At 70.2% G+C, this 55,029-nt stretch carries 54 protein-coding genes (2 of these 54 running past the window's edge); 20 read left to right on the top strand and 34 right to left on the bottom strand.

The features are described 5' to 3' along the window. From NUG21_RS16830 to NUG21_RS16810, 5 genes are all read right to left on the bottom strand, one after another. Positions 1-531, bottom strand: the 5' portion of a protein-coding gene (locus NUG21_RS16830) for a class I SAM-dependent methyltransferase (RefSeq protein WP_263391459.1). The gene continues 297 nt to the left of window position 1, outside the view; 531 of the gene's 828 nt are visible here — the first part of the coding sequence; its start codon is at positions 529-531; the stop codon falls past the left edge of the window. A gap of 26 nt (positions 532-557) precedes the next feature. Continuing rightward, positions 558-1,556, bottom strand: coding sequence for a tRNA dihydrouridine synthase DusB (dusB, locus tag NUG21_RS16825; RefSeq protein WP_019798260.1), 999 nt, complete (start codon positions 1,554-1,556; stop codon positions 558-560). Positions 1,557-1,632: 76 nt separating this feature from the next. Further along, a complete protein-coding gene (locus NUG21_RS16820) occupies positions 1,633-2,235 on the bottom strand; it encodes a DUF4893 domain-containing protein (protein WP_263391458.1) in 603 nt (200 codons plus the stop codon). A 97-nt stretch (positions 2,236-2,332) separates the two neighbouring features. Beyond that, the gene (locus tag NUG21_RS16815; protein WP_263391457.1) at positions 2,333-3,286 is read right to left on the bottom strand and encodes a ribokinase; all 954 of its coding nucleotides are present in this window, start codon (positions 3,284-3,286) and stop codon (positions 2,333-2,335) included. A 67-nt stretch (positions 3,287-3,353) separates the two neighbouring features. Continuing rightward, positions 3,354-4,652: a NupC/NupG family nucleoside CNT transporter gene (locus tag NUG21_RS16810; protein WP_048490482.1), complete on the bottom strand. Its 1,299-nt coding sequence runs from the start codon at positions 4,650-4,652 to the stop codon at positions 3,354-3,356. Between the two features lie 216 nt (positions 4,653-4,868). Here NUG21_RS16810 and NUG21_RS16805 point away from each other — a divergent pair, with 216 nt between their 5' ends. From NUG21_RS16805 to NUG21_RS16785, 5 genes are all read left to right on the top strand, one after another. Further along, positions 4,869-5,840: an aldo/keto reductase gene (locus tag NUG21_RS16805; protein WP_263391456.1), complete on the top strand. Its 972-nt coding sequence runs from the start codon at positions 4,869-4,871 to the stop codon at positions 5,838-5,840. A gap of 173 nt (positions 5,841-6,013) precedes the next feature. Continuing rightward, on the top strand, positions 6,014-6,214 hold the full coding sequence (locus NUG21_RS16800; RefSeq protein WP_017907561.1) for a hemin uptake protein HemP: 201 nt from the start codon (positions 6,014-6,016) through the stop codon (positions 6,212-6,214). Between the two features lie 177 nt (positions 6,215-6,391). Beyond that, positions 6,392-8,623: a TonB-dependent hemoglobin/transferrin/lactoferrin family receptor gene (locus NUG21_RS16795; RefSeq protein WP_263391455.1), complete on the top strand. Its 2,232-nt coding sequence runs from the start codon at positions 6,392-6,394 to the stop codon at positions 8,621-8,623. Positions 8,624-8,629: 6 nt separating this feature from the next. Beyond that, entirely contained in the window at positions 8,630-9,220 is a 591-nt protein-coding gene (locus NUG21_RS16790) for a Hemin transport protein (protein ID WP_242081741.1), read from the top strand. A gap of 47 nt (positions 9,221-9,267) precedes the next feature. Beyond that, positions 9,268-10,206 carry a DUF6607 family protein gene (locus tag NUG21_RS16785; protein WP_263391454.1) on the top strand — a complete coding sequence of 313 codons (939 nt, stop codon included), beginning with the start codon at positions 9,268-9,270 and terminating at the stop codon, positions 10,204-10,206. A 125-nt stretch (positions 10,207-10,331) separates the two neighbouring features. Here the strand turns inward: NUG21_RS16785 and NUG21_RS16780 are convergent, their stop codons facing one another. From NUG21_RS16780 to NUG21_RS16755, 6 genes are all read right to left on the bottom strand, one after another. After that, the gene (locus NUG21_RS16780) at positions 10,332-11,201 is read right to left on the bottom strand and encodes an ABC transporter permease (protein WP_263391453.1); all 870 of its coding nucleotides are present in this window, start codon (positions 11,199-11,201) and stop codon (positions 10,332-10,334) included. After that, positions 11,198-12,076 carry an ABC transporter ATP-binding protein gene (locus NUG21_RS16775; RefSeq protein ID WP_263391452.1) on the bottom strand — a complete coding sequence of 293 codons (879 nt, stop codon included), beginning with the start codon at positions 12,074-12,076 and terminating at the stop codon, positions 11,198-11,200. The genes NUG21_RS16780 and NUG21_RS16775 overlap by 4 nt, the downstream gene beginning before the upstream one ends. Before the next feature lies 1 nt (position 12,077). Further along, positions 12,078-13,136 carry an ABC transporter substrate-binding protein gene (locus NUG21_RS16770; protein WP_263391451.1) on the bottom strand — a complete coding sequence of 353 codons (1,059 nt, stop codon included), beginning with the start codon at positions 13,134-13,136 and terminating at the stop codon, positions 12,078-12,080. 70 nt (positions 13,137-13,206) lie between these two features. After that, the gene (locus NUG21_RS16765) at positions 13,207-14,100 is read right to left on the bottom strand and encodes a TauD/TfdA dioxygenase family protein (protein ID WP_019798065.1); all 894 of its coding nucleotides are present in this window, start codon (positions 14,098-14,100) and stop codon (positions 13,207-13,209) included. A gap of 278 nt (positions 14,101-14,378) precedes the next feature. Next, positions 14,379-16,862: an ABC transporter permease gene (locus NUG21_RS16760; protein WP_263391450.1), complete on the bottom strand. Its 2,484-nt coding sequence runs from the start codon at positions 16,860-16,862 to the stop codon at positions 14,379-14,381. Continuing rightward, positions 16,859-17,461, bottom strand: a complete 603-nt coding sequence (locus NUG21_RS16755; protein WP_010342203.1) for an ABC transporter ATP-binding protein — start codon at positions 17,459-17,461, stop codon at positions 16,859-16,861. The genes NUG21_RS16760 and NUG21_RS16755 overlap by 4 nt, the downstream gene beginning before the upstream one ends. 124 nt (positions 17,462-17,585) lie before the next feature. Between NUG21_RS16755 and NUG21_RS16750 the strand changes: the two genes are divergently transcribed. The 3 genes from NUG21_RS16750 to NUG21_RS16740 all read left to right on the top strand — a co-directional run bounded on the left by NUG21_RS16750 (position 17,586) and on the right by NUG21_RS16740 (position 20,440). Beyond that, positions 17,586-18,245 carry an arylesterase gene (locus NUG21_RS16750; RefSeq protein WP_263391449.1) on the top strand — a complete coding sequence of 220 codons (660 nt, stop codon included), beginning with the start codon at positions 17,586-17,588 and terminating at the stop codon, positions 18,243-18,245. Positions 18,246-18,337: 92 nt separating this feature from the next. After that, positions 18,338-19,051, top strand: coding sequence for a response regulator transcription factor (locus NUG21_RS16745; RefSeq protein WP_003481607.1), 714 nt, complete (start codon positions 18,338-18,340; stop codon positions 19,049-19,051). A 108-nt stretch (positions 19,052-19,159) separates the two neighbouring features. Further along, positions 19,160-20,440 (top strand): sensor histidine kinase, encoded by a 1,281-nt coding sequence (locus tag NUG21_RS16740; RefSeq protein ID WP_263391448.1) that lies wholly within the window; start codon positions 19,160-19,162, stop codon positions 20,438-20,440. A 126-nt stretch (positions 20,441-20,566) separates the two neighbouring features. Here NUG21_RS16740 and NUG21_RS16735 read toward each other — a convergent pair whose 3' ends face one another. The 5 genes from NUG21_RS16735 to NUG21_RS16715 form a co-directional block, all read right to left on the bottom strand. After that, on the bottom strand, positions 20,567-21,736 hold the full coding sequence (locus tag NUG21_RS16735) for an efflux RND transporter periplasmic adaptor subunit (RefSeq protein WP_263391447.1): 1,170 nt from the start codon (positions 21,734-21,736) through the stop codon (positions 20,567-20,569). Further along, positions 21,726-24,938: an efflux RND transporter permease subunit gene (locus NUG21_RS16730; protein ID WP_263391446.1), complete on the bottom strand. Its 3,213-nt coding sequence runs from the start codon at positions 24,936-24,938 to the stop codon at positions 21,726-21,728. The genes NUG21_RS16735 and NUG21_RS16730 overlap by 11 nt, the downstream gene beginning before the upstream one ends. A 189-nt stretch (positions 24,939-25,127) precedes the next feature. Next, positions 25,128-26,537 (bottom strand): sensor histidine kinase, encoded by a 1,410-nt coding sequence (locus NUG21_RS16725; protein ID WP_263391445.1) that lies wholly within the window; start codon positions 26,535-26,537, stop codon positions 25,128-25,130. Continuing rightward, positions 26,515-27,201, bottom strand: a complete 687-nt coding sequence (locus NUG21_RS16720) for a response regulator transcription factor (protein ID WP_160948056.1) — start codon at positions 27,199-27,201, stop codon at positions 26,515-26,517. Before NUG21_RS16720 ends, NUG21_RS16725 begins: the two co-directional genes overlap by 23 nt. A 108-nt stretch (positions 27,202-27,309) precedes the next feature. Beyond that, positions 27,310-28,026 (bottom strand): SGNH/GDSL hydrolase family protein, encoded by a 717-nt coding sequence (locus tag NUG21_RS16715; RefSeq protein WP_242160724.1) that lies wholly within the window; start codon positions 28,024-28,026, stop codon positions 27,310-27,312. A 190-nt stretch (positions 28,027-28,216) separates the two neighbouring features. On the opposite strand from NUG21_RS16715, the gene NUG21_RS16710 reads away from it, so the two are divergent. The 8 genes from NUG21_RS16710 (at position 28,217) to NUG21_RS16675 (ending at position 34,636) form a co-directional block, all read left to right on the top strand. Next, positions 28,217-28,597 carry a diacylglycerol kinase gene (locus NUG21_RS16710; protein WP_019796877.1) on the top strand — a complete coding sequence of 127 codons (381 nt, stop codon included), beginning with the start codon at positions 28,217-28,219 and terminating at the stop codon, positions 28,595-28,597. 39 nt (positions 28,598-28,636) lie between these two features. Continuing rightward, complete coding sequence (locus NUG21_RS16705; protein ID WP_019796876.1) at positions 28,637-29,386, top strand: TerC family protein; 750 nt, start codon at positions 28,637-28,639, stop codon at positions 29,384-29,386. A 74-nt stretch (positions 29,387-29,460) separates the two neighbouring features. Then, complete coding sequence (locus NUG21_RS16700; RefSeq protein WP_160948054.1) at positions 29,461-30,093, top strand: LemA family protein; 633 nt, start codon at positions 29,461-29,463, stop codon at positions 30,091-30,093. 84 nt (positions 30,094-30,177) lie between these two features. Then, the gene (locus tag NUG21_RS16695) at positions 30,178-31,098 is read left to right on the top strand and encodes a TPM domain-containing protein (protein WP_263393104.1); all 921 of its coding nucleotides are present in this window, start codon (positions 30,178-30,180) and stop codon (positions 31,096-31,098) included. After that, entirely contained in the window at positions 31,098-31,589 is a 492-nt protein-coding gene (locus tag NUG21_RS16690) for a TPM domain-containing protein (RefSeq protein WP_263391444.1), read from the top strand. Before NUG21_RS16695 ends, NUG21_RS16690 begins: the two co-directional genes overlap by 1 nt. 739 nt (positions 31,590-32,328) lie before the next feature. Next, positions 32,329-33,237, top strand: coding sequence for a prolipoprotein diacylglyceryl transferase (gene lgt / locus NUG21_RS16685; RefSeq protein WP_019797630.1), 909 nt, complete (start codon positions 32,329-32,331; stop codon positions 33,235-33,237). Further along, on the top strand, positions 33,234-34,028 hold the full coding sequence (locus tag NUG21_RS16680; RefSeq protein ID WP_263391443.1) for a thymidylate synthase: 795 nt from the start codon (positions 33,234-33,236) through the stop codon (positions 34,026-34,028). Before lgt ends, NUG21_RS16680 begins: the two co-directional genes overlap by 4 nt. 65 nt (positions 34,029-34,093) lie before the next feature. After that, on the top strand, positions 34,094-34,636 hold the full coding sequence (locus NUG21_RS16675) for a dihydrofolate reductase (protein WP_263391442.1): 543 nt from the start codon (positions 34,094-34,096) through the stop codon (positions 34,634-34,636). A gap of 106 nt (positions 34,637-34,742) precedes the next feature. On the opposite strand, the gene NUG21_RS16670 is transcribed toward NUG21_RS16675, so the two are convergent. The 9 genes from NUG21_RS16670 to NUG21_RS16630 form a co-directional block, all read right to left on the bottom strand. Next, positions 34,743-35,660 (bottom strand): symmetrical bis(5'-nucleosyl)-tetraphosphatase, encoded by a 918-nt coding sequence (locus tag NUG21_RS16670; RefSeq protein WP_263391441.1) that lies wholly within the window; start codon positions 35,658-35,660, stop codon positions 34,743-34,745. Continuing rightward, positions 35,660-36,043, bottom strand: a complete 384-nt coding sequence (gene apaG, locus NUG21_RS16665; protein ID WP_010340000.1) for a Co2+/Mg2+ efflux facilitator ApaG/CorD — start codon at positions 36,041-36,043, stop codon at positions 35,660-35,662. The genes NUG21_RS16670 and apaG overlap by 1 nt, the downstream gene beginning before the upstream one ends. A gap of 306 nt (positions 36,044-36,349) precedes the next feature. After that, on the bottom strand, positions 36,350-37,144 hold the full coding sequence (rsmA, locus tag NUG21_RS16660; protein WP_263391440.1) for a 16S rRNA (adenine(1518)-N(6)/adenine(1519)-N(6))-dimethyltransferase RsmA: 795 nt from the start codon (positions 37,142-37,144) through the stop codon (positions 36,350-36,352). Between the two features lie 123 nt (positions 37,145-37,267). Then, entirely contained in the window at positions 37,268-38,245 is a 978-nt protein-coding gene (pdxA, locus tag NUG21_RS16655) for a 4-hydroxythreonine-4-phosphate dehydrogenase PdxA (RefSeq protein ID WP_263391439.1), read from the bottom strand. A gap of 3 nt (positions 38,246-38,248) precedes the next feature. Next, positions 38,249-39,610, bottom strand: coding sequence for a peptidylprolyl isomerase (locus NUG21_RS16650; protein WP_242081725.1), 1,362 nt, complete (start codon positions 39,608-39,610; stop codon positions 38,249-38,251). Further along, the gene (gene lptD, locus NUG21_RS16645) at positions 39,607-41,958 is read right to left on the bottom strand and encodes an LPS-assembly protein LptD (protein WP_263391438.1); all 2,352 of its coding nucleotides are present in this window, start codon (positions 41,956-41,958) and stop codon (positions 39,607-39,609) included. Before lptD ends, NUG21_RS16650 begins: the two co-directional genes overlap by 4 nt. Before the next feature lie 193 nt (positions 41,959-42,151). Further along, on the bottom strand, positions 42,152-43,057 hold the full coding sequence (locus NUG21_RS16640; RefSeq protein ID WP_263391437.1) for a histone deacetylase family protein: 906 nt from the start codon (positions 43,055-43,057) through the stop codon (positions 42,152-42,154). A gap of 23 nt (positions 43,058-43,080) precedes the next feature. Beyond that, complete coding sequence (locus NUG21_RS16635; protein ID WP_160948399.1) at positions 43,081-43,635, bottom strand: cob(I)yrinic acid a,c-diamide adenosyltransferase; 555 nt, start codon at positions 43,633-43,635, stop codon at positions 43,081-43,083. A gap of 5 nt (positions 43,636-43,640) precedes the next feature. Then, complete coding sequence (locus tag NUG21_RS16630) at positions 43,641-44,225, bottom strand: hypothetical protein (protein ID WP_263391436.1); 585 nt, start codon at positions 44,223-44,225, stop codon at positions 43,641-43,643. Here NUG21_RS16630 and ubiH point away from each other — a divergent pair. The 3 genes from ubiH to comJ all read left to right on the top strand — a co-directional run bounded on the left by ubiH (position 44,158) and on the right by comJ (position 47,463). After that, a complete protein-coding gene (gene ubiH / locus NUG21_RS16625; protein WP_317852468.1) occupies positions 44,158-45,582 on the top strand; it encodes a 2-octaprenyl-6-methoxyphenyl hydroxylase in 1,425 nt (474 codons plus the stop codon). The two genes, NUG21_RS16630 and ubiH, sit on opposite strands and share 68 nt — an antisense overlap. Continuing rightward, positions 45,579-46,757: a UbiH/UbiF family hydroxylase gene (locus NUG21_RS16620; protein ID WP_263391434.1), complete on the top strand. Its 1,179-nt coding sequence runs from the start codon at positions 45,579-45,581 to the stop codon at positions 46,755-46,757. Before ubiH ends, NUG21_RS16620 begins: the two co-directional genes overlap by 4 nt. Positions 46,758-46,977: 220 nt before the next feature. Beyond that, entirely contained in the window at positions 46,978-47,463 is a 486-nt protein-coding gene (comJ, locus tag NUG21_RS16615; RefSeq protein ID WP_263391433.1) for a competence protein ComJ, read from the top strand. Positions 47,464-47,695: 232 nt separating this feature from the next. On the opposite strand, the gene NUG21_RS16610 is transcribed toward comJ, so the two are convergent. The 4 genes from NUG21_RS16610 to NUG21_RS16595 all read right to left on the bottom strand — a co-directional run bounded on the left by NUG21_RS16610 (position 47,696) and on the right by NUG21_RS16595 (position 50,500). Beyond that, the gene (locus tag NUG21_RS16610; RefSeq protein WP_010340011.1) at positions 47,696-48,016 is read right to left on the bottom strand and encodes an EF-hand domain-containing protein; all 321 of its coding nucleotides are present in this window, start codon (positions 48,014-48,016) and stop codon (positions 47,696-47,698) included. 340 nt (positions 48,017-48,356) lie between these two features. Next, positions 48,357-48,752 (bottom strand): EF-hand domain-containing protein, encoded by a 396-nt coding sequence (locus tag NUG21_RS16605; RefSeq protein WP_019798101.1) that lies wholly within the window; start codon positions 48,750-48,752, stop codon positions 48,357-48,359. A gap of 44 nt (positions 48,753-48,796) precedes the next feature. Further along, entirely contained in the window at positions 48,797-49,519 is a 723-nt protein-coding gene (locus NUG21_RS16600) for a hypothetical protein (RefSeq protein ID WP_019798102.1), read from the bottom strand. 81 nt (positions 49,520-49,600) lie between these two features. Continuing rightward, the gene (locus tag NUG21_RS16595) at positions 49,601-50,500 is read right to left on the bottom strand and encodes an SMP-30/gluconolactonase/LRE family protein (protein WP_263391432.1); all 900 of its coding nucleotides are present in this window, start codon (positions 50,498-50,500) and stop codon (positions 49,601-49,603) included. Positions 50,501-50,624: 124 nt separating this feature from the next. Between NUG21_RS16595 and NUG21_RS16590 the strand changes: the two genes are divergently transcribed. Then, the gene (locus NUG21_RS16590; RefSeq protein ID WP_263391431.1) at positions 50,625-51,740 is read left to right on the top strand and encodes a Gfo/Idh/MocA family protein; all 1,116 of its coding nucleotides are present in this window, start codon (positions 50,625-50,627) and stop codon (positions 51,738-51,740) included. Positions 51,741-51,860: 120 nt separating this feature from the next. On the opposite strand, the gene rlmM is transcribed toward NUG21_RS16590, so the two are convergent. The 5 genes in view from rlmM to NUG21_RS16565 are tightly spaced (at most 59 nt apart) and all read right to left on the bottom strand, a layout consistent with a single transcriptional unit that may run on beyond the window. Continuing rightward, positions 51,861-52,925, bottom strand: a complete 1,065-nt coding sequence (rlmM, locus tag NUG21_RS16585; RefSeq protein WP_263391430.1) for a 23S rRNA (cytidine(2498)-2'-O)-methyltransferase RlmM — start codon at positions 52,923-52,925, stop codon at positions 51,861-51,863. Positions 52,926-52,947: 22 nt separating this feature from the next. After that, positions 52,948-53,508: a nucleoside deaminase gene (locus NUG21_RS16580; protein WP_017914178.1), complete on the bottom strand. Its 561-nt coding sequence runs from the start codon at positions 53,506-53,508 to the stop codon at positions 52,948-52,950. Beyond that, a complete protein-coding gene (locus NUG21_RS16575; RefSeq protein ID WP_263391429.1) occupies positions 53,508-53,921 on the bottom strand; it encodes a hypothetical protein in 414 nt (137 codons plus the stop codon). The genes NUG21_RS16580 and NUG21_RS16575 overlap by 1 nt, the downstream gene beginning before the upstream one ends. A gap of 59 nt (positions 53,922-53,980) precedes the next feature. Beyond that, entirely contained in the window at positions 53,981-54,367 is a 387-nt protein-coding gene (locus tag NUG21_RS16570; protein ID WP_263391428.1) for an STN domain-containing protein, read from the bottom strand. A gap of 47 nt (positions 54,368-54,414) precedes the next feature. Further along, positions 54,415-55,029, bottom strand: partial view of a DMT family transporter gene (locus NUG21_RS16565; RefSeq protein ID WP_242081713.1) — the 3' portion only. Its footprint extends 345 nt past the window's final position; the window shows 615 of its 960 coding nt (coding positions 346-960); the start codon falls outside the window, past its right edge — the gene reads right to left on this strand; it ends in the stop codon at positions 54,415-54,417.

Here is a 55,029-nt window from a genome sequence, read left to right as displayed (position 1 = left end):
ATGGTCGTACTGGAAGTCGTTGAACGCCATCCAGTAGCGCCACACGTTCGGCGAATACGGATGCAGCAGGAACGAGGCGTTCATCACCTCGGTCACGTACACCGGCGAGCCCGGCGCCAGCACCCGCCGCACTTCGCTGAGCACCCGCGCCGGCGACGGCACGTGCTCGAGCACCCAGCACAGGAACGCCGCATCGAAGCTGCGCGGCTGGAACGGCAGGTCGCCGGCATCGGCCTGCTGCAGGGTGTAGCGGTCCTGGCACCAGGGCATGCGCTGCAGGTTGTCGCGTGCGGCCTGCAGTTGCGCCACGCTCAGGTCGATGCCGGTGACGTGCAGGTCGGGAAAGCGCCGCAGCAGCACTTCGGTCTGCGCGCCGACGCCGCTGCCCACTTCCAGCAGGCGCCGCGCGCCGGTGTAGTCGATCTGGTTGAACAGGGTGGCTTCCAGCAAGCGCGCCTGTTTCAGCAGGCGCGCCTGTTCGGTGTCGGAATAGCCGTGCAGATAGGTCGGGGTGTCGGGAGACGTGCCCATGGCGGTGCTCCAGGAAGAAGAAAACGTCAGGCGGCAGCGGACAAGGCCGGCGGCACGCCGGCGATCAGCGCGTCGAAGTACTCGGCGGTCAGCGCCAGTTGCGCCTGCGCGCTCTCGGCGCGGTTGACCACGGCACGGAACGCGGCGTTTTCCGGCCGGTCCTTGGCGTACCAGCCCAGATGCTTGCGCGCGATGCGCACGCCCTGCGCCTCGCCGTAGAAATCGTGCAGGGCCTGCAGGTGGCCGAGCAGGGTGTCGCGCACGAACGCCAGCGACGGCGCCGGCTGCAGTTCGCCGGTGGCCAGGTAGTGCGCGATCTCGCCGAAGATCCACGGCCGGCCCTGCGCCGCGCGCCCGACCATCACCGCATCGGCGCCGGTTGCGGCCAGCACCTGTGCGGCCTTCTGCGGCGAATCGATGTCGCCGTTGGCGATCACCGGAATGCGCAGCATGGCCTTGATCTGCGCGATGGTGGCGTACTCGGCCTGGCCGCTGTAATGCTGGTCGCGGGTGCGTCCGTGCACCGCCAGCGCGGCGATGCCGCAGTCCTCGGCGATGCGCGCGATGACCGGGCCGTTGCGATGGTCGCAGTCCCAGCCGGTACGGATCTTCAGCGTCACCGGCACCGGCGAGGCCTTCACCACCGCGCTGAGGATGCGCGCCACCAGCGCCTCGTCGCGCATCAGCGCCGAACCGGCCCAGGCGTTGCACACCTTCTTTGCCGGGCAGCCCATGTTGATGTCGATCAGTTGCGCTCCGTGGTCGGCGTTGTAGCGCGCGGCCTCGGCCAGTTGCTGCGGTTCGGTGCCGGCGATCTGCACGCTGACCGGGTCCGGTTCGCCGGCGTGGTCCATGCGCTGCAGCGACTTGCGGGTCTGCCAGAAGCGCGGATCGGAGATGGTCATCTCCGATACCGCCAGGCCGGCGCCCAGGCGCTTGCACAGCAGCCGGAACGGCTTGTCGGTGACCCCGGCCATCGGTGCCAGGATCACCTTCGGTTCGATCGTGTAGGGGCCGATGCGCATGCCGCTAGTGTAGCGGGGCGTGCGCAAGCGCGCGCTGCAGGCGCGCCGCCCTCCGCGACTCCGGACGCCGCGCGCGTCAGCGAATCAGCTGGTACAGCTCGAAGCCGTTGTCCTTGCCGTCCAGGATCAGCAGCAGTTCGTTCGGGCCCAGCGCGACCAGGCGGCCGACGCTGTTGCCATGCGTGCCGTCGGAGACATGGCCAGGCACGTAGGCCGCTTCCGGCTCGTCATTCACCGTGCTGGCGCCAAGGAAGGCCAGTTCGTGGCTACCGGCGGCCAGCGGGTACAGCGTGCCGCTGCGGCGCTGCGAGCCGCTGGTCTTGCTCAGGTGATAGCCGCAGGGGTCGCGGCGGATCTCGGCCTTGAAGTAGGGGTAGGCGTAGGCGAAGTGCGGGTCGACCTGGATCGAGCGCACCTTCCAGCGGCCTTCCAGTGTGCCGGGCTGCTGCGGCGTCCGCGCGCGTTGCAGCAGGGTGCGCGCCAGCGCCGCGCCCTTGTCCTGATCGGCATCGTCGTACTGCGCCGCGATCACCTGCTGCAGGCGTTCGGCGGACACGGTCACCGCGGCGCGGTCGGCATCGGCGGCCAGGCTGTTCCAGTCGCAGCGCGGTGCCGCGGCGGCGCACAGCGGGAGCAGCAGTGCGCACAGCGCACCGAACGGCAGCAGGGAGCGGGGCATCGGGAACTCCTTGTCGGGATGCGGCCGGCGCGGCGGCCGGCGGTGTGCGGTCAGGGAAACACCGCCAGCGTGGCGGCGCAGGCCGCCGCGCCCAGGCTCAGGCGGCGTCCGGAGTCAGTCGCGGCATCGACGCCGCCGCGCCTTCGGCCTCGGTGGAGCGCGCCGCATAGTGGTTGGCGAAGCGCACGTGGGTGGCGAACGCGGCGTTCGGCGACTGCGCCATCGACGCCACCAGGGCGCCGTTGAAGGCATCGCCGGCGCCGGTGGTGTCCACGGTATGCGCGGTCTCGGCGCCGATCCGGTAGTAGGGCTGGGTGTCGCCGAGCAGTCGCTCCTCGGGGTGCGAGATGAAGGCGCCGACCGCGCCCAGCGTCACCACCACGGTGCCGCCGGGCAGCAGTTTGCGGCACAGCGCGTGCAGGCTGCCGCCATCGGTGGCGGCGACGTCGTCGGCGTCCACGCGCACGCCGACATGGCGCGCGAGCAGGGCGGCGAACTCGGTCTCGTTGGGGGTCAGCACGTCGGCCAGCTTGAGCAGGCCGATGCTGGTCTGCGCATTGGCCGGGGCGGCGTTGAGCACGGTGGTCAGGCCGGCCTCGCGGGCCAGCGCCAGGGTGCCCTCGATGGTCTCGATCGGCGATTCCAGCTGCGCCAGCAGCACCCGCGCCGAGCCCAGCAGCGGGCGCTGCGCCTGCACGAAATCCAGGCTCAGCGCGGCGTTGGCGCCGGCGCCGATGACGATGGTGTTGCGGCCGTGGCCATCGACATAGATGCCGCCGGTGCCCGTGGGCTCGGTGCTGGCCTCGGCGACCAGGGCGATGCCGTCCTGCGCCGCCAGGCCGCGTGCCATCGCGCCGCCGGCATCGTCGCCGAGCGCGCAGACGAAACTGGTGCGCGCGCCGGCGCGTGCTGCCGCCACCGCCTGGTTGAAGCCTTTGCCGCCGGGGCCGGTGCTGTAGCGGCCGGCGATGGTCGCCCCCGGTGCGGGCAGATTCTCGCACCGCCACACATGGTCGACATTGAACGAACCGACGACGATGACCGAACTCATAGGCATGTACTGCTTCTCGACTGGAACTGAAAAAAAGGAAAACGGTGTAACGGATGCTGCGGCCGGATCAGGCGAAGTGCGACAGCACCCCGGCGATGGTCGCGGTCATGAAGGTCGCGATCGAGCCGCCCAGCACGGCGCGCAGGCCGAAGCGCGCCAGGTCGTGGCGGCGCTCCGGGGCCAGGCCGCCGATGCCGCCGATCTGGATCGCGATCGAACTGAAGTTGGCGAAGCCGCACAGCGCGTAGGTGGCGACCAGCCGGCCCTCCGCGCTCAGGCTCACGCCCGGCACCTGGCCCTGGACGATACGCGACAGCTCGGTATACGCGACGAACTCGTTGATGACCACCTTCTGGCCGATCAGCGAACCGACCGTGGTCGCATCCGGCCACGGCGTGCCGATCACCCAGGCCACCGGCGCCAGCACGTAGCCGAAGATGGTGGACAGATTGGTCGGGCGGCCGAGCGCGCTGGCCAGGCCGGTGACGTCGCCGAGCCAGGTCAGCGGCGCGTTGACCAGCGCGATCAGGGCGATGAACGCCAGCAGCATCGCGCCGATGTTCAGCGCCAGGCGCAGGCCGTCGCCGGCGCCGGCGGCGGCGGCATCGATCACGTTGCTGGTGGTCTTCTCCACTTCCATCTTGACCGTGCCGCGGGTCAGCGGCGTACCGGTCTCCGGCACCAGCAGCTTGGCCACCACCAGCGTGGCCGGCGCGGCCATGATGCTGGCCGCCAGCAGATGCTTGGCGTAGAACGCCTGCTGCGCCGGATCGCCGCCGCCGAGCATGCCCACGTAGGCCGCCAGCACGCCGCCGGCGATGTGCGCCATGCCGCCGATCATCATCGTCAGCAGTTCGGATTCGGTCATGCGCGGGATGTAGGGGCGCACCGTCAGCGGCGCCTCGGTCTGGCCGATGAACACGCTGGCGCAGACGCTGGTGGTCTCGGCGCCGGACACGCGCATCACCTTGGTGATGGCCCAGGCCATCACCCGCACCACCGCCTGCATCACCCCCAGGTGGTACAGCACGCCCATCAGCGCGGAGAAGAAGATGATGGTCGGCAGCACCTGGAAGGCGAAGATGAAGCCGTAGGTCTTGGTGTCGAGCAGGCTGCCGAAGATGAAGCTGGAGCCTTCGTTGACGAAGCTCAGCACCTTCACGAACACCTGGCCGAGCCAGTCGAACACCTCGCGCCCGCCCGGGACCAGCAGCACCAGCGAGGCGAAACCGATCTGCAGGACCAGGCCGGTCGCGACCAGCTTCCAGTCCACCGCCCGGCGGTTGTTGGAGAACAGCCAGGTGATCCCGATCAACACCGCCAAACCGAACAGGCCGAAGCCGATCCTTCCCAATCCCTCGACCATCTGCGTCCCCGGGTCCCCGACCAAAGACGGGAAGCCTAGTGCAGGGGGTGACGGCCGGCAAGGCGAGGCGTGTTCAGTCGGGGGATTGGGGATTTGGGATTGGGGATTCGCAAGAGCGGGGCGCCCTGCTCTTGGCGGGGCGATGCCGGACGGCGCCGCTACACTGTGCGGCCGTCCCCGGCCATGCCGCGGGTTCGCTCAGCAGGAGGAGTTGCCATGCATTACCGTCGCCTCGGGACCACCGGGCTGCAGCTGTCGGCGCTGTCGTTCGGCGCCTGGATCAACTTCGGCGGGCAGACCGGCCGCGACGAAGCGCGCAACCTGATCGCCGCCGCCTGGGACCACGGCATCAACTTCTTCGACAATGCCGAGGTCTATGCGCACGGCCGCGCCGAGCAGGTGATGGGCGACGTGATCGCCGACCTGCGGCTGCCGCGCGACGGCTTCTGCGTGTCCAGCAAGGTTTACTTCGGCGCCGTGGAGTCGCCGCGCCCGACCCAGCGCGGGCTCTCGCGCAAGCACGTCACCGATGCCTGCCATGCCGCACTCAAGCGCTTGCGGGTGGACTACCTGGATCTGTACTACTGCCATCGCCCCGACCCGGACACGCCGGTGGAGGAAACCGTACGCGCGATGGACGCGCTGATCCGCCAGGGCAAGGTGCTGTACTGGGGTACCTCCGAGTGGCCGGCCGAGCGCATCCGCGAGGCGGCGCAGGTGGCACGTGCGCTGGGTCTGCACGGGCCGTCGATGGAACAACCGCAGTACAACCTGCTGCATCGCCAGCGCGTGGAGCACGAGTACGCGCCGCTGTACGCCGAACTCGGCCTGGGCACCACCATCTGGTCGCCGCTGGCCTCGGGCCTGCTCACCGGCAAGTACAACGACGGCATCGATCCGGCCTCGCGGCTGGGCCAAAAGCGCAACGCCTGGCTGCAGCAGGAGGTGATCGGGCCGCCGGCGCAGCGCCGGGTCGAGCGCGCGCGCGCCTTCACCGCGCTGGCCGCGGCCGAGGGCGTGGCGCCGGCGGCGCTGGCGATCGCCTGGTGCCTGCGCAACCCGCATGTGTCCACGGTGATCCTGGGCGCCAGCCGGGTCGCGCAGTTGCTGGAGAACCTGGCCGCCCTGGACCTGGCCGAGCGCGACGACGCGGCGTGGTGGGGCAGGGTCGAGTCCGCGCTGGCGTAGGCACTGAGGGCCGGTGCCGCCGCGTCGGCCGTCGCTGGCGCGCCTTCGATTTTCCGTGCCTTTGGCTTTTGCGGTTTCGATCGTGATCGTGAATCGAAATGGGCGAGAATGGGTCTTGATTAAGTATTGAGAATCATTATCATCTCGATGCACCCCGTGGATGGAGTCCGACCATGACCGCTCAACCCGTGCTGTTGCGTCACCCCGAAACCCTGAGCCTGCGCGAGCGCACCGTGCCGCGCGCGGTGCCGGCCGAAGAAACCATCAGCAGCCAGGCGCTGCTCAAGGGTCGCCGCGAAGTGCTGATCCAGCACGGCGACCGTGTCTATCGCCTGCGCCACACCAGCAACGACAAGCTGATCCTGACCAAGTAACGCCGTCCGGCCGCCGCGCGCGGCCGGCCTCCCCGCTCGATCTGCCGCCACCTGGCCGACGCCCCTGCGCGTCGGCCGCGGCCGCCTCGCAGTCGCGATCCTTCTCTCTCCCCCTCGGCCAGGCGCGGACCCCGCGCCGTGCCGGTCGAGGGTCTTCCGCGACCACCGATGCTCTCCATGTTCCGTACCGCTCCGCTGACCGGCGCGCTGTGGCTGGCCCTGGCCTCCTGCGCGCATGCCGCTCCCGCATCCGCCCCTGTCTCGTCCTCCAACGCTGACGCCGACGCCAGTGCGGCGTCCGCCGTCCGCGATTTCGATCGCCTGCAGGTCACTGCCACCCGCACCCAACGCGCCATCGTCGATGTGCCCGGCAGCGTCGATGTGATCGACCGCGAACAGATGGATCGCGCCCTGGTCCACGACCTGAAGGACCTGCTGCGCTACACGCCGGGCGTGTCCGCCACCGGCAACAGCGGCCGCTTCAGCGGCATCTCCGGCATCCGCATCCGTGGCCTGGACGGCAACCGCGTGCTGATCCAGACCGACGGCATCCCGGTCTCGGACAACTTCAGCTTCGGCAGCTACCTCAACGCCAACCGCAACTTCGTCGACATGGACACGCTCAAGCGCGTGGAGATCGTGCGCGGCCCGGCCAGCGCGCTGTATGGCTCCGATGCGCTCGGCGGCGTGGTGGCCTACGTCACCAAGGATCCGGCCGACTACCTGGCGCCGGGCAAGGACAGCTACGTCGGCCTGAAGTTCGGCTACGAGAGCGAGTGGAAGGGCCTGTTCGCCGGCGCGCTGGTCGCCTTCGGCGGCGACCGCTGGAGCGGCATGGCCGCGCTCAGCCATCGCCAGGGCCAGGAAAGCGACACCCAGGGCGACAACCGCAGCATCGGCGCCGCCCGCACCGCGCCCAATCCGCTCAGCAGCGACGGCCGCAGCCTGCTCAGCAAGCTGGTCTACGCACCCAGCGCCAACCAGCGCTTCAAGCTGACCGTCGAAGGCAACGAGGACTATTCCCGCATCGATGCGCTGAGCAACGTCACCGCCAGCATCCTGTCGCAGCGTGGCCGCGACCACCAGACCCGCGCCCGCGTGTCGCTGGGCCACGAGGTGGACCAACTCGCCACGTGGCTCGCCGACGACCTGCAGTGGCAGTTGTACCGCCAGGACAGCCAGAGCCTGCAGCGCACCGACGAGCGCCGCAGCAACGCGACGCTGCGTCACATGGAGCACGACTTCGACCAGCGCCTGTACGGGCTGCAGGCCAACCTGCACAAGCGGGTGGACCAGGGTCGCGTCGTGCACGACATCAGCTACGGCATCGATCTGTCGCACACCGATACCCACGAGAAGCGCGACGGCCACACGCTGAACCTGCGCACCGGGGCGATCAGCAAGACCGTGGGCATGGAGACCTTTCCTGTCCGCGATTTCCCGATCACCGAGACGATCAAGGCCGGTGCCTACCTCCAGGACGAGATCGCCCTGGCCGACGGCCGCTTCAGCCTGACGCCGGCGCTACGTGCCGACTACTACCGGCTGTCGCCGCAGGTCGATGCGATCTTCGCCACCGACAATCCCGGCGTGGCGGCGAAGAAGATCAGCGACCGCAACGTCTCGCCCAAGCTCGGCGCGATCTGGCGCCTGGACAACGCCTGGTCGCTGTACGCCAACTACGCGCACGGCTTCCGCGCGCCGCCGTACAACGACGTCAATATCGGCTTCACCAATCTGCTGATCGGCTACACCGCGATCGCCAATCCCGACCTGAAGCCGGAGACCAGCCGCGGCGCCGAGCTGGGCGTGCGCTACGCCGGTACCGCGATCTACGCCGGCCTGAGCGCCTACCGCAACGCCTACCGCGACTTCATCGAGTCCTATCGCTTCGTTGGCTTCAACGCCGACGGCCTGATGCTGTATCAGTCGCGCAACGTCGACCGGGTGACCATCCGCGGCGTGGAGGCCAAGGCCGGCATCGACTTCGGTGCACTCGATGCGCGCTGGGCCGGCTGGTCGCTGCAGGCCAGCGCCGCCTATGCGCGCGGCGACAACCGCACCGACAGCACGCCGCTCAATTCGGTGGATCCGCTGCGCGGCGTGCTCGGCCTGGGCTACGACCGCAGCACCTGGGGCACGCAACTGGTCGCCACCGCGGTGGCGAAGAAGCGCCGGCCGGAACTGCCCACCTACTACACGCCGGCCGGCTACGCGACGCTGGACCTGCTCGCGCACTGGCACTTCACCGAAGGCGCGCGGCTGGACGTGGGCGTGTTCAACCTGGCCGACCGCCGCTATATCGACTGGAACATGCTGCCCGGCGCGACCCTGGCCAGCAGCGCGGTGCTCGATCGCTATACCGGCGCCGGGCGCAACGTCTCGGTCAGCCTGGCGCTGGATTGGTAGCCGCGGATGCGCACGGCCGCGCCAGCGCGTACCGGACCGGAGCGGATCGCCGCTGCGCCGTTGCCGCGCCCGGCGCAACTGGCCGCACTGGGCACCGTGTTGTGCCTGTACCGTGCCCGCACCGGCGCCGAACTGATCGGCTGGCGCCACGCCCGCGGCGTGGCCGCGCACCTGGACGTGGACAGCGACGGCGTGCTGGAGAGCCTGCGCTTCTACGACCGCCAGCAGCAGTGCTGCTGGCGCCTGTACCTGCTGCCCGACAGCGACTTCGTCGCCTGGGACATGCTGCTGTCGGCGTTGCCCGCGGCGCAGGATGCCGCCGACGGCGGCGTCGCCGAGCGGCTGTGGCGGCGCGTCGCCGGCCGCCTGCGCGGTGATGGCTGGCAGGCGCGGGCGCTGCGCCTGCACGCGGCCGATGGCGTGCTGGCGGCCAGCGTTGCCGGCGTGTCGCCGCTCGGCGCCAGCATCGCCCGGCGCATCGCGCGCCTGGAGGCGGCCGAGGGCGACGTGCTGGTCGACGACTGCTGTTGCGCCCGCGCCGGCCGCCCTGCGCCGCGTCCCGATCCCGAGCGGCCGTGGCCGCTGCTGCGGTTGTGAGCGGCCGATACGTTTCCTTGTTCCCATCACCCAAGACACCTCTCTCGATGATGAAAGCTCCGCCTCTGTTCTGCGCCCTGCTGCTTGCCGGCAGCCTTCCCGTCCATGCCGAGAACGCCGATCCGGCGCGCGACCGCGTCAGCATCCTGGCGATGCAGGGCGAGTACACGGTGGCCTTCGCCTTCGACGAGACGGTGCTGCTGCAACCCGGCTACACCCGCGCCGCGCCAATGCGCAGCGGCGGCGACGAAGTGGTGATCGTGGTCGAGGACAGCCCGCGCAAGGTGGTGCTGCAGCATCTGCTGGTGGAGCCCAAGAGCGGCCACGTGACCAAGCACTGGCGCCAGGACTGGATCTACGAGGCGCCGCAGCGCTTCGAGTTCAGCGCCGACCAGACTTGGCAGGTGCGCCCGCTCGATGCGGCGGCCACCCGCGGCGCCTGGACCCAGTGCGTGTACGAGGTCAGCGACGCCCCGCGCTACTGCGGCACCGGGCGCTGGGACTACGCCGATGGCCATCCGACCTGGACCAGCGACCTGAGCTGGCGCCCACTGCCGCGTCGCGAGTACACCAAGCGCAGCGACTACAACGCGCTGGCAGTGATCAACCGGCACACGCTGACCCCGGCCGGCTGGACCCACGAGCAGTTCAACACCAAGGTGCTGCGCAAGCCCGACGGCAGCCAGCAGGCCATCGCGCGCGAGTTCGGCTTCAACGACTACGTCAAGACCACGACCGTCGACTTCACCCCGGCGCGCACCTACTGGAACGCGACCCAGGGCTACTGGGCCAGGGTGCGTGCGCGCTGGGACGGCCTGCTCGGCAAGCCGCCGGGCGTGCGCCTGAAGACCAAGGTCGATGGCATGGCGATCATCGTGCCGCTGTTCGGCCAGGCCGAGGCGGTGCAACAGGGCAAACCGGTCAGCGATGCGCAGCTCGATGCGGTGTTCGCGCAATGGACGGCGCCGGCGCCGGCCGCGCGCTGAGGACCGCGTCGGCAATCAGCCAGGGTGGGGAAGGCGGCCGGGATGGCGCCTTCCCCTTTTTGCGGTTGTCGATGCGTAGAGGGTGGTGCCCGGCGTTCGGCTGTGGCGGCGGTGGCGCGCGCCGCTCAGCGCTGCATGCCCCAGCGGCGCACGGTGAGCCGTTCCAGCACGCGGAAGCCGGCGCCTTCCACCAGCAGGCCGAGCAGGATCACCATCGCCAGTCCGGCGAAGACACGGTCCGTGTAGAGCTCGTTGCGATTCTGGAAGATGTACCAACCCAGGCCGCCCTGGCCGGAGGTGGCACCGAATACCAGTTCGGCGGCGATCAGCGTGCGCCAGGCGAAGGCCCAGGCGATCTTCAGGCCCGACAGGATCGCCGGCAGCGCGGCCGGCACCAGGATCGCGACCACGTAGCGCAGGCCGTGCAGGCCGTAGTTGCGAGCGGCCATGCGCAGCGTCTCCGGCACGCCCTGGAAACCGGCGTAGGTGTTCAGCGCCAGCGGCCACAGCACCGCGTGCACAAGCACGAACACCAGGCTGCCGTTGCCCAGGCCGAACCACAGCAGGGCCAGCGGCAGCAGGGCGATCGCCGGCAACGGATTGAACATCGCCGTCAGCGTGCCCAGCAGGTCGCGGCCGATCCGGGTCGAGACCGCCAGCGCGGTCAGGCCGAAGGCCAATGCCACGCCGAGCGCATAGCCTTGCGCGAGCATGCGCAGCGAGGCGCCGACCCGGCCCAGCAATTCGCCGCTCCACAGGCCGTCGGCGAACGCGCGCGCGGTCTGCAGGAAGCTCGGCAGCAGCAGGTCGTCGTCGAGCCAGCGCGCCGCCGCTTCCCACAGTGCCGCCAGCGCGACCAGCACCAGCGCCTGGCGCAGCCAGTCCGGGATTTGCCGCCGCCGGGTCACGGCCGTCGGCACGGTGGCGACGTAGGGCACCACCGGGTTCTCGTACTCGGCGCGGATCGGCGGCCGCAACGGTGCGGCGGCGCTCATGGTGTGGCCTCGCGCACACCGGCGCGGCGGCGCAACGGTGCGACGTTGCTGGCGGCCGTCGCCGTCCCCTCGGTGTCGTCGCCGACGTCGGCGGCGCCCGGCGGATCGAACAGCAGCCGGTGGATGCGCTGTGCGGCTTGCTGGAACGCCGGGCTGCCGACGCTGCCGAGCCCGAAGCCGTGGCTGTTGAGTTCGGCGCGCACCTGGCCAGGATGCGCCGACAACAGCACGATGCGGCTGCCGACCAGCAAGGCCTCCTCGATCGAGTGGGTCACGAACAACAGGGTGAAGCGCGCCTCGTCCCACAGTTCCAGCACCTCCTCCTGCATGCGCTGGCGAGTCAGTGCGTCGAGCGCGGCGAACGGCTCGTCCATCAGCAGCACGCGCGGCTGCATCGCCAGTGCTCGCGCGATCGCCACGCGCTGCTTCATGCCGCCGGACAAAGTGTGCGGATAGGCGTCGGCGAACGCCCACAGCCCGACCTTGTGCAGGAAATGATCGCCGCGCTCGGCCGCTTCGCGCCGCCCCAGCTTGCGCGCCGCACGCAGGCCGAAGGCGACGTTCTGGCGTACCGTCTTCCACGGCGCGAGCTGGTCGAATTCCTGGAACACCACCACCCGGTCCGGTCCCGGTGCGCGCAGTACCTGCCCATCCAGGCGGATATGGCCCTCGCTGGGCGCGACGAAGCCGGCGATGGCCTTGAGCAGGGTCGACTTGCCGCAGCCCGACGGGCCAAGCAGCACCATGCGATCGGCGGCATACACGTCGAAGCTGACTTGGTGCGTGGCGCGGACCACGCGCGACCCGCTGGCGTAGTCCAGGCTGACCCGTTTGAGCTGCAGCAACGGCGCCGGCGTCAAGGCGAAAGGGTTCATCTCAGCTGCCTCCGGCGACTTGCGCGCTGTCGAAGAAATAGTCCTTGACCGAGGTCGGCGCCTGCTTGATCGCGCCGATCCGGGACAGGAACTGGCCAAGCTTGAGCGTGTTCTGTGGCGCGGTCTTGAACTGCACCTTGGGGTCCTTGAGGATGCGCAGCACCAGCGCGCGATCGATCTTGCCGCCATTGCGGCGCACGAACAGGTCCGCCGCCTGTTCCGGCTGGCGTTGCACGAAGACCGCCGCCTCGGCCAGCGCGGCGACGAAGGCCTGGTAGGTCCTGGGGTTGTCGCGGCGGAACTTCTCGGTGGCATACAGCACCGTGGCCGAGGTCGGGCCGCCTTCGATCGCGTACGAGTCGAGCACGATGTGCGCCTTCGGATTGCGCGCCAGTTCCTGTTCCTGGAACGGCGGGCTGGCGAAGTGCGCGGTGATCTCGGTGCCGCCACGGATGATCGCCGCGGCCGCGTCGGGGTGCGGCAAGGCCACCTGCTGCGCGTCCAGGCGGTTGTAGGCGCGCTCGCCCCAGCGCTGCGCCGAGGCATGCTGCAGCAAGCGCGACTGCACCGACACGCCGACCGCCGGCACCGCGATGCGATCGCGCGGGCCGAAATCGTCCAGGGTCTTGATCCGCGGATCGTTGCTGATCAGGTAGTACGGGAAGTTGCCCAGCGAGGCCACGCCGCGCACGTTCTGGCGGCCGCGCGTGCGATCCCACAGGGTGAACAGCGGGCCCACGCCGGCGCCGGCCACGTCGATCGACCCGGACAGCAGCGCATCGTTGGCGGCCGCGCCGCCGGACAGCTGCACGGTCTCCACCGCGATGTCGATGCCGGCGGCCTTGCCGTGCTTCTCGATCAGCTTCTGTTCCTGCGCCACGTCCAGCAGCAGGTAGACGATGCCGTACTGCTTGGCGATACGCAGCCGCCCCTCGGCGTGCGCGGGCTGGAGGTGCAGCAGCGCGACGGCGAGCAGCACGGTGGCGAACCAGCGTAGCCGCCGCGCTGCGGCAGCGGGCGACGCGGTGGCCGGGAATGCGGGCGAATCGAAAGCGGTCATGCGTCGTTCCAGTGGGGGAGGGGACTACGCGGTCGGACAGCGGCGTATCCGCCACGTGGAGGGGCGTGGCTCAGAACGGCACGTCGCCCTCGATGGTGGTGCGGTGCAGGCGCCGGCGCAGGTGGTCCGGCGTGCCGCCGGCCAGGTGGGTGACCGAGCGGTTGTCCCAGAACACCATGTCGTGCGGCTGCCATCGGTGCCGATAGACCAGCGCATCGTCGCTGCTGTGCGCAAACAGCGCCTGCAGCAGCGCATCGCTTTCGTCCTGCGGCAGGCCGACGATGCGGGTGGTGAAGTGTTCGCTGACGAACAGCGCGCGGCGTCCGGTCTCCGGATGGGTGCGCACGATCGGATGGCGCACCGGCGGCACCTCGTCGATCTGCGCCTGGGTCAGCGGCGGGCGCCACGGATTGCGCTTGCGCAAGTCCTCGTACTTGGCCAGGTAGCTATGCTCGGCCAGGCGTCCGTCGACCGCGCGCTGCAACTCAAGCGGCAGCGTGTCCCAGGCCAGGTGCTGGTTGGCGAACAAGGTATCGCCGCCTTCGGCCGGCAACTCCTGCGCCAGCAGCATCGAGCCCAGGCTCGGGGTCGGCTTGTACGACAGGTCCGAATGCCAGTAGTGGCCGGCATCGCCCAGCCCGATCGGCTGGCCATGCTCCTTGATGTTGGACACCACCAGCACTTCCGGGTGATCGCGCAACTGGAACTGGCGCAGCACATGGATCTGCAGCGGGCCGAAGCGGCGGCTGAAGGCGACCTGTTGCGCCGGGGTGATGCGCTGGTCGCGGAAGACCAGCACGTGGTAGTGCAGGTGCGCGCGATGCAACAGCGCGAACGTGGTGGCGTCCAGCGGCTGGGTCAGGTCCAGCCCCAGCACCTGCGCGCCCAGCGGCGCGGCGAATGGTTCGATGCGGACCGTCGGCGCGGCGGCGGCCGACCGTGTTGCGATGGATGCGCGTGCCATGCGGCGGCCTCGTCTGCGAAGGATGCGACGCCACGGCTCCGGCATGCGGCGTCCATCCCCACTGTAGGCCGCGTCCGACGCGCGCCGAAGCAACGATTCGGATGGTGCTTATACGCAACCGGCATATGCTTGGTGCCGGGATTCGGGATTCGGGATTCGGGATTCGGGATGCGTCGTGGTGCGCCAATCGCCGTCGGCGGTGCGCGTCGCCGATGGTCGCGAGCACGCGTGGGCGACGCCCGTCCTGCAGCGGCCCGGTGTGCCGGGCCGCCGTGTGCTCAGTTCTCGCGCAGCGCCAGCGCCGGCGGCGTGCGCAGGATGCGGCGGGTGCCGGACCAGCCGGCGAGCAGGCTCAGCGCCACGCCGCCCAGGCCGCCGAGCAGCAGCGCCGGCCACGGTGGCGACAGCGCGAGGTCGAAGGCTTGCCTGGCCACTACCGTGCCGATGATCGCCGCTGCCCCGACCGCGAGGATCGCCGCGAGCAGGCCGAGCGCGCCGAACTCCACCAGTACCGCGCCGCGCAACTGCCCACGGCGTGCGCCCAGGGTGCGCAGCACCGCGCTGTCGTAGCGACGCTCGCCGGCGGTGGCCTGCAAGGCAGCGAGCAACACCAATGCGCCGGCCAGCAGGCTGAAGCCCATCACCAGTTGCACTGCCTGGGCGACGCGGTCGATGACCTCGCGCACGCGCTGCAGGATCGCGTCGATATCCAGCAGCGACACGTTCGGATAGGCACGGCTGAGCCCGCTCAGTTGCGCGGCCGAGGTGCGCGGCAGATGGAAGGCGGAGATCAGGTTGTACGGCGCATCCTGCACCGCACCGGCGTTGAGCAGCAGGAAGAAGTTGACCCGGAACGAATCCCAGTCGGCCTTGCGCAGGCTGGTGACGGTGAAGCTGCGCTGCTGGTCGCCGAGCAGCAGGGTGATGCGGTCGCCGAGCTTGAGCCCGTAGCGTTGCGCCCAGCCTTCCTCCACCGAGGCCTCGGCGGCGGTGCTGTCGGCGGCCCAGAAGCGTCCGGACAGTAGCCGGTTGGCGGCGGGGAACGCGTGCCGCCAGGAGAAGTTGATCGGCCGGTCGCTGCCGTCGCCCTCGTCGTCCGGACCCTGTTCGCGGCGCTGCGGCGGCTGGCCGTTGATCGCCACCAGCTTGCCGGTGCTGAACGGTTCCACCGCTGCGTCGGCCACGCCCAGCGTGCGCAGGGTGCTCAGCACCTGCTCGGCCTGGTCGGGCTGGATGTTCATCAGGAAGTAGTTCGGCGTGTCCGCGGGCAGTCGGTCGCGCCATTGTCCCAGCAGGCCGGGGCCGATCACCGCCAGCAACAACAGCGCGCATAGCGACAGCGACAATCCCACGAGTTGCACCACGCTCAGCGCGCGGCGCCGGGTCAGTGCGGCCAGGCCCAGTTTCCATGGCCCGCGCAGGCGTCCCTGCAGCCGCCGCAGCACCGCCAGCAGCACGCCGCCCACCGCCGCGGCCAACGCCGCCAGCAGGGTCAGGCCACCCAGCACCCAGGCCGCCAGCACGCCGTCGCCGGTGGCGTAGACCGCCAGCACCACGGTGGCGACCAGCGCCGCGGCGTAGACCAGCAGCGAGGTCGGCGGCAGCGCGGCGAAACTGCGGTTGAGCACGCGCATCGGCGGCACGTCGCGCAGGCGCAGCAGCGGCGGCAGGCCGAAGCCGAGCAGCAGCAACAGGCCGATGCCGGCGCCGGCCAGCGCCGGCGTGGCCTGTGGCAGCGGCAGGCGGTCGGGGATCAGGCTGCCCAGCGCTTCGACCAGGCCGACCTGGGCCAGCATGCCCAGGCCCACGCCGAGCGCGCAGGCGGGGATCGCCAGCAGCAGCAACTGCAGCGCCAGCGCGCCGAGGATGTCGCGCTGGCGCGCACCCAGGCAGCGCAGCACGGCAACCTGATCGATGCGACGCAGGGCGAAGCGGTTGGCGGCCAATGCGGTGGCGACGCCGGCCAGCAGCACCGCCAGCAATGCGGCCAGCGCGAGGAAGCGCCCGGCGCGGTCGAAGGCGCCGCGCACGCCGCGCTGGGTGTCCTCGATGCCCACCAGGCGGAACGCCTTGGCGCGCGGCGCCAGCCATTCGCGCAGGGCGGCGATCTCGCCCGGCGCGCCGGCGAACATCAGCCGGTAGGAGGCACGGCTGCCGGGGCCGAGCAGGCCGGCGGCATCGACGTCGGCGCGGTTGACCAGCAGCGGCGGCGACAACTGCATCAGTTCGCCGGAGGCATCCGGCTCGGCGCGCAGCACCCGGGTCACGCGCAGCGTGCCGGCGCCGAACTCCAGCGCGTCGCCGAGCTTCAGGCCCAAGGCCTCGAGCAGGCGCGGATCGGCATAGGCCTCGCCGCGCGGCGGCGGCCCGGCGCGTTCGCTGCCGGCGCCGACGGTATCGCGCGCCACCAGCAGCTCGCCGCGCAGCGGATAACCGGCGCCCACCGCCTTGATGTTGGCCATCTGGCTGGCGTCGCCGTGGAACAGCACGCTGGGGAAACTGACCAGGCGCGCGCTGCGCAGCCCGCGCCGCTGCGCCTCCTCGGCGAAGGCGGCCGGGATGTCCTGGCGTCCGCTGACGCCGAGATCGCCGCCGATCACCTCGGCGGCGCTGCCCGTCAGTGCCAGGGTCACCCGGTCGACCAGGGTGCCGACCGCGGTCATCACCGCCACGCCCAGCACCAGCGCGGCGAACACGGTCAGCAGGTCGCCGGCGAACAGCTCGCGGCGCAGCGCGCGCGCGGCGTGGCGCAGCACGTTCATGCGGCATCCGCCGCGTCGGCGGCGCGCAGGCGGCCGCCGTCGAGGCGGTAGCGGTGCTCGCAGCGCTGCGCCAGGCGCATGTCGTGGGTGACCAGCACCAGGGTGGTGTCGCTGCCGGCGTTGAGCGCGAACAGCAGGTCGCTGATCTGTTGTCCGGTGGCCTGGTCGAGGCTGCCGGTGGGCTCGTCGGCGAACAGGATGCGCGGCCGCGCCACGAACGCGCGCGCCAGTGCCACGCGCTGCTGCTCGCCGCCGGACAGTTGCCGTGGGTAGTGCCGCGCCCGCGCGCTCAGTCCGACCGCCTCCAGCACTTCGCGTACCCGCGCCGGATCCTCGCGTCCGGCCAGTTCCAGGGGCAGGGCGATGTTCTCGGCCGCGGTCAGCGAGGGCAACAAGTGGAAACTCTGGAACACGAAGCCGACCTCGCGTGCACGCAACGCGGCGCGAGCTTCCTCGTCCAGCGCATTGAGCGACTGCCCGGCCAGCACGATTTCGCCGCGCGTGGGCAGGTCGAGGCCGGCCAGCAAGCCGAGCAGGGTGGTCTTGCCGGAGCCGGAGGCGCCGACGATGGCGACGCTGTCGCCTTCACCGATGGTCAATCCGACCTTGTCGAGAATGTGGACCGTACCCTCCGGTCCGCTGACGGATTTGCCGACATCGCGCACGTCGATGGCGATGCCGGCGCGAAGCGTGGGGGCCTGACTGTCGATGAGGGAATCTCCGATGCGTGGTGATGAGACGAGAAGCAAGCGGGCCTGGACGCGCCGCGCCTGGCTGTTGCTGGCATGGTGGGTGCTGCTGCCCGTCATCGCCTGTGCCAAAGGTGCGACGGGCCCGGTGCTGGTGCTCGGCGACAGCCTCAGCGCAGCGCACAACATCCCGCTGCAGTCCGGCTGGGTGGCCTTGCTGGACAAGCGCCTGCAGCAACAGATGCGGACGCCGCCGGCCGTGGTCAATGCCAGCATCAGCGGCGAGACCTCCTCCGGCGCGCTGACCCGCCTGCCGGCGCTGCTGCAGAAGCACAGGCCATCTGTGGTGGTCATCGAATTGGGCGGTAACGACGCCTTGCGCGGGCTGAGCCCGGCCGAATTGAGCGGCAACCTGGAGAAGATGATCGTGCTCAGCCGTGACGCGGGCGCGAAGGTGCTGTTGCTGGGCATCGACGTGCCGCCGAACTACGGGCCGGGCTACCGACAGCGCCTGCGTGCGGTCTATGCCGACCTGGCGAAGCAGTACCGGACCGGCCTGCTGCCGTTCCTGCTGGAAGGCGTGGCGCTGAACCCGGCGCTGATGCAGGGCGACGGCCTGCATCCCACCGCCGCGGCCCAGCCCAAGGTGCTGGACAACGTGTGGCCGCAGCTCAAGCCATTGATCGCGCAATAGGTTTTTTCCGGCTCAGGCAGATGAAGCGGTCTTCACGCCGCCACCACCGCCCATCCGGCATGTTTCACAAAGCTGAAGACTGAGGAAGCGTTATGCGTCAGACCAAGGAAACATCCGGGCTCGTGCTGGTGGTGGAAGACAACCGCAATATTTCCGAGATGATCGGCGAGTATCTGGAAGGCCGCGGGTTCGAAGTGGATTACGCCTGCGACGGCCTGGACGGCTACCGCCTGGCGGCGGAGAACAGCTACGACGTGGTGGTGCTGGACCTGATGCTGCCGCGGCTGGACGGCATCGAAGTGTGCCGTCGCCTGCGCAACGATGCGCGCAAGTCGACCCCGGTGCTGATGCTGACCGCGCGCGACACCCTCGACGACAAGCTCACCGGTCTGGGCTTCGGCGCCGACGACTACCTGACCAAGCCGTTCGCGATCCAGGAACTGGAAGCGCGCCTGCGCGCGCTGATCCGCCGCGAGCGCCGCCAGGTCGGCTCGGAAGTGTTGAAGGTGGCCGACCTGGTGCTGGACCCGGTGAGCATGCGTGCCACCCGCGCCGGCACCGAACTGCAGCTGTCGCCGATCGGCCTGCGCCTGCTGACCATCCTGATGCGCGAATCGCCGCGCGTGGTCACCCGCCAGGAGATCGAGCGCGAGATCTGGGGCAACGGCCTGCCGGACTCGGACACCCTGCGCAGCCATCTGTACAACCTGCGCAAGATCATCGACAAGCCGTTCGACCGCCCGCTGCTGCACACCGTGCAGAGCGCCGGTTACCGCATCGCCGACATCGCTCAGCCGATGAGCTGAGGCCGCGCCCGATCGTGGAATCCGCAGCGGCTCCGATGAACGGGGCCGCTTGCACGAAAGGCTCACGATCGGCCTTCCTATAATCGCGGCAACGATCACGGATGCCGTATGCCGCACGGGTTGCCGCGCAAACTTCGCCTCGCCCTGATCGCCCGCATCGTGTTTGCGGGCTGCGTGGTCACGCTTGCCAGTTATCTGGTGGTGGCGATCGTGCAGCACTCGCTGGTGGGGTCGATCCTGAAGCAGGAGGCGCGCTACTACTGGCGCGTGCATGCGCAACAGCCGCAGCAGCCTCCGCCCAACACCCACAGCCTGCGCGGCTATCTGGTGGGGCCCGGCCAATCCGATGCCGCGGTGCCCGTCGACCTGCGCGGGCTGGCGCCCGGCCTGCACGAGGACCGCCCCGGTGGCGAGATCGTGCTGGTCGACCAGAACCCGGCCGGTCGCCTGTACCTGGTGTTCCTGCGCGCGCCGGCGCAGCGCCTGGCGTTCTGGTTCGGCGTGGTGCCCACGTTGTTGACCCTGATCGCGGTGCTGGTGGTGGCCTGGCTGACCTGGCGGGTGTCGCGGCGCTTGCTGTCGCCGATGAACTGGCTGGCGCGGCGCGTCTCGCGTTGGGATCCGCGGCATCCGGTCGCCGCCGAACTGGCCCCGGAAAACCTGCCCGCCGACGTGCAGGGCGAGGCGCGGCAGCTGGCCGCGGCCCTGCATGCGCTGGCCCAGCGCGTCACCGACCACGTCGCCCGCGAACGCAACTTCACCCGCGATGCCAGCCACGAACTGCGCACGCCGCTGACCGTGATCCGCGTCGCCACCGACATCGCCATGACCGAGCAGGAGCTGCAACCGCGCCTGCACCGCAGCCTGCAGCGGATCCAGCGCGCTGGCCGCGACATGGAGGCGGTGATCGACGCCTTCCTGATCCTGGCGCGCGAAGCGGACGTGGTGCCGCAGAGCGAGACCTTCGACGTCGCCGACGTGGTCGAGTACGAGGCCGAGAACGCGCGCGAGCTGCTGGCGGACAAGCCGGTGACCCTGAGCGTACGCGTACTGGCCTCGGCGACGCTGCACGCGCCGCCGCGGGTGCTGCACGTGGTGGTCAGCAACCTGCTGCGCAACGCCTGCAGCTACACCGATACCGGGCGTGTCGAGGTCGAGGTCGAGGCCGACCGCATCCGCATCCGCGATACCGGCATCGGCATGTCCGAGGACGCCTTGCGGCACGCCTTCGAACCGTTCTTCCGCGCCGAGCCGGAGCGCCCGCAGGGCGCCGGGCTGGGCCTGTCGATCGTGCGCCGGTTGTGCGAGCGCTTCGGCTGGCAGGTCGCGCTGGAGAGCGCCGAAGGCGGCGGCATCCTCGCTACGGTACGGTTCGCTCCGGCAACCTGAGCGCCGGCGCCGGCGCCGGGCGGGCGCTGCGTCCTGGCGCCGGTGGCCGTGCGATCGCCGTTGCCGGCCGAGCATCCGCGCCGCGCCGGAGGTTTCCCGCCATGCCTCGGCGGCGTTTCGCGCGGGTTACGCCTTGGCGTGTGCGCCTTCCGCCTTCGACGCGCTGATGCGCACCTTGTCGCCGTCGGCCAGGCCATCCGGCGGGCTTTCGATCAGGCGGTCGCCGGCAGCCACGCCGGACCCCAGTTCCACGGTCTTGCCGAAGTCGCGCGCGATCGTCACCGGCTTGAAGGCGACCGTGTCGTGCGCGTCGACCACTGCCACGCGCAGGCCCTTGTCGTCGAACACCAGCGCGCTGGCCGGCACCCGCAGCCGCGCGACGTCGGCCGGGAGATCGAGACGGACACTGGCATAGCCGCCCGGCAGCAGCTTGCCGTCCTGGTTGTCCACGGCGACCTGGACCAGCGTGGTGCCGGAGGCGGCATTGACGGCCCCCGATGCGCTGTCGACGACGCCATTGAAGGTCTGCCCCGGGTATTCGGGCACCGTCAGCGTCACCCGGCTGCCTGTGCGCACCGATGGCGCATCGCTCTGCGGCACGTTCACGTACATGCGCAGCTTGCGGGTGTCCGACACCACGAACAGTTCCTGGCCGCCGCCGGCGTTGATCAGTGCGCCCACATCGGTGTTGCGGGCGGTGACGGTGCCGTCGAACGGCGCCACCAGGGTGGCGAAGCGTTTCAGCGCTTGCAGATGGTCGAGATTGGCCTGTGCGGACTGGGCGAGGGCGCGCTTGGCGTCGTAGTCGCCGGTCTTCTCGTCCACGGCCTGCTTGGACACCACCTCGGTCTGGCCCATGGTTTGCCAGCGTTTGGCGGTGGTCTGCGCCAGCGCGGCGTTGACGCGCGCGTTGGCGAGGTCGGCCTTGGCCTGGAGCAACTGCTGGTCCAGGTCGGGCGTCTCGATCTCGGCGAGCACATCGCCGGCCTTCACCTTGGCGCCGATGTCGGTCTTCCACCATTTCAGGTAGCCGCTGGCACGGGCGAAGATCGGCGCGCGCGCATACGCCTCCAGGCGGCCAGGGAGATTGAGGACACCGTCGCCCTGGGCGGTCTGCGGGGCCACCACGGCCACCGTCGGCACCGCCTGGTCCGCGGTCCAGGTGCGCAGCCGGCGCGCGTCGCCGGCGCGCGTGGCGACCCCGGCGACGACGATGGCCAGGACCACGATCGCGGCGATGAGCGCGGCCAGGCGGAGCCGGCGCGGCGGGACGGGGGAGGACTGATCAGGCGACATGCGGGGACGCTCCGGGGGCGTGCGCCGTTGGCGAGGACGGCTGGGAAGCACGACGGTGGATGAGGCTGAAGACGATCGGCACGAAGAACAGCGTGCTGACGGTGGCGAAGATCAGGCCGCCGATGACGGCGCGGCCCAGCGGTGCGTTCTGTTCGCCGCCTTCGCCCATGCCCAAGGCCATCGGCGCCATGCCGATGATCATCGCCAGCGCGGTCATCAGCACCGGGCGGAAGCGCACGAAGCCGCCTTCCAGCGCCGCCTTCGCCGCGTCGCCGTGCGCGGCGAGGCGCTCGCGGCAGAAGCTGACCACCAGAATCGAGTTGGCGGTGGCCACGCCCATGCACATGATCGCGCCGGTGAGCGCAGGGACCGACAGCGTGGTGTGCGTGGCGAACAGCATCCAGACGATGCCGGCGATCGCCGCGGGCAAGGCGCTCACGATCACGAACGGATCGCTCCACGACTGGAAGTTCACCACGATCAACAGGTAGATCAGCACGATCGCGCCGAGCAGGCCGAAGATCAGGCCGGAGAACGCCTTGTTCATCGTCTGCACCTGGCCGAGCAGGACCGTGCTGGAACCCTTGGGCAGGAATTTCTGGTCGGCGTCGAGGATCTTCTGGATGTCGGCCGCGACCGCGCCGAGGTCGCGGTCCTGCGGGGAGGCGAAGATGTCCACGGTCGCATTGATGTTGTACTGGCTGACCACCGCATTGGTCGCCGTCCGCGACAGCGTCGTCAGCCCGCCCAGGCGCTGCGCGCCGCCCTGGCCCGCGCTTGGGCTGATCGGCACGTTCTGCAGGTCGGGCAGGCTGTCGAGGCTGTACTGCGGCGTCTGCATCACGATCGGATAGGACACGCCGTTCTGCGGGTTCAGCCAGAACGTCGGGGCGATCTGGCTGGAGCCGGCGAGGTTCACGCCCAGGCTGCTGCTGACGTCGCGCTCGGTGATGCCGACCTGTTGCGCAAGGCTGCGGTCCACGTTCACCGCGAAGCCGGGGCTGGCCTGCGACTGCTGGATGCGCGCGTCGGCCACGCCGGGGACGCGGCGGATCTCGCGCAGCAGGCGATTGGCGTAGGCGAAGTTGGCGGCGAGGTCGGGGCCGCGGATCTGCAGGTCCACCGGCGCCGGCGCACCGAAGTTCAGGATCTGGCTGATGATGTCGGCCGGCGGGAACGAGAACACCACCGACGGGAACTGCCGCGGCAAGGTCTGGCGCAGCATCCGCACGTAGTCGGCCGTGGGCGCGTGGCCTTCGCTCAGCGCGATCTGGATGTCGCCGTCCTGCGAGCCGATGGTGCCGGTGTTGTTGTAGGTGTTGTTGATGCCCGAGGACGACAGCCCGATGTTGTCGACCACGCTGGCCAGATCGCGCGGCGGAATGCGCTTGCGCACGGCGCCGGTCACGTCGGCGAACAGGTGCGCGGTCTCCTCCACGCGGGTGCCGACAGGGGCGCGTACGTGCATCAGGATCTGGCCCGAGTCCACCGATGGGAAGAAGTTGCGGCCGAGCATCGGCAGCAGCAGGAACGACAGCGCCACGCACAGCAGGAAGCCGGGCACGAACGCCCTGCGGCGCAGCAGCGCGGTCTCGAGCAGGGCGTAGTAGCCGGCGCGCAGCCGCTCGAAGCGCTTTTCGAAACCGCGCTGGAAGCGCACCAGCGGATTGCGCGACGGCGGCTGGCCATGGCCATCGCCGTGCATGTCGGTATGCGGCGCATGCGGACGCAGCAGGTACTTGGCCATGGTCGGCACCAGCGTGCGCGACAGCAGGAAGGACGCGATCATCGCGAACATCACCGCCTCGGCCATCGGCACGAACAGGAAGCGCGCCACGCCTTCCAGGAAGAACATCGGCACGAACACGATGCAGATGCACAGCAGCGAGACGAAGGCCGGCGTCACGATCTGCGAGGCGCCGTCCATGATCGCCGTCTCCACCGACTTGCCCTGCTCCAGGTGCCAGTTGATGTTCTCGATGGTCACCGTGGCATCGTCCACCAGGATGCCCACGGCGAGCGCCAGGCCGCCCAGGGTCATGATGTTCAGCGTTTCGCCGATCGCCGACAGCGCGGCGATCGAGCCGAGGATCGCCAGCGGGATCGAGATGGCGATGATCAGCGTCGAGCGCCAGCTGCCGAGGAACAGCAGGATCATCAGGCTGGTGAGCGCCGCGGCGATCACGCCTTCGCGCGCCACGCCCTCGATCGCGCCGCTGACGAACAGCGACTGGTCGCCGATGGGCACGATCCGCAGGTCCGGCGGCAGGGCGTCCTTCATCGCCGCCACCCGGTCCTTGATGCCGGCGATGATCGCCAGCGTCGAGGCCGAGCCGTTCTTCATCACCGTCATCAGCACCGAGCGATTGCCGTTGACGTGCACGATGTTGGTCTGCGGCGGCGCGCCGTCGCGGACATGCGCCACGTCGCGGATGAACACCGTGGCGCCGTCGACGGACTTCACCGGCAGATTGCCCAGTTCGGCGATGTCCGATGGTGCGTTGTTGAGCTGCAGCGTGTATTCGTACTTGCCGATCTTCTGCGTGCCCACCGGGGTGATGAGGTTCTGCGCCGCCAGCGCGTTGGCCACGTCCTGCGCCGACAGGCCGCGCGCCTGCAGCGCCGGCGGATCGATGTCGATCTGGACCTGGCGGGTCTTGCCGCCGAACGGGTAAGGGATCGCCGCACCGGCCACCGAGGTCAACTGCGGGCGGATGATGTTGAGGCCGAGGTCGGCCAGGTTCTGTTCGGTGAGTCCTTTGCCGGACAGCGCCAACTGGATGATCGGCACCGTGGAGGCGTTGTAGTTGAGGATCAGCGGCGGCGTGGTGCCTTGCGGCAGTTGCCGCAGCATGGTCTGCGCGACGGCGGTGACCTGCGCGTTGGCGGTGCGGATGTCGACGTTGGGCTGGAAGAAGATCTTGACGATGCCGAAGCCCTGGATCGAATTGGCTTCGATGTGCTCGACATCGTTCACGGTGGTGGTGAGCACGCGTTCGAACGGCGAGGTGACGCGGCCGGCCATCTGGTCGGGCGGCAGGCCGTTGTACTGCCACACCACGGCGATCACCGGGATCTTGATGTCCGGAAAGATGTCGGTGGGCGTGCGCAGCGCGGCGAGCGGGCCCACGATCAGGATCAGCAGGGCCAGGACGACGAAGGTATACGGACGCGTCAGTGCGATCCGGACGAGGCCAATCATGGAGGAGCGGTTTCCCTGCGCGAATGTTGCGTCGCGGCGGATTTTGCCTGCGGACCTTTCCCCGGCGTCATGAAGATTTATTTAGATAGCCCGGCCCTGGGCGCAAACGCGCGCTGGTTCAACGGCTTGGGCGCCAGTGGCGGGCACGCCGGGCGGATCGGTGCCCTGCCGGCACGGGCGGCCCGTGTGTCAGGCCGGGCCGGGCGCGCCGCGTGCGTGCTGCGCCGACGTGGCGGGCGGGCAGAGCAGCGAGAACACCGCGCCGCCCGCGTCGCCGCCCACCTGCAGGTCGTAGCCATGCAGGCGGACGATGGCGCTGACGATCGCCAGCCCCAGGCCGCACCCGGGCTGGGAGCGGGTCTGGTCGGCGCGATAGAAGCGGCGGAAGATCGTCTTGCGTTCGTCGGGGGCGATGCCGGGTCCGGTATCGGCGACATCGATGCGGGCGTTGCCGTGCTGGTCGGTCCCTGCCAGCAGGCGGATCGTCCCGCCATCGGGGGTGAACTTGATCGCATTGCCGACCAGGTTGGCCAGTGCCTCGAACAGCAGGTGCGGATCGCCGTGCACGGCGGGCAGCGGCTGCAGCGCGAGGTCGAAGACCTGCCCGCGGTCCTCGGCCAAGGGCGCGTAGAACGCATGGACGTCGTGCAGCAGCGCGTCCAGGTCGATCGTCGAGAAGCAGGCGCTGCGCTGGCGGTCTTCCAGTTCCGACACGCGCAGCAGCGCGCGGAATCGGGTCAGCACGGTGTCGATCTCGCTCACGCAGGCGTCCAGTTGCGCGCCTTCCGGGCGCTCCTCGAACTGCTGCTGCAGCCGGTGCAGGCGCGTGCGCATGCGCGTCAGCGGGGTGCGCAGGTCGTGGGCGATGTTGTCGGTGACGCCCTTCACCTCGCCGAGCAGGCGCTCGACCTCGTCCAGGGTCCGGTTCACCGTGGCCGCCAGCAGGTCCACCTCGTCGCCGCGCCGCGACACCGGCAGGCGCACGCTGAGGTCGCCGCGGTGGATGGGCTGCATGGCCTGCTGGATGGCGCGGATGCGCCGCGCCGGCCCGCGCGCGAGGAGGATGCCGCCGAGCAGCCCCGGCAGCAGGGTCAGGGACAGTCCCCACAACAGCCCCCGGTAGATGATGGTGGTCAGCCCGTCGATCACGGTGCTCGCCTTGGCCACGACCAGACGCCGCCCGTCCGGCAGTTCCCGGGCGATGCCCCGGGCCTGGGTCAGGCGGTCGTTGCCGGCACCGATCAGCCTGGCGCTGACCAGGCCGACGCTGCCATCGGTGGCCACGTCCTTGGGGATCTCGGCGATATTGCCGGCGATGCGGCGTCCCTGCGGGTCGAACAGGCCGACCCACATGAAGCCCTGGATGTCGATGGCGTTGGCTTCGCCCACCGTGTCGGCCAGGCGCCGGGGGTCGGTGTTCTCCAGGTAATGGATGCGCGCGACCAGCATCTGGTCGATCACGTGCGACAGGTAGCGCGTGGACTCCCATTGCACGATGCCCAGCAGCACGATGCACCAGATCGCGAACAGCGCCCCGTAGATCAGGATCAGCCGCGTCGTGGCCGAGCGCCAGGCGTCACTCAGCGGGGGCAAGGACATACCCCGAGCCGCGCATCGTGCGGATGAGCGGTGGTTGGCCGTTGCCGTCGATCTTGCGGCGGAGGCGGCCGATATGCACGTCGATCACGTTGGTGCCCGGGTCGAAATGGAAGCCCCAGACGTGTTCGAAGATCATCTGCCGCGTCACCACCTGGCCGGCGTTGCGCATCAGGAACTCGAGCAGGCGGAACTCGGTGGGCAGCAGCGCGAGCGGCTGGCCGGCGCGCAGTGCGTTGTGGCGGACCAGGTCGAGTTCGAGGTCGGCCACGCGCAGGCGGGTCTCGGGCGTGGCCGCCGCGTTGCGATGGCGGCGTACCAGCACTTCGGCGCGTGCCACCAGTTCGTCGGGCGAGAACGGCTTGGTCAGGTAGTCGTCGCCGCCCGCGCGCAGGCCGCGCACGCGCTCGTCCACCTCCGAGAGCGCGCTGATCATCAGCACCGGCGTCTGCACCGCGCGCTTGCGCAGTTCGGAGACCACGTCGATGCCGTCCATGCCGGGCAGCAGGCGGTCGAGGGTGATGATGTCGTAGCCATCGGCCAGCGCGCGCTGCAGGCCGTCGCGCCCGTCGGCGATCCAGTCGGCGCTGAAGCCATGCGCGCCGAGTTCGGCGACGATGTCGCGGGCGGTCACTTCATCGTCTTCGATGACCAGGGCTCTGGGCATCCTGGCTTACTCCGTGCCATGGCGAGCGGAAAACCCCCGGCGGACGCCGCCGACCGTGCCGGCCGGCAGCCGCCAGTGCGCCGTCTGCGCGAGGCCGTTCACCGCCTGTCAGGGAGCCAGGTACGGCCGCAGCGTATCGCGCCACAGCGCGTAGCCGGCCGCGTTCATGTGCAGCTTGTCCGGTCCGAACAGTTCGGCACGGGGCTGCCCGTCGGCGCCCAGCATCGGCGTGTAGACGTCGACGAACTGGACCTGCTTCAGGCCGGCCGCGGCCTTGCGGATCAGCGCGTTGGCCTCGGCCATCTTCGGCATCAGCGCCGCGCGCGAGGGGCTGGGCTTGATCGACAGGTAGACGATGCGGGTCTTGGGCAGGTCGCGGTGCACCCGGGTCACGAAGGCCACGAAGTCGTCGCGCACCTGTTGCGGGCTGCGGCCGCTGTTGAGGTCGTTGTCGCCGGCGTAGAACACGATCAGGCGCGGCTTGTACGGCACCACGATGCGGTCGGCGTACCAGGTGCTGTCGCGAATCTCCGAGCCGCCGAAGCCGCGGTTGAGCGTCTGCACGCCGGGGAAGTCCGTGGCCAGCGAGGTCCAGAAGCGGATCGAGGAGCTGCCGACGAACAGCACGCCGCCGGGTTTGACCGGATGTGCGGCATCGTCCTTGGCGAACCGCGCCATGTCCTCTTCCCAGGCGGCATTGGAGACCTGGTCGGGCACGCTGGGCGGCGCAGGCGGGGTGAGCGCCCGTGCCGGCGACAGGCCCAGCAGGGACAGGCTGAACAGACTCAGGGCGAGCAGCGGTGCGCGCAGCGGCGAACGGGGCATGACGCCTCCTCGAAGCTAGGGGATCGGCGATGGTGCCGCAGGCGCCGCATGCAGGCAAATCCACGGCGATGCCGGGCGCCGCCGCGGGGCTTGTGGCAAAATTGCGGCCTATCCCGCTGCGCCCTTGCCCATGACCGATTCCTTCCGGCCGTCGTCGTCGCGTCCCCGTTGCCTGGGACGGGGCTGAGCCGTGGCCGACCAGTTCGGGCATCTGCCGCGCGGGCCGCGCCGCATGCTGATGGCGGCACGCTGGTCCTGGCAGGGGCTGCGCGCAGCCTGGCTGCACGAGTCCTCGTTCCGCCTGGAGGTGTGCCTGTGCCTGATCCTGGCGCCGTTGGCGCTGTGGCTGGGGCAGGGGCCGGTGCAGCAGGTGCTGATGATCGGCTCGCTGCTGCTGGTGCTGGCGGTGGAACTGCTCAATTCGGCGATCGAGGCGGTGATCGAGCGCTACGGCCCCGAGCATCACGAGCTGGCCGGCCGCGCCAAGGACATGGGCTCGGCCGCGGTCTTCGTGATGCTGGCCAACGTGGTGCTGTGCTGGGGCTTGATCCTGCTGCCGCGCCTGCTGTGATCGCCGCCCGTTTCTTCTTCTGTTAAAGGACCCGACGCCATGGCCCTCGAGTTTCTCGCCGACCCCAACACCTGGCTGACGCTGTTGACGCTGAGCGCGTTGGAGATCGTGCTGGGCATCGACAACCTGGTGTTCATCTCCATCGCGGTGGGCAAGCTGCCGGAGGCGCAGCGCCCGGCCGCGCGCAAGTTCGGCATCGCCGTGGCCTGCCTGACCCGCATCGCGCTGCTGGTATCGCTGGCGTTCCTGGCGCGCATGCAGGGCGAGCTGTTCAGCGTCGCCGGCATGGGGATCTCGATCCGCGACCTGGTGCTGATCATCGGCGGCCTGTTCCTGCTGGTGAAGGGCACCATGGAGATCCGCGAACTGATCACCGGCGGCGAGGACGAAGACCCCACCACCAGCAAGGCCTCGGGCGTGTTCTGGATGGTGATCGCGCAGATCGCGGTGATCGACATCGTGTTCTCGCTGGATTCGGTGATCACCGCGGTGGGCATGGCCCAGCACATCCCGGTGATGATCGCCGCGGTACTGCTGGCGGTGGCGGTGATGCTGCTGGCGGCCAATCCGCTGGGCCGCTTCATCGACGCCAACCCGACGGTGAAGATGCTGGCGCTGGCCTTCATCCTGATGATCGGCGTGGTGCTGATCCTGGATGGCCTGGACGTGCACGTGCCCAAGCCCTACATCTACGCGGCGATGGGCTTCTCGGTGCTGGTGGAGTGGCTGAACCTGCTGATGCGCCGGCGCGCCGCGGCGCACCAGGTGCCCGGCGCCGGCAAGTGGTGAGCCACGGCTGAGGTCGGCTGCGTTTTCACCGGCGGCGTGGCAAGCTGCGCGCAGTCATCTGCCGGAGTCATCGCATGCGCCTGTTGTCCCGCTCCCTGTTCCTGGCCGCGCTGGCGGTATTGCTGTCCGGCTGCGGCTACAACGCGATCCAGCAGAAGGACCAGGCGGTCAAGGCCGGCTGGTCGGAAGTGCTGAACCAGTACAAGCGCCGCGCCGACCTGGTGCCGAACCTGGTCAACACGGTCAAGGGCTATGCCGACCAGGAGCGGCAGGTGCTGACCGACGTGACCAACGCCCGCGCCCGCGTCGGCCAGGTGCAGGTCAACGCCGACGACGCCGCGTCGCTGCAGCAGTTCCAGCAGGCGCAGGGCCAGTTGTCCAGCGCGCTGTCGCGGCTGCTGGTGGTCAGCGAGAACTACCCGAACCTGAAATCCGACCAGGCCTTCCGCGACCTGCAGGCGCAACTGGAAGGCACCGAGAACCGCATCACCGTCGCGCGCGGCCGCTACATCCAGGCGGTGCAGGACTACAACACCTACATCCTGTCGTTCCCGCAGGTGATCACCGCCAAGCTGTTCGGCTACAAGGAAAAGCCCAACTTCTCGGTGGAGAACGAAGCGCAGATCTCCGAGGCGCCGGCGGTGAACTTCGGCGGCCAGCCGGCGTCCGCGCCGCAGCAACCGCAGCAGCCGGCGCCGGCGCAGTAAGCGCCGCCGCGGGCGGGCACGAGCGTGCGTTCCACATCCGTGTCGGCTGAGCGTGCGGCGGCGTCGCGCGGCCTCATCCACCGCGTGCCCGGCCATCGCCGCGCCTGCGTCTGGCTGGCGCTGCTGCTGGCGCTGCTGCCGTGCGTGGCCTGGGCGCAGGCGCAGGCGCCGATCCCGCCGCTGGATGCGCCGGTGGTGGACACCACCGGCACGCTGACGCCGAACCAGCGCCTGGAGCTGGACCGGCAGGCGGTGCAGCTGCAGCAGCGCAAGGGCAGCCAGTTGCAGGTGCTGGTGGTGCCCAGCACCGCCCCGGAAAGCATCGAGCAATACACCCAGCGCGTGTTCGACCAGTGGAAGCTCGGCCGCAAGGGCGTGGACGACGGCGTACTGCTGGTGGTGGCCAAGGACGACCGGCGCGTGCGCATCCAGCCCGGCTACGGCCTGGAGGGCGCGATTCCCGACGCCACCGCCAACCGCATCATCCAGGAGTACCTGGTGCCGCGCTTCCGCGCCGGCGACTACAGCGGCGGGATTGCCGAAGCGACCGCGATGCTGGTCAAGCTGATCGACGGCGAGGCGTTACCGGCGCCGGTGAGTGCGCATGCCTCGGCCTCGCGCGGCGGCGGCCTGGGATTCGGGTTCTTCGCCGGCCTGTTCGCGGCGCTGGTCGCGCAGGTGCTGTTCGCGCGGCTGTCGCGGCCTGTGCGCGGTGTGCTGAGCGGCGTGGTCGGCGGTGGCGTCGGCCTGGTGTTGAGCCTGTCGCTGTTCGTCGGTGCGCTGACTGGGGCGATCGGCCTGTTGCTGGGCCTGTTCGTCGGGATCGCGCCGGGCCGCTCGGCTGGCGGTGGCGGTTGGGGCGGCTGGGGCGGCGGAGGTTGGGGAGGCGGCGGCTTCGGCGGTGGCTGGGGCGGCGGTGGCGGAGGAAGTTGGGGCGGCGGCGGAGGCGGCTGGGGTGGCGGCGGGGGCAGTTCCGGAGGCGGTGGCGCCTCGGGGAGCTGGTGATGCGCCTGCTCCGGCACCTGTTCGCGCCATCTGCGCAGCGCCTGTTCCCGGCGGCCAGCCTGGAGCGCATCGGCGCGGCGATTGCAGACGGCGAGCGGCTGCACAGCGGGCAGGTGATGTTCGCGGTGGAGTCGGGCCTGGCGCCGGCGCAGGTGCTGCGCGGCGTGGCGCCGCGGCTGCGCGCCGAGCAGGCCTTCGCGCAGTTGCGCACCTGGGATACCGAGGCCAACAACGGCGTGCTGATCTACCTGCTGCTGGCCGACCACCACATCGAGATCGTCGCCGACCGCGGCCTGCGTGGGCGGGTGGACGCGGCGCAGTGGCGCCAGGTCTGCGCGCTGATCGAGCGCGACATGCGCGCCGGCCAGCCGGAGCAGGCGGTGATCGCCGGCGTCGGCGCAGTCTCGGCGCTGCTGGCCGCGCACTTCCCGGCGCAGCCGGGCCAGCAGGGCGAGAACGAGCTGCCGAACCTGCCGCAGGTGCTGGACTGAGCGCCTGGAGTCTGGGTGTGTTCTGCCGCCAGATGACACGCGGCGTTTTGGCGTCGATGTGGCGGACAAGGAGGCTGGCTTCCGGCAGGTATGCGGCGAGTGCGGATGCCGCCCACATGCGGTCGATCCAAGCCATGTGCTTGGTCTGGGTTTCCGCACCGGACTTGCCGCCGATGCATCCCTCCCGTAGGAGCGGCTTCAGCCGCGACGGGCTTCCCGGTAAATCCCGTCGCGGCTGAAGCCGCTCCTACGGGAGAGCGCGACGTGTCTGACTGTGCAGCGGTGACACGCGCGGTCGGCGGTGGACGTATGCGCCCGCCAGCAGATGAAGCGCTACCCCGCTGTGCCGTCCGCAATCGCGGCAAGCAGCGAATTCCGTGGCAGACGTCTGCGCCTGCCGGCAGATGAAGCGCCACCCCGCTGTGCCGTCCGCAAATCGCGGCAAGCAGCGGAGTCGGTGGCAGACGCGTGCGCCTGCCAGCAGATGAAGCGCTACCCCGCTGTACTGTCCGCAAATCGCGGCAAGCAGCGGAGTCGGTGGCAGACGCGTGCGCCTGCCGGCAGATGAAGCGATACCCCGCTGTACTGTCCGCAAATGGCGGCAAGCAGCGGAGTCGGTGGCAGACGCGTGCGCCTGCCAGCAGATGAAGCGCCACCCCACTGTGCCGTCCGCAAATCGCGGCAAGTAGCGGAGTCGGTGGCAGAATAGGCGCTCTTTGCCCCCGGCCGACGCCTGCGCATGACCTATCTCCACCAGATCGATCCCATCGCCTTCTCGTTCGGTCCGGTGAAGGTGCATTGGTACGGGCTGATGTATCTGGCCGGCTTCATCTCGGCCTGGTGGCTGGGCCGCCGCCGCATCCGCGCCGGTCGCCTGCCCGGGGTGAACGAGGACGGCTTTTCCGATCTGCTGTTCTACGCGATGCTCGGCGTGGTGTTGGGCGGGCGCATCGGCTACATGCTCTTCTACGCGCTGTCCGATTTCCTGGCCAATCCGCTGCTGATCTTCAAGGTGTGGGACGGCGGCATGAGCTTCCACGGCGGCCTGCTGGGCGTGCTGGCGGCCTGCCTGTGGTGGACGCGCAAGGCACGCCTGCATTTCTTCGACACCGTCGATTTCATCGCGCCGCTGGTGCCGCTGGGCCTGGGCTTCGGCCGCATCGGCAATTTCGTCGGCGGCGAGTTGTGGGGCAAGTTGACCCACGCCGGCTGGGGCGTGATCTTCCCGCACGCGCCAGCGACGGATGGGGTGGCCAACGCACCGGCCCTGGAGAGCCTGATGAGCGCCGCGCAACTGCAGCAGCAGTACGCCGCGGGCCTGCTGGACGGCTATGCCCGCCATCCGTCGCAGCTGTACGAAGCGGCGCTGGAAGGCCTGGTGATGTTCGTGGTGCTGTGGACGTTCTCGATGAAGCCGCGCGCGCGCTATGCGGTGTCCGGCCTGTTCGCGCTGCTGTACGGCGTGTTCCGCTTCGCCGTGGAATTCGTGCGCGTGCCGGATGCGCAGCTCGGCTACCTGGCGTTCCATTGGCTGACCCGCGGGCAGCAGCTGAGCATTCCGCTGATCCTGTTGGGCGTATTCCTGTTGTGGCGCTCGCGCAGCGCGCCCGTGCTGCAGCCGGTGCCGCCGCCGGAGGTGGCCAAGTGAAGCAGTACCTGGACCTGCTGCAGCACGTGCTGGAGCATGGCGCGGAGAAATCCGACCGCACCGGCACCGGCACGCGCAGCGTGTTCGGCTGGCAGATGCGTTTCGACCTCAACGACGGCTTCCCCCTGGTCACCACCAAGAAGCTGCACCTGCGCTCGATCGTGCACGAGTTGCTGTGGTTCCTGAAGGGCGAGACCAACATCGCCTATCTCAAGGACAACAAGGTCAGCATCTGGGACGAGTGGGCCGATGCGCAGGGCGAACTCGGCCCGGTGTACGGCAAGCAGTGGCGGCGCTGGACCGGCGCCGACGGCCGCGAGATCGACCAGATGCAGTGGCTGGTGGACGAGATCAAGCGCAATCCGGATTCGCGGCGGCTGGTGATCAGCGCCTGGAACGTGGCCGAATTGCCGCAGATGGCGCTGATGCCGTGCCACAGCCTGTTCCAGTTCTATGTGGTCGACGGCAAGCTCAGTTGCCAGCTGTACCAGCGCAGCGGCGACATCTTCCTCGGCGTGCCGTTCAACATCGCCAGCTATGCGCTGCTGACCCACATGGTGGCGCAGGCCACCGGTCTGGGCGTGGGCGATTTCGTGCACACACTGGGCGATGCGCACCTGTACTCCAACCATTTCGAACAGGCGCGCGAACAACTGGCGCGCACGCCGCGGCCGTTGCCGCGGCTGCGGCTGAATCCTGAGGTCACCGATCTGTTCGCTTTCACCTACGACGACATCGCCATCGAGGGCTACGACCCGCATCCGGCGATCAAGGCGCCGGTGGCCGTATGAGCAGCCGGGACTCGGGACCCGGGCCCCGGGACCCGGCAAAAGCGCAAGCGGCGACATCGGGGCAGATGCGGAGCGACGAGTCCCGGGTCCCGGGTCCCGGGCCCCGGATTTCCCTGATTGCGGCGCTGGATCGGGCCAATGCGATCGGCCGCGACAACGATCTGCCGTGGCGCCTGCCGGACGATCTCAAGCGGTTCAAGGCGCTGACGCTGGGCAAGCCGGTGCTGATGGGGCGCAAGACCGCGCAGTCGCTGGGGCGCGCGCTGCCCGGGCGCTTGAACCTGGTGATGACCCGTTCCGGGCAGGTGCCGTTCGCGGACATGCAGGCGGTGGCATCGCTGCCGGCGGCGATCGACGCCGCGCGCGAAGCCGGCGCCACGGAACTGGCGGTGATCGGCGGCGGCGACATCTTCGCCCTGGCCCTGCCGTTGGCCGAGGCGCTGTACCTGACCCATGTCGACACCGTGGTCGACGGTGCCGATGCGCATTTTCCCGCGTTCGATCCGGCGCAGTGGGAAGTGGTGGCGCGGCAGGCGCACCCGGCCGATGCGCGGCATGCGCTGGCCTTCGAATTCGTGGACTACCGGCGCCGGTCTGGCGCGATGTAGGCGCCGCCAGGCTTTCGTAGGAGCGGCTTCAGCCGCGACGGGCATTCCCGGGACGTCTGTCGCGGCTGAAGCCGCTCCTACGAGAGCGCAACGGAGCGCGTGAAACTCACTCCTGCGCGGGCGCAGAGGCAGCCGGCGCCTGGCCACGGCTTGGTGCGCCGCGCCGCCGCGGCGTGCCGCTGCGCGCCGCCGGCGGCGGTCCCTGCACCGGGCGGCCGGGGACCTGCACGACCTGCAGGTCCTCGCTGTCCAGGCGCAGGGCGGTGAGCTTGCCGCCCCAGACCGCGCCGGTGTCGATCGCGTGCACGCCCTGGGTGATGGTCAGGCCCAGCGTCGACCAGTGCCCGCAGACGATCTTCAGGTCGCGCTCGACCCGTCCCGGCACCTCGAACCAGGGGTACAGGCCCTGCGCCTGGGTGCCGGGTGTGCCCTTTTCCTCGATCGCGATGCGCCCGCGCGGGGTGCAGTAGCGGGCACGGGTGAACAGGTTGATGATCGCGCGCGAGCGGTCGTAGCCGGTGAGGCCCGGCGACCATGCCGGGCGGTCGCCGTACATGTTGCGGAACAGCTTGCGGTAGCCGTTGCCGTGCAACTGCTGCTCGACCTCGCGCGCGTGCTTCTCGGCCAGCGCGGTGGTCCACTTCGGCGCCAGGCCGGCGTGGATCATCATCCAGCCGAGCTCGCGGTCGGCGTGCAGCAGCTTCTGCATGCGCAGCCAGGTCAGCAGTTCGTCGCGGTCCTCGGCCAGCACGATGCGCTGCAGGTCCGGATTGACCTTGCGCTGCTCGTCCGGGCTGCGCTCGCCGATCGCCAGCAGCGACAGGTCGTGGTTGCCCAGCACCACCACGCTGTGTTCGCGCAGCGAGTGCACCAGGCGCAGGGTTTCCAGCGACTGCCCGCCGCGGTTGACCAGGTCGCCGCAGAACCACAGCCGGTCCACCGCCGGATCGAAGCGGATCTTCTCCAGCAGTTGCTGGGTGATGTCGTAGCAACCCTGCAGGTCGCCGATCGCCCAGACCGCCATCAGTGCAGGGTCCGCGGCACGGACAGCACGAACGGCGCGATCGCGGCGATGAAGTGGGTGCCGTCGTCGGCCTCCATGTCGTAGTGGCCGCGCATCGTGCCGTGCTCGGTCTCCAGCACCAGCCCGGAGGTGTAGCGGAAATCCTCGCCCGGGCGCAGCCGCGGCTGTTCGCCGACCACGCCATCGCCGTCCACGCGCTCGATGCGGCCGTTGCCGTCGGTGATCTCCCAGTGGCGGGCGATCAGGCGCGCGGCGACGCGGCCGCGGTTGTGGATGCGGATCGTGTAGGCGAACGTGTAGCGTCCGTCCTCCGGCGCCGATTGGTCGTCGAGGAATCGGGGCGACACTTCGACCTCGATCCGATAGGGGGCGTCATCGTTCATCCCCACAGTTTAGAGTGTGTTTTGCCGTTTGAGGCGAGATGCGTCAACGGTTGTCACTGCCAGGCGGCTGGCGCGCGGCAGCGGCCCTGGCTGCCGCCTGCGCGAGTCGCCCGTGCGGGCCTGTCGTTGCCGCGGGCAGTGTGCAGGAGGGGCGTTGGAGCGGCGATCCGTGTTGGGCGGCTCGCCATGCTGCGGCGCCGATTACGGCGCGGTCGGCGATGCCTGGGCCAGCATGCAAGAAGCGGAGCAACGCGCGCGCAGACCTTCGCACCACGCATGCATGCGCGTGCCGCGCGGGACGTCCGCTCAGGCTTGTGCGCTATTGGCCAGGCGCACGAAGTCGGCGACCTCGAGCTGCTCGGCACGCGCGTCCGGGCGCACGCCCGCGGCCTCGAACTGCGCGGCATCGCAGACCCCGTTCAAGGCGTTGCGCAAGGTCTTGCGGCGCTGTCCGAACGCGGCACGGACCACATCGGCGAAGCGCTTGGGATCGGCGATGCCCACCGTCTGCGGCGGCCGCGGCACCAGCCGTACCACGGCCGAATCCACCTTCGGCGGCGGCCGGAACGCGCCCGGCGGCACCACGAACAGCGAGGTCACCTCGCAGTAGGCCTGCAGCATCACGCTGAGCCGGCCGTAGACCTTGCTGCCGGGGTCGGCGGCCATGCGGTCGACCACTTCCTTCTGCAGCATGAAGTGCATGTCGGCGATCGCCGCGGCGTGGTCCAGCGCATGGAACAGGATCGGCGAGGAAATGTTGTACGGCAGGTTGCCGACCAGGCGGATGGTCGCGCCCTCGGCCAGGGCGGCGAAATCCACCGACAGCACGTCGCGGTTGAGGATGGTCAGTTCGCCGACGCCGGCCGCCGCCGCGGTCAGCGGCGCGATCAGGTCGCGATCGAATTCGATCACGGTCAGCTGGCCGTGCCGGCGCAGCAGCGGGAAGGTGATCGCGCCCTGGCCGGGGCCGATCTCGACCAGCCGGTCGCCCGGCTTGGGGTCGACCGCGCGCACGATGCTGTCGATGTAGTGGCGGTCGCTGAGGAAGTGCTGGCCAAGGGATTTCTTGGCCGGGGCGCCGAAGCCGGGAGAGGAAGTCATGCGTGGCATTTTATCGGCATGCACGGGGTGGCGCGCGCATGCGGCCACGTAACAGCGGCGTTGGCCGCGACCGGCATCACCGGGAACGTCGGGTTGCGGCAGATCGGCGAACGCCGTTCGGGCCTAGGACTGCGCGCGGCGTGCGGCCAGTTGCGCACACAGCGCGGTGGCGGCGAACAGGCTGGACGGGTCGGCCACGCCGCGGCCGGCCAACTCCAGCGCGGTGCCGTGATCGACCGCGACGCGCGGGTAGGGCAGGCCCAGGGTCAGGTTCACCGCCTGCTCGAATCCGCTGTACTTGAGCACCGGCAGGCCCTGGTCGTGGTACATCGCCAGCACCGCGTCCACGCTCGCCAGCTTCTGCGGCAGGAACGCGGTATCGGCCGGCAGCGGACCGAGCAGGCGCATGCCCTCCGCGCGCAAGGCGTCCAGCACCGGTTGCATCACCTGGATCTCCTCGAGGCCCAGGTGCCCATCTTCGCCGGCATGCGGGTTCAGCCCCAGCACCGCGATGGTCGGGGTGGCGATGCCGAACTCGCAGCGCAAGGCGGCCTCGGTGATGCGCAGGCTGCGTTCCAGCAGCGCCGGCGTGAGCGCATCGGCGACCGCGCGCAGCGGTAGATGGGTGGTGACCAGGGCCACACGCACGATGGCGTTGGCCAGCATCATCACCACCTCGCGGCCGGCGTGCTGGGCTAACAGTTCAGTAGTGCCGGTGTAGGCGATGCCGCCGGCGTTGATCGCGGCCTTGTGCACCGGACCGGTGACCATGCCGGCCAGTTCGCCGCTCAGGCAGGCGTCGGCGGCCTGGGTCAGCGCAGCGATCACTGCCGCGGCATTGGCCGGCTCGGTCGCGCCGAAGCGGCTGGGCACGGCATTGGCGACCGTGCGCAGGCGCAGGTCGCCAGGGGCGTGGGCGGGACTGGATTCGGGCAGCAACTGCAGCGGCAGCGCCAGCGCCGCAGCGGCGGCGCGCAAGGTGTCGGGATCGGCGAAGGCCAGGAGCTGGCAATCGTGACGCGGCTGTTGCGCCAGCCGCACGCACAGCTCCGGGCCGATCCCGCCCGGCTCGCCCGGCACCAGCGCGAGCGAGGGACGCATGGATCAGGGCTTGGCGGCGGGCGCCGGCGCCGGCGTGGCCGCCGGCGCGGTGGCGGCGTCGGTGTTGCCCACGCGCATGTCGACGTAGGCTTCGCCGCGCATCTCCTGCAGGAAGCGGTTGTATTCCTCTTCCAGCTTGCGGCGGCCGATGGTTTCGCGGACCTGGGCGCGCTGGGTGTCGCTGGTCACGTCGGTTTGGCGCTCGCCGACGCGCTGCACGATGTGCCAGCCGGCCTCGGTGCGGAACGGCTGCGAGATCTGGCCGTCCTGCAGGCTTGCCACGTGCTGGCCGAAGTCCGGGCCGAACGCGTCGGCCGGGAACCAGCCCAGGTCGCCGCCCTGGCTGCGGCTGTTGGTGTCTTCGGAGGCTTCCTTGGCCACGGCCTGGAAGTCGGCGCCGCCGGCGATGCGCGCACGCAGGGTCTCGATCTTGGCCTTGGCGGCCGCGTCGGGCTGCGCGTCGTTGACCCGGATCAGGATGTGGCGGGCGTGGTACTCGGTGACGGTCTTCTTCTCCGGATTGGCCGAGGCATCGCGCACCTCGACAAGCTTCAGCAGCTGGAAGCCGCTGGGGCCGCGCAGCGGGCCGACCACCTGGCCCGGCTTCATGTCGCGGATCAGCTGCGCGAACGCGTTGGGGATTTCGTCCAGGCTGCGCCAGCCCAGGTCGCCGCCTTCCAGCGCATTGGGGCTGTCGGAGTAACGCACCGCGGCGGCGTTGAAGTCGATCTCGCCCTTGTCGATCAGGTTCTTGACCCCGTCGATCTTGCCCTGGGCGGTCTTGATCTGCTCGGCGGTGGCGCCTTCCGGCAGGCCGACCAGGATGTGCGCCAGGTGGTACTGGGCACCGGTGGTGGCCTGCTGCGCCAGCGCCGCGTCGACTTCGGCCTCGCTGACGTTGATGCGGCTCTGCGCGAAGCTCTGGCGTAGGCGCTGCACGGTGATCTCGTCGCGCACCGAGTTGCGGAAGTCGGTGTAGGACATGCCGTCGGCGGCCAGCTTCTTGCGCAGGCCGTCCACGTCGGTGCCGTTCTGCTGGGCGATGCTGGCGATGGCGCGGTTCAGCTCGTCGTCGCCGACGCGGATGCCGGTGCTGTTGGCGCGCGCGACCTGCAGCTTGACCAGGATCAGGCGCTCGAGCACCTGCCGCTGCAGTACGTTATCCGGCGGCAGCTGCGCCTCGCGGCCGGCATACTGCGCCTTCACGTTGCGCACGGCACGATCCAGCTCGCTCTGCAGCACGACATCCTCGTCGACCACCGCGGCGATGCGGTCCAGCGGTTGGGTTTGTTGCGCGGCGGCCGGAGCGGACACGCCGGCGACCGCCATCAGGGCGGCGAGAAAAACAGAAAGGGTCTTGGTCATGGAATCTGGTTCGGATCGTAAGCGTCCGGATCGGTCGTGGTGTTGCTGGGCGGGACCAAGTACAGGTCGTCGCGGTTGTAGCCGAGAATAGCACGGCGCAGAACGCGGTCCGTGTCCTGGCCCAGGGAGGACAGGCCCTTGAGCACGAACTCGATCTGGAACGCGGTATCCAGCGCACCGGTGCGGTTGCGCACGTAGCGGCGCGCCAGCGCCCGTACTGCCAGGCAGCAGCTGTCCCACTGCACGCCGAGGATGCTCTCCAGCGGCTTCTTGTCCATCAGCGAGTAATAGTGCCGGCCGACCACGCTCCAGGTCGGATTGATCGGGTACAGGAACGAGACGTCGGCCTGCTCCAGCAGGTCGCGGCGATAGCGGTAGCCGATGTTGACGATGCCATCGCCGGGCATCAGATAGCGCGCGCGGAAGCTGGCCAGATCCTTGCGGTGGTACTTGGGATCCCACTGATAGGTGGCGCCCAGGGTCCAGCGGTCGTTGACCATGTAGTTGGCATCGGCCACCCAGGCCGACTTGCCCTGCTCGATGGTGGTGTCGCTGTCCGGCAGGCTGACCCGGGAATCACTGAAGTACAGGATCTGGCCGAGGCTGACCGAGAGCTTCTCCTTGCCGTCGTCCTGGCGCAGCAGGCGCGAGCTCAGCGCCATGGTCAGCTGGTTGGCATCGTTCTGGCGGTCGGCGCCGGTATAGCGCGAATCGCGGAACAACTGGCCCCAGCTGAAGGTGAACTCGCGGGTGTCGAAGATCGGCAGGTCGTTCTGGTCGCGGTACGGCGTGTACAGGTAGAACAGCCGCGGTTCCAGGGTCTGCAGATAGTTGGTGTTGCCCCACTTGGTATCGCGGTCGAAGTACAGGCCCGCGTCGACCGTGGCGATTGGCAGGCTGCGCGAGGGCGTGGTGTCGCCGCCGAGCGTGGCTGCCAGATCCTTGTCCAGCTGATACGCGGTGTAGCGCCAGGCGAGGGTCGGCTTGAGGAACCAGGCGGCGCCGGCCAGCGGCATCGAGATGTAGGGCTTGAGGTCCAGGCGGCTGCCGCCGGGGCGTGGGGTCACCACGCCGGTGCGCTCGTAGGTGCCGTCGGTGGTTTTCTGGTGGATGTCGTCGTGCACGAAGCGCACGGCTTCGCTGTACAGGCCGGCTTCGAAGTAGTTGCCGAACGACTGGTCCCAGTTGAAGAAAGCGCGCGGCTGGCGGTTGTACGGCAGCGCGTCCTCGGTCAGGGTGTAGTCGGTCAGTTGCCAGCGGTCGGCCATCAGGCCCGCGGTCCAGGTCTCGCCGGTGCCGTAGACGCCGATCGTGCTCTGGATGTTGGACACCGCGTTGCCGAGCAGGCGGTTGGAGAAATCCTCGGTGTAGCGCTCGTCGCTGACCCAGGCCAGCGAGGCGCGCGCCTGCCACTGCGAATTGATGTTGTGGTAGCCCTGGTAGCTGAAGCGGCCGCGATCCTTGTCGCGCAGCTTGTCGTCGGGCAGGTAGGCCGCCTGCAGCTCGCCCTTGCCGCCCTCGTAGAGATAGCGGAATTCGCTGCCCAGCATCAGGCCGCGGCGGGCCATGAAGCGCGGATACAGGGTGGCGTCGTAGTTCGGCGCCAGGTTCAGGTAGTACGGCTGGGTGTAGTCGAAGCCGTTGCGGCTGGACATGCCGAGCGCCGGGAACAGGAAACCGCTGCTGCGGCGATCGTCGATCGGGAATTTGAACCAGGGCGCATACAGCACCGGAAAGTTGTAAACCTTCAGGATCGCGTTGCGCGCGGTGCCGAAGCCCTCGTCGTTGTCGACATCGATTTCCGGCGCGTGCAGTTCCCACACCCGCTGCGAGGGGTCGCAGGTGGTGTAGGTGGAGCGGTGCATCTGCCCCAGCGCGCCTTGCAGGTCGACCGAATCCGCCTTGCCGTTGCCGCGGCGGGCCAGCAGCTGGTAGCGGATGTTGGTGATCTTGTGGGTGTCGGTGTCCTGGTTGCCTTCGGCGCGGTCGGCGATCATGCGGATCGACGAATCCTGGTAGCGCACATGCCCTTCGGCGATGTAGTTGCCGGTCTCGGTGTCCACCCGCAGGCTGTCGGTGCCCATGAACTGGTCGCCGCGCTTGAGCGCGACGTTGCCGGTGTAGTTCGGGATGGTGGTGGTGCCCGACAGCTGATCGCCTTCGATATTGGTCGGCTGCTGGTCGCGGTTCTGCGCGAGCTTGGGGTCCGGCTGCTGCGCGTCGTCGAACTTTGGCAGCACGTCCGGGGTCGGGCACAGGCCCCAGTTCGGCGGCTTTTCAGCCGCCACGGCCGGCAGGCAGAGGGCGATACTGAACGGAAGAGGGAGCAGGCGAATGGTTCGGCGCACGCGCGTCAGGTATCGGGCTAAAACGGTCGCTAGCTTGCCCCATCCCGTGCATAGGGGCAATGAAGGCGTCCCGGCGCCGGGGGACGGGGTTCATCGGCGCCCAGGGCGCGCCATCCAGTCCGGGCACGCCGGTCGGGCCTAGCCGGCGCCGCGCACTCACCGTGTGGCCCTCCTTTGCCTGGATGACCCGCGCTCAGCGCAGCGCGTCGACGTGGGCGACGCTGCCCTCGCGCAGCGCCTGCAGGTCGTAGCCGCCTTCCAGCAGGGACACCACCCGGCCGCGCGCGTGCCGCTGCGCCACCGCGCGCAGTTCGGCGGTGATCCAGCCGAAGTCCTCGGTCTCCAGCATCAGGTCGGCCAGCGGGTCGCGCATGTGCGCGTCGAAGCCGGCCGAGATCAGCAGCAGCTGCGGCTTGAAGGCGTCCAGCAGCGGCAGCATCTGGTCGGCCCAGGTGTTGCGGAAGCGGAAGCCGCCGCTGCCCGGCGGCAGCAGTGCGTTGTGCAGGTTGCCGACGCCGCGGTCGTGGACCCCGCCGGTGTGCGGGAACAGCCCGGACTGGTGGGTGCTGAGGTACTGCACCTTCGACTCGCGCTCGAAGATCGCCTGCGTGCCGTTGCCGTGATGCACGTCGAAATCGACGATGGCGATCCGCTCCAGGCCATGCGCATCGCGGGCATGGGCGGCGGCGACCGCGACGTTGTTGAACAGGCAGAAGCCCATCGCGGTGTCGGCGGTGGCGTGATGGCCGGGCGGGCGCACCGCACAGAACGCGGTGTCGCTGGCGCCGTGCATCACCGCATCCACCGCGGCGACGCCGGCGCCGGCGGCGCGCAGTGCGGCGGCGCGCGAGCCGGGCGAGATCACCGTGTCAACGTCGAGCATCTGCGGGCCGTCGAGGTCGGCCAGCACGCGGTCGATCAGGTCGCGCTCATGGACCCGGGCCAAGTCGCCGAGCTTGGCCAGCGGTGCCTCGCGCCACTCCAGCGCCGGAAAGGCCTCGCGCAGTGCCGTCGTCACCGCGTCCAGGCGCTCCGGCCGTTCCGGGTGTTCCGGTCCGGGCGCGTGGCCCAGGCAGGCAGTATGGGTGTAGATCAGCATGCGCGCCGCGGCCCGGGCGTCGCTCAGGCCTGGCGCCGGTCGTGGCGCCACAGCACTTCGCCGTGGCCGTCGGCCCGCGCCAGCACCCGCGCCAGCACGAACAGCAGGTCGGAGAGGCGGTTGAGGTAGCGCACCGCTTCCGGGCGCACCGCGTCCTGGCGCGACAGCGCCACCGTCTCGCGCTCGGCGCGGCGCACGATGGTGCGCGCCAGGTGGCAGCGCGCCGCGGCTTCGCCGCCGGCGGGCAGGATGAAGTCCTGCAGCGCCGGCAGGGTGTCGTTGTAGCGGTCCAGGTGCCGTTCCAGCGCATCGATGTCGGCGGCCTGGATCGCGGCGTGGCCGGGGATGCACAGCTCGCCGCCAAGATCGAACAACTGGTGCTGGATCGCGGTCAGCAGCTGCCGCACGTCCTCGGCCAGCGGGCAGGCCAGGATCACACCGATCGCCGAATTGGCTTCGTCCACGGTGCCGTAGGCGGCCACCCGCGCCGAGTCCTTGCCGACCCGGTTGCCGTCGCCCAGGCCGGTGCTGCCGTCGTCGCCGGTGCGGGTGTAGATCTTGGAGAGGCGGTTGCCCATCCCGGTCAGTGACCGACCGGCTGGCCGCGCTGGCCCAGCCGCGCCAGTTGCTCGACGCCGACCTGGATCGCCGCGGCCAGCGACACGTACAGGCTGGCGCTGCCCAGGTACGGCAGCAGCCAGTCGCTGTAGTTCTGCCACCAGCCGGCCATGGTCGGGGTCGGCACGCTGCGGCTGACCCAGTAGAAGCTGCCCTGCGCCAGCAGGTGGCACAGCGCCACCGCCACCAGCAGGCTGGCGGCGGCCAGGCCCAGGGCGCGCCAGTCGGCGCCGCGGTAGCGCCGCGCCAGCCAGGCGCCGCCGGCCCACAGCACGAAGTAAGCCGGGATCAGGCACCAGTAGGCCGGCGACACGCAGTAGTGCTGCCAGAAATCCAGGCCCTGGCCGCGGATGACCAGGTAGTCGACCAGCACCGCCAGCGCCATCAGCAGCGGGAATGCCCAGCGGGTCCAGCTGCGCAGATAGAAGCCGCCGACGAAGAACACCGCCCACGACGCGTCCGGGATCGCCCCGAAGTGGTTGATGCGGGTCGCGGCCAGCAGCGCGGCCAACAGCAGCAGGGCAGGGAGACGGTGGGCGGAAGGCGTCATGGCGGCGGGCACCGGTGCACGTAAGACCCCGGATTCTACTGGAAGCGCGGCGCGCGAGTGCGGCGCGCCGGGGCGGCCTGCGCTGCGCAAGCTGGGCGGCGGCGCTCACCGGGCAGACGGGTGCGGGTCGTATCATGGCCGGATGAGCAAACGACATGACGTAGTGATCGTCGGCGGCGGCCTGGTCGGCGCCAGCCTGGCCATCGCCCTGGACCGGCTGGGGATCGACGTGGGCCTGGTCGAAGCCGCGCCGCCGGGCGCGCTGCCGCCGGTGTTCGACCAGCGCAATCTCAGCTTCGCCGCCGCCACGGTCAATGCGCTGGGCGCGCTCGGGGTGATGCAGCGGCTGCGCGCGCCGACCGGGCCGATCCGCCGTATTCACGTCAGCCGCGCGGGTGATTTCGGCCGGGTCCGGCTGGAGGCGGCCGACTACGGGCGCGAGGCCTTCGGCCAGGTGGTGGTCGCGCGCGACTTCGGCGAGGCGCTGGAGGCCAGTCTGGCCGCGACCACGCGGCTCACCCGCTATCGCCCGGCGCAGTTCGTGGCGCTGGAGGCCGACACCGAGGACGGCGTGCGCCGCCTGCGGATCGTGCGCGACGGCAGCGAGCAGGTCCTGCACACGCGTCTGCTGGTCGGTGCCGACGGCAGCGCCAGCGCGGTGCGCGAGGCCCTGGGCATCGCCGCAACACGCCACGATTTCCAGCAGACCCTGTTCGTGGCGCGGGTGCGCGGCAGCCGCCAGCCCGACGGCACCGCCTACGAGCGCTTCCGCGACGACGGCCCGACCGCGCTGCTGCCGCGCGGCGACCGCCATTACGGCGCGATCCACGCCGTCGCCTCCGAGGACGCGGATGCGGTGGCGGCGCTGGACGAGGGCGCCTGGCTGCAGCGGCTTCAGGACGCGCTGGGTTGGCGCGTCGGCCGCCTGCTGGGCAGCGGCGAGCGCAGCGCCTACCCGATCGTGCAGGTACTGGCCGAGCGGCTGACCGCCGCACGCGCGGTGCTGCTGGGCAATGCCGCGCAGACCCTGCACCCGCTGGGCGCGCAGGGCTTCAACCTGGGCCTGCGCGATGCGCTGACCCTGGCCGAACTGATCGAGCGCGACGGCACCGATCCGGGCGCGCCGGCACTGCTGCAGCGGTACGCGCAGCGCCGCGAGCAGGATCGCCAGCGCACGGTGACGTTCTCCGGCGGGCTGGCGCGGCTGACCGCCAATCCGACCCCGCTGCTGCGCCCGCTGCGCAGCCTGGGCCTGCTGGCGGCAGCGCAGGCCGCGCCGCTGCAGTCGTTCCTGGTCGGCGGCGCGATGGGCTTCCGCGGCGATGTGCCGCAGCTGTGCCGGGAGACGCGCGCATGAGTCGGCGTGGCGTGCTGGATGTGGTGGTGGTGGGTGGCGGCGTGGTCGGCGCGGCCTGCGCGCTGGCCCTGGCCGGCGAAGGCCTGGCGGTGGCCCTGGTCGAGGGCCGCGAGCCGCCGCGCTGGTCGGCCGACACGCCGGACCTGCGCGTGTACGCCTTCGCCCCCGACAATGCCGCCCTGCTGCAGGGGCTGGGCGTGTGGCCGCAGGTCGTCGCCAACCGCGCCAGCGCCTACCGGCGCATGCGCGTGTGGGATGCCGGTGGCGGTGGCGAACTGGCCTTCGACGCCGACACCCTGGGCCGCGACCAGCTCGGCTGGATCGTCGAACACAGCCTGCTGGTCGAACAGCTATGGGCGGCGCTGCCGGCGGCCGGCGTGCAGGTGCATTGCCCGGCGCGGGTGGAGGCGCTGGAGCCCTCGGCCGAACGTGCGCGCCTGCGCCTGGACGACGGCAGCCGCCTGGACGCACGCCTGGCGATCGCCGCCGACGGTGCCGATTCCACCCTGCGCGGGCTGGCCGGGCTGGACGCGCGGGCGCACGACTACGGCCAGCGCGGCGTGGTCGCCTTCGTGCAGACCGAACAACCGCACCAGGACACCGCCTGGCAGCGCTTCCTGCCGGGCGGGCCGCTGGCGTTCCTGCCGTTCGCCGATGGCCGCAGTTCGATCGTCTGGACCCTGCCCGACGCCGAGGCGACGCGGGTGCTGGCGCTGGACGATGCGGCGTTCGGCGCCGAACTGACCCAGGCCTTCGGCGCGCGCCTGGGCGCGGTGCGCGCGCTGTCGCCGCGGCTGGGGTTCCCGTTGCGCCGGCAACTGGTGGAGGCCTACCAGCGCGGTCGCCTGCTGGTGCTGGGCGATGCCGCGCACGTGGTGCATCCGCTGGCCGGGCAGGGCGTCAATCTCGGCCTGCGCGACGTTGCCGCGCTGGCGGGGTTGGTGCGGCAGGCGCAGGCGCAGCGCGTGGACTGGGCGGCACCGCAGCGGCTGGCGCGCTGGGCGCGCGGCCGCCGCAGCGACAACACCGTGGCGGCCTATGGCTTCGATGCGATCAACCGCCTGTTCTCCAACGACGAGCTGCACCTGACCCTGCTGCGCGGCCCGCTGCTGGGCCTGGCCGGCAAGCTGCCGCTGTTGATGCACGGTTTCTGGAAGCGCGCTTCCGGCGTGTAGGCGCATGTTCCAGCCGGACGCGGCGGCCGTAGGATCCGACCACGCGCCGAGCGGCGCCCGTCCCCTCATCCGCCCCTTCGGGGCACCTTCTCCCGGAGGGAGAAGGAAGAGCCAGCTTCGGCTGGTTTGCTTGAGCCCCTCTCCCCTCGGGAGAGGGGTTGGGTGAGGGTAGGGCGCGAAGCGCAGCACGCAGGCCGCGTCCCTGCCATGGAGGATGACGATGCAAGACGCGGCCCAGACCCAGACCGTGGATCTGCTGATCTCCCACAGCCAGGTGCAGTTGCGCGCCCGCGACTTCGACGAGGCCGCCTGCCGCTGGAGGCCGCGCAACCTGGAGCAGGGGGCGATCCTGCACCGCGACTACGTGGTGTTCGCTCCGCTGCCCGAGGACGCGTTCGGCGCGCAGGTGCACGTGGTACTGGCCACGGCGTTCGCGCCCGACCCGCGCGCGCAGCGGCGCATGCAGGTGCCATTCCGGGTGAATCCAAACGCGCGGGTGCAGCTGGCGTCCGCCGCCGAGGCCTTCGATGTGACCTTGCCGCTGCAGCCCGGCGACTACGCGCTGTACTACGAGGTCTGCGAAGGCGACGAGGTGTATTGCCGGCTCACCCTGGTACCGGCGGCGCAGCCGGTGGCGGCGCGCTATCTGCTGGACGATCCCTGGGGCGGAGCGCAGGATGCGCCGCTGCAGGACGGGATGCTGTAGCGCGCGTCAGCGTAGAAGGCGACGCTGGACGGCGGGGAGTGCTGGATGGCGCGTGCGGCGCGGCGATCGGTGCGGCGGCGGCCGCTGCGCTGAAGTGGTCGCGCGACGCTCTGGGTGTCGTTGGTGTCTGCGGTTTTGCCGCTTCAGAAAACAATCGCGCCGCATGCGGCGGGAAGGCCGCAGGCGGCGCGTGTGGTGGGAAGGACGCGGACCGTTCGACGCGTGGGTCGCGTCACGTCGACATCCAGCCTTCCAGGTCGGCCTTGCTCAGGCGGCCGTGGTGATGCACGTCGACGGCATCGAATTCGGCGTACAGCGTGGGATCGGCCTTGGCCTCGGCGCGGCTGATGTAGCCGTCATGGTTGCGGTCGAGCTTGGCGAAATCGATGTGGTAGTCGCCGACGATCGAGTTCGGTTCGACCGAGGTGACATTGATGATCTGGCCGTTCTGGTGCAGGGTCACTTCGTCCGGCGCCGACTGCGCCATGGCCAGCGCCGGCGCGGCAAGCAGCGCAAACGCGAACGGGACGAGACGAGGAACGATGCGGTTCATGGCACGACTCCTGTTGCTGGGAAGGAGTCAAGAACATAGGCCTGGCCGAATTAATCGACACTAAAAAATTCGGGCGTTCGCATCTGCGCGCCGGTGCTGTTTAGCAAGCGTTTCCAATGCGCGCTCCAACGCGGCTCACGCTGCCACGGCGTCCGCCATGGCGGTGCCGGACGCAGCTCGGCGCGGCTACAGCGCACTTCGCATGATCTGCTTCCGCCACACGCAAGCCGGATGCAGCTTGCCTGTAGGAGCGGCTTCAGCCGCGACCGGTTTACCGGTAACGCTCCGTCGCGGCTGAAGCCGCTCCTACAGAACGCGTCCCGGCGTGATGACAGATGCCCTACAGCCAGCCGGCCAGCTGCGCGCGGCTGAGGCGGCCGCTGTGGGCGGTGTCCAAGGCATCGAACTCGTCGGCCAGCGACGGGTTGGCCTGCGCTTCGCTGCGGCTGATGTAGCCGTCGTGGTCGGTATCCAGCGCCTCGAAGTCGATGCGGTAGCTGCCGGCGACGCGGTCCGGCTGGATGCTGCGCACGGTCACCTGGGCTTCGCCGGGCGTCGCCGGCAACTGCACCTGGTGGGTGACCACGCCGTTGCTGAGCGGCTGCGCGCGCACGTTGACCGGCACGTCGCGCAGCGGTTCGGTGGTGGCGCTGGAGGCACTGTTGAGATTCTGCGCCGCGGCCGGCGCGGCGCAGGCGCACAGGCAGCAGAGCAGGACGAAGGAACGGCAGGACATGGACACGACGAAACTCCGGTACGGCGATGGATGGCGGCCCCGGCTCAGCCGGGGATGAACGGAAACGCGAGCTTCAACAGGCCCTTCAGCCCGCCCTCGGCGGTGCTGGCGACGGCCTTGGCGCCGAGGCTGTTGAGGGCGCGGCGCACGTCCTCCCAGCGTAGCTTGCTCACGTCCTTCTTCAACAGGTCGGCGACCTCTTCGGCGGTGGGCGCCAGCTTCTGCAACTCGTGCGTCACCTTCTCCGGCTCCGGCTGCAGGTAGCCCCAGCGCTCGGCGATCTTCAGCAGCGTGTCGAAGCGCACCGCCATCACGTCGCGATTGCGCTCGTACACGGGCATGGCGCCGACGTCGACGATGGCCTGTTCGAAGCGCTGCTGGTCGTCGGGGTGTTCGATGCGGATCGCCAGGAAGCCGTCCTTCTTGCTGCGTTCGCTGACGTGCTTGGCCCCGGCGCGCAGGTTGTCCTCGGTGAGCACGCTGGCGACGATGCGCTGCAGCGCCGCCTCGTTGTCCTCGGGCACCAGCGCGCGCCAGCGCGCATAGCCGTCGCGGCGCAGGCCCTTGACCTTGGCCGGGGTCACCCGCAGGCGCATCGCCACCGCGTTGTTGGAGTCGCTGCGCGAGATCGCGCCGTCGCGTTCCAGCAACACGAAGATCAGCAGTTCCAGGTCGCGCTTGGTCAGCGACTGGAAGCCCTGCAACAGGGTCAGGCGCAGGAATTCGTCGGCAAAGCCGGCCGGGTTGTTCAGTTCGATCGGCTGCATGTGCGCGGCCCTCCAGTCAGTGCAGCCAGCATGCCAGGCGGCCATTGCGCGGGCTGAGACGCCGCTGCGATACGCATCCCATCAGCGTCCGTGCTCGCGTCCGGGGCGGTCGCTGCGGAAGGTTTCGATCGCGCCGCGGTCCTGCAGGGTCACGTCGACATCGCGTCCGTCGGCGCCGCCGAAGGCCAGGTTGGTGGGCTTGCGGCCCTTGGTCGCGACCTCGTGCAGCAGCGTGCCGTCGGGGGCCAGCACGATCACCTTGCCGGCGTCGTAGCGGGCCACGTACAGGTTGCCGTCGACGTCGCAGCGCATGCCGTCCAGGCCGGCATCGGCGAAGCTGGCGAACAGCCGCTTGTTGGACACGTTGCCGTCGGCGGCGCGGTCGTAGACCCAGATCCGCCGCTGCACGCTCTCGTTGACGTACAGGCGCTTGCCGTCGGGGCTGACCTCGATGCCGTTGGTGGTGCCCATGCCGGTCTCGATCAGATGCGCGCTGCGGTCGCGGTCGATGCGCCACAGCTGGCCGCTGTCGTGCTTCCAGTCCGGGTCGCTGGCGTACAGAGTGCCGTCCGGCGCCATCGCGATGTCGTTGGGCTGGAACGCGCCCGGCAGCGCGGCATAGACCTCGATGCGCTTGCTCGGCAGGGCGATGCGCAGGATGCGGTGCTGGCCGTAGTCGGCCACGTACATGCGCCCGCGGCGGTCGAAGCGGATGCCGTTGCCGATGCTGCCCTCAGGAAGATCGACGAAAAGAGTGGCCTGCCCGCGGCCGTCGGCATCGCGCTGGACCCGGCCGATGCTGCCGTCGTGGGCGAAGTTGACCACGTACAGCGCACCGTCGGGGCCGGTCGCAGGGCCTTCGATCTTGTCGGTGAACACGCCGTCGCCGACCAGGTCGCGGGCGTGGAACAGGGCCTCCTGCGCGCCGGCGGGGGCAGCCAGCAGCAGGGCGAGGGCGGCGAGCAAGGGGCGGCAGCGCATCGGATATCCGGACGGCGGGGAGGCGGCAGTGTGCCAGAGGCCCCGGCGCATCGCGCGATGGCGCTCACAGTGCCGATGCCGCACGAGCGGTTAGGGTGAGGAATCTTTCCGGTCGGAGTTGCGCATGCTGCCGTTCTCGCCGAATCGCCGCCGCCTGCTGCTGGCCGGCCTGTCCGCCGGTGCCGCCGGCCTGTTGGGACCGCCCGCCTGGGCCGCCGCGCCGGCACATCGCCGCAAGCCGCTGGGCGTGGCCCTGGTCGGGCTGGGCGATTACGCCAGCAATCGCCTGGCCCCGGGTCTCGCCCTGACCAGGCACTGTCGCCTGGCCGGCATCGTCACCGGCTCGCCGCAGAAGATCCCGCAATGGCAGGCGCGCTACCGCATCCCGGATCGCAACGTCTACAGCTACGACGACCTGGAGCGCATCGCCGACAATCCGGACATCGACGTGGTCTACGTGGTCACGCCGCCGCACCTGCACGCACCGCTGAGCATCCGCGCCGCGGCCGCCGGCAAGCACGTGTGGTGCGAGAAGCCGATGGCGCTGCACGCCGAACAGGCGCAGGCGATGATCGAGGCCTGCGCGCGCAACAAGGTGCGGTTGAGCATCGGCTACCGCATGCAGCACGAGCCCAACACCCGGCGCCTCATCGCCCTGGCCGGCGAGCGCCCGTTCGGGGCGATGCGCAGCGTGCGCGCGGAGGCGGGCTATGCCGGCTATGGCGACACCGACCCCGCGCAGCGGCCGTGGCGGCTGCGCGCGCAGTACGGCGGCGGCGCGATGTACGACATGGGCGTGTATCCGCTCAACGCGGCGCGCTACACGATCGGCGCCGAGCCGCTGGCGGTCAGCGCGCGGCGTTCCACGGAGCGGTCGGCGCTGTTCGACGAGGTCGACGAGCACACGCACTTCACCCTGGAGTTCCCGCACGAGGTGACCGCCACCTGTGCGGCCAGCTTCGGCCGCACCATGAACCTGCTGCGTGCCGAGTGCGCGAACGGCTGGTACGAACTGGCGCCGTTCCAGGCCTACGACGGCGTGCGCGGCCGGGCCAGCGATGGCCGCCTGTTCGACGCGCGGGTGCGGCACCAGCAGGCGCTGCAGATGGACGAGGACGCGCTGGCGATCCTGCAGGGCACGCCGCTGCGGGTGCCCGGCGAGGAAGGCCTGCGCGACATCCGCATCGTGGAGGCGATCCAGCGCTCGGCGCGCGCGGACGGGGCGCGGATCGTGCTGTAGCGGTGGATGGCGGCAATGTGCTCTCCGTAGGAGCGGCTTCAGCCGCGACAGGCGTTCCGGGAACGCCTGTCGCGGCTGAAGCCGCTCCTACGAAAAAACGGGGTGGAGGCTCGCGGCCGCTCAGCGCGGCATCGCCAGCACCGTGATCTCTTCGCGGTCGTGGTAGAGCTGCTTGGCGCGCAACTGCAGCGGGCGTTCGGCGCGCTCGGCGAACAGCTCCAGGCATAGCCGGGTTTCGTCCCAGCGCTTCTTCATCGGCAGCTTCAGGTTGAAGATCGCGTGCCGGCACCAGCCCTCGCGGAACCAGGTGGCCATGCGCTCGGCGACGCGGCGCGGCTGCTCGACCATGTCGCAGACCATCCAGTCCAGCGGCTGCGGCGGTTTCCAGTGAAAGCCGTCGGCACGCAGGTGGTCGACCAGGCCGCTGTCGAGCACGTGCTGGCGTAGCGGGCCGTTGTCCACGCTGGTCACGTGCAGGTGCTGGCGGGTCAGCACCCAGGTCCAGCCGCCGGGAGCGGCGCCGAGGTCGGCGGCGCGCATGCCCGGGCGCAGCAGCGTCTCGCGCTCGTGCGGGGTCAGCAGCGCCAGCAGCGCTTCCTCCAGCTTCAGGGCCGAACGCGAGGGCGCTTCCGGCAGCAGCTTCAGGCGCGGGATGCCCAGCGGCCACGGCGCGCTGTCCTCGCTGTCGGCCACCGCCAGCAAGGCATGGGTGCCGGTCACGAAGCACACGTGCAGGCGCGGCAGCCGCGCCTGCGGCTTGTCGCTGAGCAGGCCGGCCTTGCGCAGTGCCGGGCGCAGGGCGTTGCCGAAGCTGCGTGCCAGGCCCGACAGCGGCTTGCCGGCGTCCGAGTCCGGATGTTCGACCCACAGGTCGCCGAAGCGCGGCTGGCCGGCCAGCGCCTGCAGGATCGGCGCGATGCGGTCGCTGGCCGGCAGTTCGCGCAGTTCGGCCAGCAGGTGCAGCTTCTGCCGGGCGAAGATCAACCCGCGCCAGGGCAGCGTCTGTGCCGGCACCGCGGTGTCGCTGAGCAGCAACGCATAGCCGCTGTTGCGCTCGGTGCGGGCGTAGGCGGCCAGCCCGGCCTCGCCGGCGCGGGCGTTGAGTTCGGCCGCCAGCTCGGGTTCGAAGCCGGGCCGGCAGTAGCACAGCAGGCCATGGACCAGCGGGCCGTTCTCTGAGGACATGGGCAAGCCTTCGCTGGCGGCGTCAGTAGCGGGGGCTGTCGAGTTCGCCGTAGCGGCGCAGCACCGCGCAGGCGGCGTCGCGGTGCAGGCCGCGTACCACCTCGATGCCGCGACGCTGCAGCTCGCCCACCCAGTCCGCCGGCAGCGGGCCTTCGTCGAACGGAGTCAGCGCCATCACGTCCTCGGCGCTGGCGCCGATCAGCAGGCGGTCGATGCCGGCCCAGATGGTGGCGCCGTAGCACTGGCAGCACGGCTGCGAGGAGGTGGCCAGGGTCACCGGCGACAGCACCGCATTCAGCCGCGGGGTCTGCAGGCGCTGCTGGGCCAGCATGTAGGCCATGTTCTCGGCGTGCGCCAGCGAGGTGGTCTGCGGCACCACACGGTTGACGCCGACGGCGATGATGCGGTGGTCCGGGCCGAACACAGCCGCGCCGAACGGACCGCCGCTGCCGGCGTCCACGTTCAGCCGCGACAGTTCCACCGCCAGTGCGACCTTGTCGGCGTCGCTGGCGTAGACGGCCTGCGGATCGACCGCCTCGTGGATCCAGGCGGGCAGAGTGAGGTGGACTTGCGCGTAGAGCATCAGCGGACGGGTTCGGCAGGCTGGGGGGCGCGCAGTGTATCGGCTTGGGCGGGGCGCGCGCTGCATTGCCCGGACACGCAGGAGCAGCCGGCGATCGCGCGCGAGCCGCATACGCTCATGCGGCCGCTGGCCTGGCACTGCGCCATCACCCCCTGCGGATCGGTGGGGCTGTCGCGGTTGACGCAGGCCGGCATCGCGCCGCAGCAGTTGCCGACGTTCTTGACCGTGCAGTCGGCATCGGTGCGGCAACTGGTGTCGACCTTGATCGGCAGGCCCGGTGCGGACGCCGTCGGCGCTTGCGCGGGGGCCGGCACCGCAGGCTTGGCGGTTTCGCTGCGTGCGCAGGCGCTGGACAGCAGCATGGCGGCGAGCAGGCACAGCGAACACAGCAACGACGCGAAATGGCGGGGCATGGCGACCTTCCGTGCGGTGGAGTGCGGCCATGGTAGCAATCCGCCGTGCCGCCGCCGGCTCAGCGGCGCACGACCGTCAGCGTGTCCGCGCGCTCCTGGGCGATCCGCAGCGCCGTGCCGTCGAGCGCTTGGTGCAGCGCCTGGCGGATGCTGACCTGCCCCTGCACCGCGTTGACCGGCAGCGATGCGAGGCCGGGATCGCGATACACGACCATGCAGCCGGTGGCGTGGGCCAGTTGCTGCGCGACCGCATCGAAGCGACCGGCCGGCAGGGCGTAAGCGTGGTCGGGGATGGCGTCGCACTTGCCGGTCGCCGCCGCTGCGCTGGCGTTGGCATTGGCGACTGCATTCGGCGCAGCGCCGGCAGGCGTCGTGGAGGCGGCGCAGCCGGCGAGTGCGGTGGCCAGGGCGAAGGCGGTGCAGCAGCGGCGCAGAACGATGTGCATGGCGCGATTCCCTCAGGGAGACTCTGCGCCAGTCTAGGCGGCGCGGCTTAACCGGGCTTGGCTTCGTGCGCTGCGGGCTGCGGCCGCGTGTGCACCAGGGTGCACCACAGCACGCCGCCGAGCAGGCAGGCGATCGCCAGCAGTTCCAGCGCGTTCGGCCAGCGCTGTTCCCACAGGAAGCCGTACAGCAGCGCGAAGACGGTTTCGAACACGATCATCTGCCCGACCAGGGTCAGCGGCAGCAGCCGGCTGGCGTGGTTCCAGCAGGCATTGCCGATCACCGAGGCGAACAGCGCCAGCACCAGCGCCATGCCCCAGAAGCGCCCCCACGCATCGCTGGCATGCGCCGTGCCGGGCAGGGCGAAGGCCGGCAGCGCCAACACCAGGGCCAGCGCGCCGGTGACCACGCCGGTGAGCAGCGACCAGTCGCGGCCGGACAGGTCCGCGCGCCGCCGCAGCCAGCGTGCGTTCTTGATCGAGTAGGCGGTCCAGCACGCCAGCGCGCCGACTGCGCAGGCCAGGCCGGCCGCGCGCAGGCCGAGGCTGGTCGGAATGTGCGGGCGCGCGACGGCCAGGGTCTGCACCGCCACCAGCGCCACCCCGAGCACACACAGCGCGCAGGGCGCGGCGAGCCGGCGCAAGCGCACCGCGCCCGCCGCGCG

The organism is Xanthomonas sp. CFBP 8445 (assembly GCF_025666235.1).
Lineage (GTDB): Bacteria > Pseudomonadota > Gammaproteobacteria > Xanthomonadales > Xanthomonadaceae > Xanthomonas_A > Xanthomonas_A indica.
This window is presented reverse-complemented; position numbering and strand designations above follow the sequence as displayed.

What these genes read in the sequence shown, in the direction of transcription:
- dusB (WP_019798260.1), bottom strand. Translation starts at nt 1,556, where the DNA reads ATGCGCATCGGCCCCTACACGATCGAACCGAAGGTGATCCTGGCACCG.
- NUG21_RS16820 (WP_263391458.1), bottom strand. Translation starts at nt 2,235, where the DNA reads ATGCCCCGCTCCCTGCTGCCGTTCGGTGCGCTGTGCGCACTGCTGCTC.
- NUG21_RS16815 (WP_263391457.1), bottom strand. Translation starts at nt 3,286, where the DNA reads ATGAGTTCGGTCATCGTCGTCGGTTCGTTCAATGTCGACCATGTGTGG.
- NUG21_RS16810 (WP_048490482.1), bottom strand. Translation starts at nt 4,652, where the DNA reads ATGGTCGAGGGATTGGGAAGGATCGGCTTCGGCCTGTTCGGTTTGGCG.
- NUG21_RS16805 (WP_263391456.1), top strand. Translation starts at nt 4,869, where the DNA reads ATGCATTACCGTCGCCTCGGGACCACCGGGCTGCAGCTGTCGGCGCTG.
- NUG21_RS16800 (WP_017907561.1), top strand. Translation starts at nt 6,014, where the DNA reads ATGACCGCTCAACCCGTGCTGTTGCGTCACCCCGAAACCCTGAGCCTG.
- NUG21_RS16795 (WP_263391455.1), top strand. Translation starts at nt 6,392, where the DNA reads ATGTTCCGTACCGCTCCGCTGACCGGCGCGCTGTGGCTGGCCCTGGCC.
- NUG21_RS16790 (WP_242081741.1), top strand. Translation starts at nt 8,630, where the DNA reads ATGCGCACGGCCGCGCCAGCGCGTACCGGACCGGAGCGGATCGCCGCT.
- NUG21_RS16785 (WP_263391454.1), top strand. Translation starts at nt 9,268, where the DNA reads ATGATGAAAGCTCCGCCTCTGTTCTGCGCCCTGCTGCTTGCCGGCAGC.
- NUG21_RS16780 (WP_263391453.1), bottom strand. Translation starts at nt 11,201, where the DNA reads ATGAGCGCCGCCGCACCGTTGCGGCCGCCGATCCGCGCCGAGTACGAG.
- NUG21_RS16775 (WP_263391452.1), bottom strand. Translation starts at nt 12,076, where the DNA reads ATGAACCCTTTCGCCTTGACGCCGGCGCCGTTGCTGCAGCTCAAACGG.
- NUG21_RS16770 (WP_263391451.1), bottom strand. Translation starts at nt 13,136, where the DNA reads ATGACCGCTTTCGATTCGCCCGCATTCCCGGCCACCGCGTCGCCCGCT.
- NUG21_RS16765 (WP_019798065.1), bottom strand. Translation starts at nt 14,100, where the DNA reads ATGGCACGCGCATCCATCGCAACACGGTCGGCCGCCGCCGCGCCGACG.
- NUG21_RS16760 (WP_263391450.1), bottom strand. Translation starts at nt 16,862, where the DNA reads ATGAACGTGCTGCGCCACGCCGCGCGCGCGCTGCGCCGCGAGCTGTTC.
- NUG21_RS16750 (WP_263391449.1), top strand. Translation starts at nt 17,586, where the DNA reads ATGCGTGGTGATGAGACGAGAAGCAAGCGGGCCTGGACGCGCCGCGCC.
- NUG21_RS16745 (WP_003481607.1), top strand. Translation starts at nt 18,338, where the DNA reads ATGCGTCAGACCAAGGAAACATCCGGGCTCGTGCTGGTGGTGGAAGAC.
- NUG21_RS16740 (WP_263391448.1), top strand. Translation starts at nt 19,160, where the DNA reads ATGCCGCACGGGTTGCCGCGCAAACTTCGCCTCGCCCTGATCGCCCGC.
- NUG21_RS16735 (WP_263391447.1), bottom strand. Translation starts at nt 21,736, where the DNA reads ATGTCGCCTGATCAGTCCTCCCCCGTCCCGCCGCGCCGGCTCCGCCTG.
- NUG21_RS16730 (WP_263391446.1), bottom strand. Translation starts at nt 24,938, where the DNA reads ATGATTGGCCTCGTCCGGATCGCACTGACGCGTCCGTATACCTTCGTC.
- NUG21_RS16725 (WP_263391445.1), bottom strand. Translation starts at nt 26,537, where the DNA reads ATGTCCTTGCCCCCGCTGAGTGACGCCTGGCGCTCGGCCACGACGCGG.
- NUG21_RS16720 (WP_160948056.1), bottom strand. Translation starts at nt 27,201, where the DNA reads ATGCCCAGAGCCCTGGTCATCGAAGACGATGAAGTGACCGCCCGCGAC.
- NUG21_RS16715 (WP_242160724.1), bottom strand. Translation starts at nt 28,026, where the DNA reads ATGCCCCGTTCGCCGCTGCGCGCACCGCTGCTCGCCCTGAGTCTGTTC.
- NUG21_RS16705 (WP_019796876.1), top strand. Translation starts at nt 28,637, where the DNA reads ATGGCCCTCGAGTTTCTCGCCGACCCCAACACCTGGCTGACGCTGTTG.
- NUG21_RS16700 (WP_160948054.1), top strand. Translation starts at nt 29,461, where the DNA reads ATGCGCCTGTTGTCCCGCTCCCTGTTCCTGGCCGCGCTGGCGGTATTG.
- NUG21_RS16690 (WP_263391444.1), top strand. Translation starts at nt 31,098, where the DNA reads ATGCGCCTGCTCCGGCACCTGTTCGCGCCATCTGCGCAGCGCCTGTTC.
- lgt (WP_019797630.1), top strand. Translation starts at nt 32,329, where the DNA reads ATGACCTATCTCCACCAGATCGATCCCATCGCCTTCTCGTTCGGTCCG.
- NUG21_RS16675 (WP_263391442.1), top strand. Translation starts at nt 34,094, where the DNA reads ATGCGGAGCGACGAGTCCCGGGTCCCGGGTCCCGGGCCCCGGATTTCC.
- NUG21_RS16670 (WP_263391441.1), bottom strand. Translation starts at nt 35,660, where the DNA reads ATGGCGGTCTGGGCGATCGGCGACCTGCAGGGTTGCTACGACATCACC.
- apaG (WP_010340000.1), bottom strand. Translation starts at nt 36,043, where the DNA reads ATGAACGATGACGCCCCCTATCGGATCGAGGTCGAAGTGTCGCCCCGA.
- rsmA (WP_263391440.1), bottom strand. Translation starts at nt 37,144, where the DNA reads ATGACTTCCTCTCCCGGCTTCGGCGCCCCGGCCAAGAAATCCCTTGGC.
- pdxA (WP_263391439.1), bottom strand. Translation starts at nt 38,245, where the DNA reads ATGCGTCCCTCGCTCGCGCTGGTGCCGGGCGAGCCGGGCGGGATCGGC.
- NUG21_RS16650 (WP_242081725.1), bottom strand. Translation starts at nt 39,610, where the DNA reads ATGACCAAGACCCTTTCTGTTTTTCTCGCCGCCCTGATGGCGGTCGCC.
- NUG21_RS16640 (WP_263391437.1), bottom strand. Translation starts at nt 43,057, where the DNA reads ATGCTGATCTACACCCATACTGCCTGCCTGGGCCACGCGCCCGGACCG.
- NUG21_RS16635 (WP_160948399.1), bottom strand. Translation starts at nt 43,635, where the DNA reads ATGGGCAACCGCCTCTCCAAGATCTACACCCGCACCGGCGACGACGGC.
- ubiH (WP_317852468.1), top strand. Translation starts at nt 44,158, where the DNA reads ATGCGGGTCGCGGCCAGCAGCGCGGCCAACAGCAGCAGGGCAGGGAGA.
- NUG21_RS16630 (WP_263391436.1), bottom strand. Translation starts at nt 44,225, where the DNA reads ATGACGCCTTCCGCCCACCGTCTCCCTGCCCTGCTGCTGTTGGCCGCG.
- NUG21_RS16620 (WP_263391434.1), top strand. Translation starts at nt 45,579, where the DNA reads ATGAGTCGGCGTGGCGTGCTGGATGTGGTGGTGGTGGGTGGCGGCGTG.
- comJ (WP_263391433.1), top strand. Translation starts at nt 46,978, where the DNA reads ATGCAAGACGCGGCCCAGACCCAGACCGTGGATCTGCTGATCTCCCAC.
- NUG21_RS16610 (WP_010340011.1), bottom strand. Translation starts at nt 48,016, where the DNA reads ATGAACCGCATCGTTCCTCGTCTCGTCCCGTTCGCGTTTGCGCTGCTT.
- NUG21_RS16605 (WP_019798101.1), bottom strand. Translation starts at nt 48,752, where the DNA reads ATGTCCTGCCGTTCCTTCGTCCTGCTCTGCTGCCTGTGCGCCTGCGCC.
- NUG21_RS16600 (WP_019798102.1), bottom strand. Translation starts at nt 49,519, where the DNA reads ATGCAGCCGATCGAACTGAACAACCCGGCCGGCTTTGCCGACGAATTC.
- NUG21_RS16595 (WP_263391432.1), bottom strand. Translation starts at nt 50,500, where the DNA reads ATGCGCTGCCGCCCCTTGCTCGCCGCCCTCGCCCTGCTGCTGGCTGCC.
- NUG21_RS16590 (WP_263391431.1), top strand. Translation starts at nt 50,625, where the DNA reads ATGCTGCCGTTCTCGCCGAATCGCCGCCGCCTGCTGCTGGCCGGCCTG.
- rlmM (WP_263391430.1), bottom strand. Translation starts at nt 52,925, where the DNA reads ATGTCCTCAGAGAACGGCCCGCTGGTCCATGGCCTGCTGTGCTACTGC.
- NUG21_RS16580 (WP_017914178.1), bottom strand. Translation starts at nt 53,508, where the DNA reads ATGCTCTACGCGCAAGTCCACCTCACTCTGCCCGCCTGGATCCACGAG.
- NUG21_RS16575 (WP_263391429.1), bottom strand. Translation starts at nt 53,921, where the DNA reads ATGCCCCGCCATTTCGCGTCGTTGCTGTGTTCGCTGTGCCTGCTCGCC.
- NUG21_RS16570 (WP_263391428.1), bottom strand. Translation starts at nt 54,367, where the DNA reads ATGCACATCGTTCTGCGCCGCTGCTGCACCGCCTTCGCCCTGGCCACC.